This is a genomic window from Desulfomarina sp., assembly GCF_054039375.1.
In genome coordinates this window covers 1-42,711 of the sequence record NZ_JBPLBA010000205.1, presented here as the reverse complement: position 1 = coordinate 42,711, position 42,711 = coordinate 1, and the positions used below count along the sequence as shown (strand labels likewise).

36 protein-coding genes are annotated in these 42,711 nt (G+C 46.5%); 14 read left to right on the top strand and 22 right to left on the bottom strand.

Features of this window, described 5'->3' with window-relative positions; genetic code table 11:
* Positions 1 to 342: 342 nt before the first annotated feature.
* From ACXLDX_RS11920 to acs, 10 genes are all read right to left on the bottom strand, one after another.
* Positions 343 to 756, bottom strand: a complete 414-nt coding sequence (locus tag ACXLDX_RS11920; RefSeq protein ID WP_457577408.1) for a F0F1 ATP synthase subunit epsilon — start codon at positions 754 to 756, stop codon at positions 343 to 345.
* A gap of 29 nt (positions 757 to 785) precedes the next feature.
* Complete coding sequence (gene atpD / locus ACXLDX_RS11915; protein WP_457577407.1) at positions 786 to 2,201, bottom strand: F0F1 ATP synthase subunit beta; 1,416 nt, start codon at positions 2,199 to 2,201, stop codon at positions 786 to 788.
* 49 nt (positions 2,202 to 2,250) lie between these two features.
* Entirely contained in the window at positions 2,251 to 3,120 is an 870-nt protein-coding gene (gene atpG, locus ACXLDX_RS11910; protein WP_457577406.1) for an ATP synthase F1 subunit gamma, read from the bottom strand.
* A 106-nt stretch (positions 3,121 to 3,226) separates the two neighbouring features.
* Positions 3,227 to 4,750 carry a F0F1 ATP synthase subunit alpha gene (gene atpA, locus ACXLDX_RS11905; RefSeq protein ID WP_457577405.1) on the bottom strand — a complete coding sequence of 508 codons (1,524 nt, stop codon included), beginning with the start codon at positions 4,748 to 4,750 and terminating at the stop codon, positions 3,227 to 3,229.
* Positions 4,751 to 5,296 (bottom strand): F0F1 ATP synthase subunit delta, encoded by a 546-nt coding sequence (locus ACXLDX_RS11900; protein ID WP_457577404.1) that lies wholly within the window; start codon positions 5,294 to 5,296, stop codon positions 4,751 to 4,753.
* On the bottom strand, positions 5,293 to 5,994 hold the full coding sequence (locus tag ACXLDX_RS11895; protein ID WP_457577403.1) for a F0F1 ATP synthase subunit B: 702 nt from the start codon (positions 5,992 to 5,994) through the stop codon (positions 5,293 to 5,295). Before ACXLDX_RS11895 ends, ACXLDX_RS11900 begins: the two co-directional genes overlap by 4 nt.
* A gap of 1 nt (position 5,995) precedes the next feature.
* On the bottom strand, positions 5,996 to 6,421 hold the full coding sequence (locus tag ACXLDX_RS11890; RefSeq protein ID WP_457577402.1) for a F0F1 ATP synthase subunit B: 426 nt from the start codon (positions 6,419 to 6,421) through the stop codon (positions 5,996 to 5,998).
* 490 nt (positions 6,422 to 6,911) lie between these two features.
* On the bottom strand, positions 6,912 to 9,563 hold the full coding sequence (gene alaS, locus ACXLDX_RS11885; RefSeq protein ID WP_457577401.1) for an alanine--tRNA ligase: 2,652 nt from the start codon (positions 9,561 to 9,563) through the stop codon (positions 6,912 to 6,914).
* Positions 9,564 to 9,724: 161 nt separating this feature from the next.
* A complete protein-coding gene (locus ACXLDX_RS11880) occupies positions 9,725 to 10,294 on the bottom strand; it encodes an isochorismatase family protein (RefSeq protein WP_457577400.1) in 570 nt (189 codons plus the stop codon).
* 344 nt (positions 10,295 to 10,638) lie between these two features.
* A complete protein-coding gene (acs, locus tag ACXLDX_RS11875; protein ID WP_457577399.1) occupies positions 10,639 to 12,621 on the bottom strand; it encodes an acetate--CoA ligase in 1,983 nt (660 codons plus the stop codon).
* A gap of 587 nt (positions 12,622 to 13,208) precedes the next feature.
* Here acs and ACXLDX_RS11870 point away from each other — a divergent pair.
* Both ACXLDX_RS11870 and ACXLDX_RS11865 read left to right on the top strand, forming a co-directional pair.
* Positions 13,209 to 13,496, top strand: coding sequence for an ArsR/SmtB family transcription factor (locus ACXLDX_RS11870; protein ID WP_457577398.1), 288 nt, complete (start codon positions 13,209 to 13,211; stop codon positions 13,494 to 13,496).
* A gap of 192 nt (positions 13,497 to 13,688) precedes the next feature.
* Positions 13,689 to 13,898, top strand: coding sequence for a YgaP family membrane protein (locus ACXLDX_RS11865; RefSeq protein ID WP_457577397.1), 210 nt, complete (start codon positions 13,689 to 13,691; stop codon positions 13,896 to 13,898).
* Positions 13,899 to 14,001: 103 nt separating this feature from the next.
* On the opposite strand, the gene ACXLDX_RS11860 is transcribed toward ACXLDX_RS11865, so the two are convergent.
* The 3 genes from ACXLDX_RS11860 to ACXLDX_RS11850 all read right to left on the bottom strand — a co-directional run bounded on the left by ACXLDX_RS11860 (position 14,002) and on the right by ACXLDX_RS11850 (position 21,381).
* A complete protein-coding gene (locus tag ACXLDX_RS11860; protein WP_457577396.1) occupies positions 14,002 to 18,297 on the bottom strand; it encodes a PEP/pyruvate-binding domain-containing protein in 4,296 nt (1,431 codons plus the stop codon).
* Between the two features lie 240 nt (positions 18,298 to 18,537).
* A complete protein-coding gene (gene gap, locus ACXLDX_RS11855; protein ID WP_457577395.1) occupies positions 18,538 to 19,542 on the bottom strand; it encodes a type I glyceraldehyde-3-phosphate dehydrogenase in 1,005 nt (334 codons plus the stop codon).
* A gap of 234 nt (positions 19,543 to 19,776) precedes the next feature.
* Positions 19,777 to 21,381, bottom strand: a complete 1,605-nt coding sequence (locus ACXLDX_RS11850; RefSeq protein ID WP_457577394.1) for a glycogen synthase — start codon at positions 21,379 to 21,381, stop codon at positions 19,777 to 19,779.
* Positions 21,382 to 22,052: 671 nt separating this feature from the next.
* Between ACXLDX_RS11850 and ACXLDX_RS11845 the strand changes: the two genes are divergently transcribed.
* The 5 genes from ACXLDX_RS11845 (at position 22,053) to ACXLDX_RS11825 (ending at position 25,828) form a co-directional block, all read left to right on the top strand.
* Positions 22,053 to 22,460: a secondary thiamine-phosphate synthase enzyme YjbQ gene (locus tag ACXLDX_RS11845; RefSeq protein ID WP_457577393.1), complete on the top strand. Its 408-nt coding sequence runs from the start codon at positions 22,053 to 22,055 to the stop codon at positions 22,458 to 22,460.
* Positions 22,461 to 22,565: 105 nt separating this feature from the next.
* Complete coding sequence (locus ACXLDX_RS11840; protein ID WP_457577392.1) at positions 22,566 to 22,802, top strand: hypothetical protein; 237 nt, start codon at positions 22,566 to 22,568, stop codon at positions 22,800 to 22,802.
* 12 nt (positions 22,803 to 22,814) lie between these two features.
* Positions 22,815 to 24,593 carry a UbiD family decarboxylase gene (locus ACXLDX_RS11835; RefSeq protein WP_457577391.1) on the top strand — a complete coding sequence of 593 codons (1,779 nt, stop codon included), beginning with the start codon at positions 22,815 to 22,817 and terminating at the stop codon, positions 24,591 to 24,593.
* An 8-nt stretch (positions 24,594 to 24,601) separates the two neighbouring features.
* The gene (locus ACXLDX_RS11830; RefSeq protein ID WP_457577390.1) at positions 24,602 to 25,306 is read left to right on the top strand and encodes a pseudouridine synthase; all 705 of its coding nucleotides are present in this window, start codon (positions 24,602 to 24,604) and stop codon (positions 25,304 to 25,306) included.
* Between the two features lie 234 nt (positions 25,307 to 25,540).
* Positions 25,541 to 25,828: an HU family DNA-binding protein gene (locus ACXLDX_RS11825; RefSeq protein ID WP_228855606.1), complete on the top strand. Its 288-nt coding sequence runs from the start codon at positions 25,541 to 25,543 to the stop codon at positions 25,826 to 25,828.
* A 72-nt stretch (positions 25,829 to 25,900) separates the two neighbouring features.
* Here ACXLDX_RS11825 and rimO read toward each other — a convergent pair whose 3' ends face one another.
* From rimO to hemL, 7 genes are all read right to left on the bottom strand, one after another.
* Entirely contained in the window at positions 25,901 to 27,256 is a 1,356-nt protein-coding gene (gene rimO, locus ACXLDX_RS11820; RefSeq protein ID WP_457577389.1) for a 30S ribosomal protein S12 methylthiotransferase RimO, read from the bottom strand.
* Positions 27,257 to 27,259: 3 nt separating this feature from the next.
* Positions 27,260 to 27,997 carry a nucleoside phosphorylase gene (locus ACXLDX_RS11815; protein ID WP_457577388.1) on the bottom strand — a complete coding sequence of 246 codons (738 nt, stop codon included), beginning with the start codon at positions 27,995 to 27,997 and terminating at the stop codon, positions 27,260 to 27,262.
* Between the two features lie 103 nt (positions 27,998 to 28,100).
* On the bottom strand, positions 28,101 to 28,352 hold the full coding sequence (gene atpE, locus ACXLDX_RS11810) for an ATP synthase F0 subunit C (protein WP_228855603.1): 252 nt from the start codon (positions 28,350 to 28,352) through the stop codon (positions 28,101 to 28,103).
* A 113-nt stretch (positions 28,353 to 28,465) separates the two neighbouring features.
* A complete protein-coding gene (atpB, locus tag ACXLDX_RS11805; protein ID WP_457577387.1) occupies positions 28,466 to 29,188 on the bottom strand; it encodes a F0F1 ATP synthase subunit A in 723 nt (240 codons plus the stop codon).
* An 8-nt stretch (positions 29,189 to 29,196) separates the two neighbouring features.
* The gene (locus ACXLDX_RS11800; protein ID WP_457577386.1) at positions 29,197 to 29,622 is read right to left on the bottom strand and encodes an ATP synthase subunit I; all 426 of its coding nucleotides are present in this window, start codon (positions 29,620 to 29,622) and stop codon (positions 29,197 to 29,199) included.
* Positions 29,619 to 29,879: an AtpZ/AtpI family protein gene (locus ACXLDX_RS11795; protein WP_457577385.1), complete on the bottom strand. Its 261-nt coding sequence runs from the start codon at positions 29,877 to 29,879 to the stop codon at positions 29,619 to 29,621. The genes ACXLDX_RS11800 and ACXLDX_RS11795 overlap by 4 nt, the downstream gene beginning before the upstream one ends.
* Before the next feature lie 89 nt (positions 29,880 to 29,968).
* On the bottom strand, positions 29,969 to 31,261 hold the full coding sequence (gene hemL / locus ACXLDX_RS11790) for a glutamate-1-semialdehyde 2,1-aminomutase (RefSeq protein WP_457577384.1): 1,293 nt from the start codon (positions 31,259 to 31,261) through the stop codon (positions 29,969 to 29,971).
* A gap of 727 nt (positions 31,262 to 31,988) precedes the next feature.
* Between hemL and trxA the strand changes: the two genes are divergently transcribed.
* The 3 genes from trxA to ACXLDX_RS11775 all read left to right on the top strand — a co-directional run bounded on the left by trxA (position 31,989) and on the right by ACXLDX_RS11775 (position 34,299).
* Positions 31,989 to 32,354, top strand: coding sequence for a thioredoxin (trxA, locus tag ACXLDX_RS11785; RefSeq protein ID WP_457577409.1), 366 nt, complete (start codon positions 31,989 to 31,991; stop codon positions 32,352 to 32,354).
* 94 nt (positions 32,355 to 32,448) lie between these two features.
* Complete coding sequence (gene trxB, locus ACXLDX_RS11780; protein ID WP_457577383.1) at positions 32,449 to 33,396, top strand: thioredoxin-disulfide reductase; 948 nt, start codon at positions 32,449 to 32,451, stop codon at positions 33,394 to 33,396.
* 90 nt (positions 33,397 to 33,486) lie between these two features.
* The gene (locus ACXLDX_RS11775; RefSeq protein WP_457577382.1) at positions 33,487 to 34,299 is read left to right on the top strand and encodes an outer membrane protein assembly factor BamD; all 813 of its coding nucleotides are present in this window, start codon (positions 33,487 to 33,489) and stop codon (positions 34,297 to 34,299) included.
* Positions 34,300 to 34,411: 112 nt separating this feature from the next.
* Here the strand turns inward: ACXLDX_RS11775 and ACXLDX_RS11770 are convergent, their stop codons facing one another.
* The gene (locus tag ACXLDX_RS11770; protein WP_457577381.1) at positions 34,412 to 34,858 is read right to left on the bottom strand and encodes an NIL domain-containing protein; all 447 of its coding nucleotides are present in this window, start codon (positions 34,856 to 34,858) and stop codon (positions 34,412 to 34,414) included.
* A 359-nt stretch (positions 34,859 to 35,217) separates the two neighbouring features.
* On the opposite strand from ACXLDX_RS11770, the gene larB reads away from it, so the two are divergent.
* From larB to ACXLDX_RS11750, 4 genes are all read left to right on the top strand, one after another.
* Positions 35,218 to 35,982 carry a nickel pincer cofactor biosynthesis protein LarB gene (gene larB / locus ACXLDX_RS11765; protein ID WP_457577380.1) on the top strand — a complete coding sequence of 255 codons (765 nt, stop codon included), beginning with the start codon at positions 35,218 to 35,220 and terminating at the stop codon, positions 35,980 to 35,982.
* Between the two features lie 665 nt (positions 35,983 to 36,647).
* Positions 36,648 to 39,221 (top strand): protein translocase subunit SecD, encoded by a 2,574-nt coding sequence (gene secD, locus ACXLDX_RS11760; protein WP_457577379.1) that lies wholly within the window; start codon positions 36,648 to 36,650, stop codon positions 39,219 to 39,221.
* 10 nt (positions 39,222 to 39,231) lie between these two features.
* Positions 39,232 to 39,963, top strand: a complete 732-nt coding sequence (locus ACXLDX_RS11755; protein WP_457577378.1) for a YkgJ family cysteine cluster protein — start codon at positions 39,232 to 39,234, stop codon at positions 39,961 to 39,963.
* Positions 39,964 to 39,979: 16 nt separating this feature from the next.
* Positions 39,980 to 40,612, top strand: a complete 633-nt coding sequence (locus ACXLDX_RS11750) for an HAD family hydrolase (RefSeq protein WP_457577377.1) — start codon at positions 39,980 to 39,982, stop codon at positions 40,610 to 40,612.
* Here ACXLDX_RS11750 and ACXLDX_RS11745 read toward each other — a convergent pair.
* Entirely contained in the window at positions 40,607 to 41,674 is a 1,068-nt protein-coding gene (locus ACXLDX_RS11745) for a DUF4388 domain-containing protein (protein ID WP_457577376.1), read from the bottom strand. The genes ACXLDX_RS11750 and ACXLDX_RS11745 overlap by 6 nt on opposite strands.
* Positions 41,675 to 42,711 lie beyond the last annotated feature (1,037 nt).

The following is a 42,711-nucleotide window of genomic DNA, read 5'->3' as shown; positions in this document are numbered from 1 at the left end:
GCAATAAAAAGGATGCAGAAAACCTGCAGAATCCAAAATTCATTGATATGATCACCAGGGAAATTTCAACAGGTATCAAGTCGTATGTCAATGCCACTTCGGCCCAGCTTCGCCTTGGTTCACTGACTGACTGAACAAAAAAACGGTAACTGCTCACAGGTGCCACAGATTTTTTCAGGCTCTTTTTTTCTATACCTGCTATGCTGACAAAATAGACCGTGAAAAGCTTGGGTGCTGTAGTAAGTAGTTACAAAAAAAAGGGTCACTCCACGAACTGGAGTAACCCTGTTGTAATACTTTATTGTCACAAAAAACGAATAAACCGTTTTTTGGGTTTTATTCTTACAAACCCTTTGCAACCTTCAAACGATTTACAGCCCGCTGCAAAGCTCCTTCCGCCCGTCTTCTGTTGAAATCTTCAATATCCCGACCATCATCAGCAAGCCGCTTCTCTGCTCTTTCTTTTGCGCGCATTGCTCTTTCAACGTCGATCTCTTCGCCAAATTCGGCACTCTCTACAAGGAAGGTGGCCTTATTCTTGGACACTTCACAAAATCCCCCACTGACCATGAGGGATTTTCTTTCCTTGCCATTCTCATAGGTAAGAGTACCAACTTTGATAGTCGACAGAAAAGGCGCATGATTCGCCAGTATTCCGAAGTCACCTCCAAATCCGGGAGCATTGACAATATCAACATCCTCGTTGACCTTTGCTCCATCCGGGGTTACGACTTCCAATCTTATCTGTTGTGCCATCGAATTGTCCTCTCTAGCTGAAAATATGCTTATTCGTTGGACTGAGCGTCTTTGGCAACAGCCTCATCAATAGTACCTACCATATAGAATGAGTTTTCATTAAGATCATCGTGCTTCCCTTCAAGAATTTCCTTGAATCCCTGGACAGTATCGGCAACCTTAACAAATTTCCCGGGAATACCCGTGAAAACCTCTGCCACGGTAAACGGCTGGGACAGGAATCTCTGGATTTTACGGGCTCTGGCAACAACCACCTGATCCTCTTCCGAGAGCTCATCCATACCCAGAATTGCGATAATATCCTGAAGATCTTTGTATTTCTGCAGAGTAACCTGAACACCACGTGCTGTCTGGTAATGCTCTTCCCCGATAACGTTTGGATCAAGAATTCTCGATGTGGAGTCAAGGGGATCAACCGCCGGATAAATACCAAGCTCCGAGATCTGACGGGAAAGAACAACCGTACCGTCAAGATGGGCAAATGTTGTTGCAGGGGCCGGATCCGTCAAGTCATCAGCAGGAACATACACACATTGTACGGCAGTAATGGATCCCTTGGTTGTTGAGGTAATACGTTCCTGCAGTGCGCCAAGATCCGTAGCCAGAGTCGGTTGATAACCAACTGCTGACGGGATACGACCAAGCAGGGCGGAAACCTCTGAACCGGCCTGGGTAAACCTGAAGATATTGTCTACGAAAAAGAGCACGTCCTGACCTTCTTCATCACGGAAATACTCAGCAGCAGTCAGTCCTGTCAGGGCCACACGTGCACGGGCCCCCGGAGGTTCAGTCATCTGACCGTATACCAGTGCGGCCTTCGGCAGAACACCGGATTCCTTCATCTCATTATACAGATCATTTCCTTCACGGGTTCTCTCGCCAACGCCGCAGAACACAGAAATACCACCATGATGCATGGCAATATTATTAACCATTTCCATCATGATAACGGTTTTTCCACAACCGGCACCACCGAAGAGTCCCATCTTCCCTCCAAGCGGAAAGGGAACCAGCAGATCAATAACTTTAATACCGGTTTCAAGAACCCGCACCTCAGTATCCTGCTCAGTAAAAGCCGGAGCATCCCTGTGGATTGGCATAGTTTTGTCAGATGAGATATCACCCAGACCATCAACGGGACGGCCAACAACATTCATAATTCTGCCAAGAGACGCCTCACCTACCGGTATTGTGATCGGCAGACCACTATCCCGAACTTCCATCCCACGGGTCAGACCATCAGTCTGATCCATTGCAATGCATCGACAGACATTGTCTCCCAGGTGCTGGGCAATCTCAATAACCAGATTGTCGGGAGTATCATCAATACCGGGATTGCTGACCATACAGGCGTTCATGATTTCCGGCAGATTACCGGGCTCAAATTCCACGTCGACTACAGGTCCGATAACCTGTATAATTTTTCCAGTTCTTTGTTCACTCATTGGGCCTTACCCCTCCTCAAAGTCTTAAAATCATCTCAATGATAGTTTATTATTTCAGGGCTTCCGCGCCACCAACAATGTCCATAAGCTCATTTGTTACTGCAGCCTGACGGGCCTTATTGTAAATTATAGTCAGATTACTGACTATATCCTTACACGCGTTGGTGGCATTATCCATTGCCGTCATCCGTGCGGCGTGCTCACTGGCACCTACCTCCAGCATGGCATGATAAACGATGACGTTAAGATAAAGAGGTTGCAGTGTATCCATGATTTCCTCCGACGAAGGTTCATAGATATAGTCACCTGAAAGTTTCTTCCCATCTTCTCCATCACCCTCTACGGGCTGGACGGGAAGAAACGGCACAGCCACCGGACTCTGGACGGCAACGGATTTGAATTCGCCGAAAACTATTTCGACCTTGTCCGATTCACCTGCCAGAAATTTTTCGGCCAGATCAGTGGCAATTTCCCGCGCATTAAACATCTGGAAATTAGCCATAATATCACTGTAATTTTTCCTGACCTTTCCGGTTTTCCTGAGTAATTGAAATCCTTTTTTTCCTACACATACAAGGCTCACTTCCTTCCCTTCAGCCTCGTATCCTGCAATCATTTTTTCTACACATTTGACGATATTTGCATTGTAGGACCCACATAATCCTCGATCAGAGGTGATAACAACCAGCTCGACCTTTTTAACATCTCGATTCTCCATCAGAGGAAACGCATCACTGTTTGCTCCTCCAGACAGATTCGACATGGCGTCATTGAACTTTGAAGTGTAGGGCCGGAACGCCTCCATCTTCTCCTGGGCACCGCGCAGTTTAGCCGCGGCAACCATGTTCATGGCTTTGGTGATCTGGGATGTCTTTTTTACACCGGTGATCTTCGTTTTAACTTCTTTTAAACTCGGCATATTTAGACCTATCTATTTATTCTGAAAACCATCCACCTGAAAAATAATTGTTTTTCAGTCGAGACTTTCATTTTCCGTTTTGGCAAGCCTGTCCGACCTGAGTGGCTCAGTTAAGACCTTTGCTCGCTTTGAACGTTTCACCAAAGCTTGTCAACACCTTATCAAGTTTTTCCTTGATGCCGTCGGTAAACTGTTCTTCTGCAACGAGATCAGTGAAAATACTTGGTTCATTAGACTCGATATAGCTGTACAGTTCCTTTTCGTAATCAGCAAGAGTATCCACAGGAAGCGGATCAAGAAAACCGTTGGCTCCCGCATAAATAATAGTAACCTGTTTTTCCATGGGCAGTGGCTGATACTGAGGCTGCTTAAGAATCTCAACAAGCCGTTCACCCCTGGTCAGTTTTGCCTGGGTTGCCGCATCCAGGTCAGAACCAAATGCAGCAAATGCAGCCAGTTCACGATACTGGGCAAGATCAAGACGAAGTGTACCTGCAACCTGCTTCATCGCCTTCACCTGAGCTGCACCACCAACACGGGAAACTGAAAGGCCGACATTGATTGCAGGACGCACACCGGAAAAGAACAGGTTCGGTTCGAGATAAACCTGACCGTCAGTAATGGAAATAACGTTTGTCGGAATAAAAGCGGAAACATCCCCTGCCTGGGTTTCAATAATCGGCAAAGCGGTGAGTGAACCGGCACCGAGTTCATCGTTTACTTTTGCGGCTCTTTCGAGCAGCCTGGAATGGTTAAAGAAAATATCACCAGGATAAGCCTCACGTCCCGGCGGGCGCCTGAGAAGCAGGGAGAGCTCGCGATAGGCAACAGCCTGTTTTGACAGATCGTCATAGATAATCAGGGCATGCTTGCCATTGTCCCGGAAATACTCACCCATGGAACAACCGGCAAAAGGCGCGATATACTGCATCGGCGCAGGATCCGAGGCACAGGCAGAAACGACTGTGGTGTACTCCATGGCTCCGTGCTTTCTCAAGGCTTCCACAACCAGGGCAACCGTTGATTTTTTCTGCCCGACAGCCACGTAAATACAATGGACATCAGTGTTTTTCTGGGCAATGATGGCATCAACACAGAGCGCTGTCTTGCCGATCTGGCGATCTCCAATAATCAGTTCACGCTGTCCTCTTCCCACCGGAGTCATGGCATCAACGGCCTTGGCACCAGTATAGCAGGGTTCATGAACACCCTTCCTGGCAATAACACCTGGGGCAAGTACCTCTATCTTCGAAGAAAGTTCAGAGTTAATCGGTCCCTGTCCGTCAATCGGCTGGCCGATTCCATCCACGACACGACCTTCCATGGCCGGCCCGACAGGAACCTCTGCAATCCTGCCGGTTCGTTTGACAATATCACCTTCCTTGATTCCGGAAACATTTCCTAAAACCGCGCAACCGACATTGTCAGCTTCCAGGTTGAGGGCAAGGCCCATAATACCACCCGGAAACTCAAGAAGCTCCATGGCCATACAATTTTTCACACCGTAGACACGGGCAATACCGTCACCTACCGAGATAACGGTACCAGTCTCGTTAAGGTCAATACTGGTTTCGTACTCCCCTATCTGGTCTTTAATGATTTGACTGATTTCTTCGGCTTTGATCTGCATCTATTCTCTCCCCTTAATGGAATCTTTTAAACCTGCAAGCTGGGTTTTGATGGAACCATCCAAAACCAGATCTCCAACCTTGGCAATTATGCCACCGATGATTGAAGGATCGACAGTGACGGACAGTTCAACCTTCTTGCCTGTTAACTTTTCTAATGTAGCCTGAACACTTTCACGTAATTCATCACTCAATTCTACCGCCGAGATAACACTGCCGTGGCTGATGTTTTTTTCCTCATCGACCATGGTACTGTACTCTTCCGCTATCTCCGGCAGAATCCCGGCCCGTTTCTTCTGAACCAGAAGGCTCAGAAAATTTCCCATTACGGAATCGACTTCCATTGAGCCGATCATACCGGTCATCACCTTTTCCCTGACATCCAGAGGATAAAGCGGGTTTGTCAACGCATCCACAACTTCAGGATTCGTGATAAACAGCCCGGCAAGTCCATTGAGCACTTCATTGTACTCCTCGTACTTCCCCTGTTCCTGTCCTACCGTGAAAATTGCCTTGGCGTATCGCCGTGCGAGGATTGTCTGTTTCACTGTACGGCCCCCACTTTAGCTAAATAGTCTTCAATAATCTTGACCTGATCATCATCGGTAAGATTCTTCACAATAAGCTCTTCAGCCATTACAGCAGCCTGCTCGGCGACTTCATCTTTTAACTGTCGCCTTGCCTCTGTAATCTCATTCTGAATTGCCATTTCAGCGGCACGTTTAATATCCTCGGCAGCCTGTTCAGCCTTTTCAATAATTTTCTTCTTTTCAATTTCGGCCTGGGCAACCGCCCGTTCTACAACAGTATCAATTTCCGATTCAACATTGGCAAGTTTCGCCTGAAAATCATTATAAGACTGTTCGGCGTCAACCCTCTTCTTCTGCAGATCCTCAATCTCATCCTTAATCTGCTTCTGCCTTGCAGCCAGACCGGAACCGATAGGTTTCGCACCGAACTTGACCAGAATAATCAAAAGGGCAATAAAATTGACGACTCTCCAGCCAAGATCCTTGAGCTTGGTAGCAGAAAGGCTCGAACTGTGGGCTTCGCCACCAGCAGTTTCATGACCTTCCGCAGCGACCCCCGCCTCACCATGACCACCTCCGTCCGTCACTACCGCATGACTGTCGGCTGCAGGCGCATGCGCCTCTACCGAAGCAAAAGCGGTGCCCAGGGACAAGGCAAACCAAAGTGCCAACGTAGCCAGGCTTAATACCCCGACAAAGTTTTTCACTCCTCTCATGTTAGAGACTCCTCCCCAGAATTTTACCTGCCATTTCCGTTGCAAACCCTTCAAGCCCTGCCTGCAACTCTTTTCTGGCGCTTTCAACCTGTGATCTGATCTCAGCAAGTTTTTCCTCCTTGCCTTTATCAGCCTCGGCCTTGATAGCCGCCAACTTTTCATCCCCTGCAGCCTGTGCCTCAGCCCTGGCTGTATCCAGAGCAGCTTTCGCCTTTCCAGATGCCTTCGCCATTTTCGCATCGACCTCTTCCTGCCTGAGTTTCGCATTTTTTTCAAAATCCGAAATCTCACTCTGCATTCCCTGCAGTTTTTCAGATCGCTCTCTGAGGATTTTCTTTACAGGTTTGTAAAGAACCCCGTTGAGCAGAAACATGAGAACAACCATGTTAACAATCTGAATTACCAAGGTAATATCCATCGTAATCATGTTGATCGCTCCTGATTAACTTAGATAATAAAAAAAACTTAACATTCATCCAGTGATGAATGATGACCGCGACACGCCTACAGCTATATAAGGGATTGAAAACAGGCAGGAACTCTCTCCCGCACACGCTTTCAAATATCAGTCAACTGTAAAAAAACACCAAAAAACAGGAATACACCATTCAAAAACACTCTGCAGCAAGCTGCACTTCACCTGTTTTCAGGCCCGGAGAAAGAATGAACACTCATTCATAATAGCAAAAAATTCTTACTGTAAATATGCGACTCTGTCAACTTATTTATGTATCTCGTACTCCTCTGCTGAGACGCATATTTACAGCGCGACCAAACCTCCCGTGCAATTACTCACAGGCAGTAAAACCATAGAGTTGTTACCCCTGTGAGTAGTTACACTCCCATATGCGCCAGATAAGCGCAGATTGCGAACCTGCCTGTCTGGGAGGATTAAGGTGAAAATTTTCCGGTAAGACTTATTTCCCCGCCACCATTTCTTCCACCACTGCAGGAGCGGACTCAATAGCCTCGTTCAATCTGTCAACCATCGGACCACCCGCCTGGGCCATGTCAGGCCGACCACCACCTTTTCCACCCACGATTTTCGCGACCCGGTTAACAAGCTCTCCGGCCTTCACCTTTCCGGTAAGATCCTTGCTGACAATGGCCAGAAGTGCAGCTTTACCACCATTATCACCCCCCAGCAGAGCAATTCCTGAACCCATGTTATCCCTGATCTTGTCTCCCACCTCTCTCAGTGTTCTCGGATTATCCAAGGCTATCTTTGCGGCCACCACCTGAATTCCAGCAACAGTCTTTGCGTCTGCAAGGATAGACTGCAGGTCTGAACTTGCAAGGCGTGTGGACAGGTCTGCAATTTTCTTTTCCAGCCCCTTGTTGGTTTTCATCAGCGTCTGCACCTTCGTCACAACCTCATCAGCCGTAGCGTTAAGCAGCCCGCAGATTTCCCTTTCTCTTCTGTAAACACTCTGGGTATGTTCAAAGGCTCTGCTGCCGGCCAGGGCTTCAATCCTCCGTACTCCTGCAGCAATACCTCCTTCCGAAAGAATTTTAAACAATCCGATTTCTCCGGAATAAGCAACATGTGTGCCACCGCAAAGCTCCTTACTGAAATCAGCCATGGAAACCACTCGCACAGCATCCTCGTATTTCTCCCCGAAAAGAGCCGTGGCCCCGTCTCTGATGGCCTCATCCCTGTCAAGGATCTGCGTCGTTACCTGGCAGTTTTCACGTATTTTTTCGTTGACAAGCTGTTCGACAGCTTCAATTTCCTTTTCTTCAAGTGGTGAAAAATGGGTGAAATCAAAACGCAGTCTGTCCGGCCCCACCAGGGATCCCGCCTGTTTAACATGATCGCCCAGCACCTCCCTGAGAGCTGCCTGCAGCAGGTGAGTCGCTGAATGGTGGGCAGCAGTGGCCTGCCGCTTATCCTGATCCACCAGAATTTCAACCATATCCCCTTCCCTGAGAACACCTTCTGTAATTGAAATTTTATGAAGAATTATGTTATCCCCTTCCACAGAAGTGGATTCCACTACACCCCGACCATTATTCCAGACAATTCTGCCACTGTCGCCCACCTGACCTCCAGCCTCTGCATAGCAGGGAGTTTCTTCCACAAACAGTCGTCCGGAGGCTCCTTCATCCAGCTCCGAAACCCTGGCTCCACTGCTGTCAAGCAGGCCACCGACACTTGACTCCAGAGAGAGTGCAGCATACCCCCTGAATTGCGCTTTCAAATTATCACCAGCCAGGGCCTTGACACCTTCATCAAACAGTCTGACTCCTTCATCTTTTCTTGACTGTCTCGATTTTTCTCTCTGATTCTCCATTGCTTGCAGAAATCCGGGCTCATCAAACTCAAACCCTCTTTCCAGAGCAATATCACGCACGATATCAAAGGGAAAACCAAAGGTATCATAAAGCTTGAAAATAAAATCACCCTGGATGCATTTCTGACCTTTGCTGCCAAAACGATTGATTTCTTCATCAAGGAGCGCAAGACCGTGCTCCAGCGTTTCCCTGAACCGATCTTCCTCATTATTAACAACTTTGGAAAGAAGCGAACCCGCATCCCCGAGATGTGGATAGGCTTCAATCATCTGACTGACAACCACCCGGCATACCGCATCCATAAACGGTTTTTCGAGGCCGAGATGTTTCCCGTACCGTACGGCCCTGCGCATAATTCTTCGGAGGACATAACCTCGACCTTCATTTGACGGCAGCACCCCATCGGCGACCAGAAACGTTGTCGCCCTCGCATGGTCGGCAATGACCCGCATGGCGGTGTCGTCCTGTCTGTTCATGCCGTATCCTTTTCCGGACAGGGTTTCGAGCTCTGAAATTATCGGAGTAAAAAGATCGGAATCGTAGTTATTGAATTTTCCCTGGAGAACCGCGGCGACCCTCTCCAGTCCCATGCCAGTATCAATACTTGGTTTCGGCAGCGGTGTCATTGTCCCGTCTTCAGAACGGTTGAACTGCATGAATACCAGGTTCCAAAGCTCCAGAAAACGGTCACAGTCACAGCCAAGCGCACAATCTTCACGCCCACAGCCTGCTTCCACCCCCTGATCAATATGAATTTCGGAACAGGGACCACAGGGGCCGGTATCCCCCATGGCCCAGAAATTTTCTTCTTCACCCATTCTGACGATCCGGCCCTCGGGAAGATCCTCTATCTTTTCCCAGAGCTTATAAGCCTCATCATCATCCTCATAAATGGAAACCCAGAGTTTTTCCGGGGGCAAACCCAGATCCACCGTCAAAAATTTCCAGGCAAAATGGATGGCTTCTTCTTTGAAATAATCACCAAAAGAAAAATTTCCGAGCATTTCAAAAAAGGTGTGATGCCTGGCCGTATAACCAACATTCTCAAGGTCGTTATGCTTGCCACCGGCGCGGACACAGCGCTGACTGGTAGCCGCCCTGACATAATTACGTTTGTCTTCACCCATGAAAACCATTTTAAACTGTACCATACCCGCATTGGTAAACAGCAGGGTTGGGTCATCTTTCGGAACCAGAGAAGAACTTTCCACTACCTCATGATTACTCTTTTTGAAATACTCCAGGAATTTTTTTCTTATTTCATTTCCATTCATGATAATTTCGCTCAAAAATTGTTATATCGTATATGCAACTGCCCATCGGCTCAATAACTCTGCATAACTACCGGCAAAGTTAACAGCTTTGTGTTGTTGTTATCCCTGAACTGTGTTTGCTCACTTGCCAGCCAAAAATGAAGCCAAGTGACCGTCAGAGCTTAACCCCTTTTAATAATATGGGGAAGCACTTCCTTAAATTTTGGAGTTCCCGCTTTACCAAGCAATTCATAGACCAGCATTTCAGCAGGCCCTACAACCCCTCCAAGGCTCTTAATACGCTCAAGCCCCTGAAGATGCATCACCTCTGATCTGGAAGAGACTCCGTCGGAAACAACCCACACGGAAAATCCCCGGTCAAGCAGTCCCATTGCCGTCTGATATATGCAGATGTGGGTTTCCACTCCAACCAGAATCATTGTATCCACCTTTTCCGGCAAATCCCCAATGAATTTTGCCGTCTCCTTATTCTCAAAACTGTTAAACTCAACCTTGTCAAATATCGGCAGATCGCCGACCAGGGATTCAATCGAAGCCACATAGGGGCCAAGGCCTTTTTTATACTGGGTGTTACCAAAAATCGGTATTTCGAGGATCCTGGCACATTCGATCATAAAACCGGTTGTTGCAGCCACATGGTCCGCACCATCTATTTTCGCCATGAGACTTTCCTGGACGTCAATTATCTGCAGGCAGCAATTTTCCGGTGCAAGAAATGTCCTTTCCGTCATTCCCGAATCCTCCAATCATTGTTGAATTTTGACGATAAACCCCGCAAAATAAAGGCCAGGCGCAACTACTCACAAGGGTAACAACTATATGATTTTATTACCTCTGAAGTGTAATTGCTCACAGATGCCACAGAATTTAACAGGCCGTTTTATTCGCTACATCCTTCCTGCACGGGCAAAAGAAACCGCGAGAAGCCTGAATGGCAGTGAATAATTTCGACCAGGCTCCAATAAACTCCTTTCTTTATTGAGATTCAAGGGGCTTCCATGAAAAATAGAGAAAATGAAGGAAAAAGTCGCACAAGGTTAAAGGCCAATGCCATTATCTAAAGGTACTCTGAAAATTAAATTTCATTTTCTGGAACACAGGGATCTGACGAAAAGGCATTTTTTCCTTCAACCAGATCGGTGATCACGGAGGGATCCGCAAGAGTTGAAATATCTCCTAATTGAAGAAAATCATTTGAGGCGATTTTTCGGAGCAGTCTTCTCATAATTTTACCGCTCCTGGTTTTCGGCAATGCGGAAACATACTGTATAGTGGGGTGAGTCACAACCGGACCGATATTTTCCTGAACATATTGACGAATCTCAGAAAGCAATCCCGGGGTCTGTTCAACATTTTTTCCGACCATGACAAAGGCATAAATTTTCTGCCCTTCCAGGGAATCAGCAACCCCGACAACAGCAGCTTCAACAACACTCCGATGAGCTGTCAGCACTGATTCTATCTCAGCAGTTCCCAGCCGATGACCTGATATCATAATCACATCATCAAAACGACCGGTGACCTGAAAATCATGTTCCCCGGTCCTGCGTGCACTGTCTCCGGTATCATACACCCCCGAATACGAAGAGAAATACAGTTCCTGCACACTCGCCCCATCCCCCAGAACAGCCTTCAACATACCGGGCCACGGCTTTCTTATTACAAGACGCCCCCCTTCACCCGGAACTGCTTCCCTGCCACTTTCTGTCAAGACCGCTGCATCTATACCGGGAAGAGGTCTTAAATTTCCCCCGGGACCACACAAGTCCGGATGAACCTGAGGAGCGAGCATAATGCCGCCGGTCTCCGTCTGCCACCACGTGTCAATCACTGGAAGTTTTGCTTGACCGATCTCCTTAAAATACCAGTTCCACTCCTCCGGATTTATCGGTTCTCCCACGGAACCGATAAATCGCAATGATGACAGATCATAATCCGCCGCCAGACCTGATCCGAAATGCATCAGAGCCCGTATTGCCGCAGGAGCGGTATAAAACACTGTTACTCCGAACTTCTCCACAATCTGCCAATACCTGCCGGCTTCCGGATAAAGAGGAAGTCCCTCATAAATCAAAATGGTTGCACCGGCGCCCAGTGGTCCATATACAGAATAGGAATGCCCGGTTATCCAGCCAATATCTGCGGTACACCAGTGAATATCATTTTCACAGAATCGAAAAACCGCCTGGCATGTATGAAGAACATATGTCAGATATCCACCACTGGAATGCAGCACTCCTTTGGGTTTTCCCGTGGACCCGGAAGTGTACAGCATGAAGAGGGTATCCCCCGCATCCATTTCCACAGGTTCACAATACTGCCCTATTTCTTCCCCGGACACCTCCTCATGCCACCAGCTGTCCCTGCCGGGAACCATTGAAATCTCTTTTCCGCTTCGTCGTACCACAATGCAGTTGCTGATGGTTTGGCATTCGTCAAGGGGACCATCGGCATTCGGTTTCAAGGGAATTATCCGCCCGCCCCGGGAGACTGTGTCTGCAGTCACAAAAACTTTTGAGCCGCAATTTTTTATCCTGTTCTTCAGCGCGGCTGAGGAAAATCCACAGAATATCACCGAATGAACAGCACCTATTCTCGCGCAGGCAAGCATAGCTATAACAAGTTCAGGAATCATGGGAAGATAAATGGATACACAATCCCCTTTTTTTACTCCTTTACTCTTGAGTACATTGGCAAATCTGCATGTTTCCGTCAACAGCATCTGATAGGTGTACACTTTTACTTCATCATCATTTTCACCCTGCCAGATAAGAGCCGCCTGATTACGACGACCTTTTTCAAGGTGCCGATCCAGACAATTAAAAGAAACATTAAGCCTGCCTCCTGAAAACCAGGAGACCTCTTTCCTGTAAAAGTCACCTTGAAACACTTCATCCCATTTTCTGGTCCAGCTGACCAGAGTTTCCGCCCTTTCAGCCCAGAATGCCTCAGGATTTTCAAAAGATATATCGTGCGCTTTTTTATATTCCGAAAGACAACCGCCGGCAGAAGGAGAGGATGATTCCTGATTATTCTTTTTTTTCATCAGGTTATTCATGACCCAGGTTGAAAAAACAACTCAGCATAGTCTGAGTATTGCGCCCCGTGATTCAGGTATCCGCTGGATTACGCAACACTTTCTCCGCAACAGAAAATCTACACCAGCGAAGCCCGATTTTGCAAGAATTATTTATTATTTATATCAACATTACTTATTCCGGCTTTTCCTGAAAAAAACTATTTCATTAATCACTATATTGTATATAATTCTCAGCTTGAAACGGTATGTTGCCAGAGCGAAATAAAAACCCTCTTGCAATACTGCCCGTTTCAGCAGTATTTATGTAATTGCTGTTCAAAAACTAACCCTGAATCCATGACGACCTCAGGATTATATATTTCCCGATTACCATGAAACTCAACCGGACTCGAAAATGTGATTTTTAAAATACGCCTCTTCAAACAGACACATCTCCGGGCTTACAGGTTACAGGCCGAGTTTTGTACGTAGGTAAACATATATTGACAAGATATTAACATTCGTCCGATTCTTTTCTTTTTTCAAGAATTACCTCGAATTTAGACTTTACAAATATCAAACAACTATTAAATTAAAAAGTGTAATACCTTTGCCAAGGAGGAAAAATGCAAGACGAACAAATTGATGCAATGTCTAAACTCCTCAAGTCCATGTCACACCCTATCCGGTTGAAAATTCTCTGTCTGCTCCAGGATAAGGAGTTATCGGTGGGAGAAATAAGGGATCAGGTGAAAACCACAAACGCCAATGTTTCGCAGCATTTAAACATACTTCGAAGCCAGGGTATTATCGATTTTCGTAAAGACGCGAATTTCATTTATAACAAAATTACGGACAAGAGGATTCTGGAACTTATCCAGAAAATGCGGACACTCTTCTGCCCAAACTTTTAATGCATGACCAGCGGAAACTGATTGCTGAATCCGTGACGACTTTGTGATTATTTTTCAGGTAAAAACTTGAAAAATTAATGTAAATCCATTGATGGGGGGCATTTGAGAAATTCACTCGCCCCCCGCGGGTCGCACAATGGTGATGCACTGCACAAGTGATCATGCAGATATAATATGCTAATGAGGTAAGAAATGATTATTACGGATTGGGTTCACACCATTGCAGGTTTTTTTATTCTTCTCAGCCTCTCCCTTGGAGTTGATGCCAGCCCTATTTTCGTGAGCAGGTACTGGCTGTTTTTCACAGCGTTCGTAGGGCTGAATCTTTTCCAGTTCGGTTTCACTAAATTTTGCCCGCTGGCATTGATTTTAAAGGCTCTGGGCGTACCCGAGAACAGGTAATAACAACGTTTTAGGCTTCTTTTGTTCGCTTTTCCAATCTGAGCGGGCAAAAGTGACAGTGAAAAGCTGAAGTGCCTGAGAGTGATTACCTGTTCTCCCGGATTTAAATCGGCAGAATATGATATTCCTCAACAGCACGGTGCATCCCTTCCAGGACCTGCCCTGTCCTGCCGTCAATTGATATCGGATCTCCGAATCCGATTTTCAGACCGGCAATCTCGCAGTACTGCTCGACTTCATAGACCTGCAGACTACGACAGCCGACCACACATGTTTTTCCCAGGCGTACTGCAACTACAGACGCATGGGATGTCTGCCCACCCCTGGAAGTCAGCAGACCATCCGCCAGACTGACAACTTTTATGTCCTCCGGAACAGTATCCTGCCTGATAAGAATGAGTGGTATCTCTGGATTATTCTCACGCAGTTCCCTGATGTTTTCCTCCGTAAAAACAGCGCGACCGGAAAGTGCTGAACCGGAAACCCCAACACCCTGCCCAAGGTGCGCTTTTTTCAGCTCAGGAGTTTCCTCAAAGACATTGAGATGTTCCTTTTTCTTGATAGTAATCATGTCCCTGGTCTGAAGAAGATAAAGATCCTTCGGCTCCGGCCCTTCGAAGGTGAATTCAATCTCCTGGGGATTCCATCTCTTGTTATAGACAAGATCCCTGGATATTTCGAGAAGCTCCTTGTAAATTTCCGGAAAACGGTTCTCCAGAGTTTCTTCCAGCGATCGCCCGTCAAGTTCGGCCTGTTCAATGGAAATGGCACAGCTTGTCACCAGGCCTGAAACAATATCCTCACCCTGATCACCATAGGCATAATCCCCCCAGAGGGCTACCCGCTGCACTTTTCGATAGGGATGAGCAGTAAAAACAACTCCGGAACCGGCATTTTCACTCCTGTTGCCAAAAACCATGGCCTGGACAATTACTGCTGTTCCCCAGGAATCAGAAACATCCATGATTCTCCGGTATTCCATTGCCTTATGAGTCTCCCATGAATCCAGCACAAGTTCAATGGCATTCACAAGCTGCAGCCAGGGATCGTCGGGGATTCCAATACCGCGTTGACGAATCAGTCTCTGATAGGAAAGAGCCAGTTCCTTCATCTGTTCCTTTGAAAAATGACGTTTCAGGGTAACATTATGCCGGGCCTTGGCCTCATCCATCAGGACCTGAAAGTCCTCCCTTTTCATACCGGAAATCATTGCCCAGGACTGGAGAAAGCGCCTGTAATTATCCCAGGCCAGGTAGGCATTACCATTCTGGGCTATACACTCCTCAATAAGTTCCTCATTGTAGCCTATGTTGTGCACTGTAGCCATCATGCCAGGCATTGAAATCGCACCGCCTGAACGAACGGAGAGCAGGAGCGGTGCCTTTGGTGAACCGAATTTTTTACCTGCCCGCTCTTCTATTTCATTGAGCGAATTACGAATACGTTTCATAAATTCGCCACGGGTCTGGGAATAACCAAAGACAATTTCCCGGCACCTGAAAATTTCCGTTGTGATGACAAAGGCGGGAGGAACCGGCTTCTTCTCTGCCGTCAACGTCGCCAGATTAAACCCCTTGTTTCCCAGGTGAATCAGGTTATTGGTGAATGGATTGAGATCATGAAGTGGCGATAATCCCCTGTCCGGGTTATAGGTCATCAGCAGATCGAGCTTTTTCTCGTCCAGCAGATCCTTCTGGCTCTCAAGAGTCTGAAGAATGCGGAGAATAAAATTATCGAGATGCTGCAGACCAAAAGTAGAGGAAATCAACTCCCGGAAAAAGAGCTCTGATACCCGCTGCACCGTCCCCGTCATGTCCTCTTCATCATAGAGGTTCCGATACTTGTTCAACAAATTTTCAGGATCAATCTGGGGAATGATAATTGAGAGATTGTTCTGATGGATATTGGTGTAAAAGGCATACATAATATCCTTTACGCCTTCCGACATGCCCCGGAAAATATCAAGATACTGGGTGTAAGAGAAGCGCGGGACCTTCAGGGAATTCTTCAGCAATGCAAGAGATGTGGACAGACGCCGGGAAGTGATACCGTCAATTTCCAGGGCCTGCAGGTACAACTTGATACATCGAACAATATTATAGAATGTCGCCTGGGTAATGATGGAAAGATTCACCGTTTCCGGCAATTTTTCCAGGTAAAGATTGGCCAGGTTCTCAAGCCGGAAAGTAAGGCTTAAGGCGTCAAATTTCTTTTCCCTGTACCGCCCGTAAACAGAAGGGATGTCCACGGCAATATGCCTTTTATAATAAATATCTTCCCTGGCCTCGAATTTTTCCTCAGAGAGGATTATCTCCTTCAAACTCTCCAGAGTGGAAAGCAGTGCTTCAAGACACTGTTCCGTATCGGCATGTTCAAGCTCATCCAGGAGTTGTTCTATCTCGGGAAATCCCTCACCAGCAGCCCGGTTCAGCTCGGTTCGAAGCTGTTGAAAACCGAGATTATACTTCCTGTGCAGCAATTTATACATCCGCACAAGAAGAGCAAACCTGCGCACCTCTTTTTTATCCAGATCCTCCTGACACGCAAGGAATTCTTCTATGGCCTCCTCATCCTCCAGCAGGATATCTTCAACTTCCCTGATTTTCTTTTCACGCCAGAACCGCTCACTGAGAATATACTGGTTATCAATGAATTTCCCGGAGTCTTTTACCTGGGAGTAAACCTCCTCGGGCAGGTAAGGTGACAGAACGACCTTATTTTTTGATTTCCAGAACAGAAAAATTGCCTGAATGAAATCAACTATCAGGTTTGAACTCTCAACGTGCCCCTGCTTGCGCAGAAAATGGATGAGAATATCCTTACGTCTATGCAGTTCATCAAGTTCGGTGGAGACGTCACGCAGTTCCCCTTCCGAACCTATCTCGTTGAAAAACACCGGCATCAGCTTGGTGAACTGCTTGGCCAGGTTATATATCGGCTCAATGGGATGATTGAGCAGTTCCGTTATATCCCGCTGAAAAAGATCAGTATCCTTGATGCAGGTCCCGGTCAGTTTCAGGTGCATGATCAGGGCGGAAAACAGGGTGGAACACCACTTGGGCTCCCGCATGATCAGGTGGAGCCAGACCCGGATATTGGCAAGATGGGCGGGGTTAGACAAAGGCTGCCAGTTTTCATCAACCCCAACCACATTGGCATGCTGAAAACCAAAACGCACTACTCCCCAGAGAAAGGCCTCAACCATACGGCTGTTGCCACGGTCGAATACCTCCCCCCCCAGCACCTGAATGCACTGCAGAGAGGTATGCGGATATTTTTTGACATTGGCCTTGAGCAACTTGAATGTCGTGAGAAGAAACTCCTCGATTTCCTCAAAACTCTGTTGCCTGATCAGCTGAACAAGACTGCGATTAATCTCCCGGAGTGTCTCCTCATGGATAAGATAAAGCCCCCGGGTATCCATAATTTTAAAGAGAAAAAGCAGCTTCCTGTTCTCATTAAAAAACGGAAGGTGATTCCCACCCGACCCGTCAAGGCGTCTCAGTTCATCTTCAGCCGCAGCAAGTTTTCCCGGCATTGATCTGTAGTATTTCACAATATCAACATGAGCCGGTAACTCCAGAAGCAGTTTCAATTCAGCCAGACCATCTCCCTCCACCTCAAGGAACTCGAGAATCGCCAGATGTTCCTTCATGGTTTCATGGGAGATGGGAATAAAAAGGCGGGTAAGACGGGAATCTTTTTCTGCAATGGCACAACGGTTCAGGAACCAGTCCAGGGGATCGTCCTCATTGAGCCAGTAAGCATAACAGCGACGGAAAACCCGGCGGATCAACTCCACCAGGGGCAGACAATCGTAACGGTCATGGCGGGTTTCCACCATCTGCAGCAATCGTTTTGCAATCCTGGCCACCGGATGCTGACCATGAACAATATGCATCATAACCGGGCCGTCTTCCGTATCAAAAGCTGCCAGACGACGAAATATTCTGTTAATAACCGGTCCCAGTGCCTCAAGGCCTGCCAGGTCCGTAGCCTCAATCATTTTGTCGACCCAGACAAGCAGACCGCCGATGGCCTGGGTTAATAAAGAGGAATCACGACGACTATCTGAAATCGCATCAAAAAAAAGATCCGCAAAGAGATTCAGACAGTCCTGCCCTTTTTCGCTGACAAGGTAATGTTTGAAATTTTTCAGGACAAAGCTTCGCAACTGGGGCAGGATAATTCTCCAGTTGCGAAAGGGGTGACATATTTCATAGAGCAGTTTTTCCAGGGTAGAATGAAGTCCCTTGAAATCTTCAACAACATCCAGCAGGACAAGGAGCTCAGCGTCTATCTCTACCCGTCCAGCCGTCTCAAGCAGATTGGCTTTGAGCGCATCCGATTCTATGACACCATCCATATTTTTTAAGTTTACGCTTGATTTGGCAGCCATTGTACTCCCTGTGACCAATTACCCTGGGTGAATTACACCTGAATTCTGCATTTCAGGAAATGTAAAAATGGGGCATTTTTTACATTTTTCCCGGACTGAGCGATTGATGATTATACCGGATCCGGAGTCGCACAGGCTTGCTTACCTGCTTCGTTATCAATGGCCCGGCCAATAGGCCGGCGCCATTGACCCTCGATTATCCGGCAGGTTGACGCAGCCCCGAACTTACCAGTTGCCAGATTACAGAACCTTGTTTTTATCCATATGCAGGATCAGATCGAGCATCCTGTTGGAATAGCCCCATTCATTGTCGTACCAGCTCATAACCTTCACCGTGCTGCCAATAACCTTGGTCGACTGGGCGTCTATTATTGATGAGTGACTGTTACCCTGGAAATCGATGGAAACCAGCGGAAGCTCAGTATAACCAAGATACCTGTCCGCACTCTCTTTCAGGGCCTGGTTAACCTCATCCACCGTTGTCTCCCTTTCCACCTCCATCACTGCGTCCACAAGGGAGACGGTGGGAGTAGGCACCCGAACAGCCAGGCCGTCGAATTTTCCTTTGAGCTCAGGAATAACAAGGGAAACTGCCGCTGCTGCTCCTGTTTTAGTCGGAATCATGGACATGGCCGCAGCCCTGGCACGCCGGGGATCGGAATGGGGATAATCCAGAAGACGCTGATCCCCGGTGTAGGCATGGACCGTTGTCATCAGCCCCCTCTTGATACCGAATTTATCCAGGATCACCTTTGCGAACGGTGCCAGGCAATTGGTGGTACATGAAGCGTTGGAGACGACATGGTGTACCGCACCATCATACTCATCCTCATTTACACCCATGACAAAGGTCTTGACATTGCCTTTGGCAGGTGCTGAAATAATTACTTTTCCAGCTCCACCATCAATATGCGCCTGGGCTGATTCCCCGTCCCGAAAGATCCCGGTACACTCGGCTACATACTCAACTCCCAGCGCTCCCCATGGAATATCGGCCGGATTTCGATGACTGGATACCGCAATCTCACGGCCGTCAACAATGATCCCTTCATCCGTTCCCTCGACCTCTCTGTCATAAACCCCCATGACTGAGTCATATTTAAGAAGATGGGCCAGCGTTCTGTTATCCGTCAGATCATTGATGGCAACTACTTCGATTTCCGAAAAAGCAGGATCCTTATCTATTGCTCTGAATATATTCCTGCCGATACGTCCAAAACCATTAATTCCAATCTTAACTGTCATTTCTCTTCTCCCCGTTTTTTTTTGTTTTCTTTTTCGTAATTACCCACAGGCAATAAAATCACAGTGTTGTCCCGATGAGTAATCAGTATCTGTCCATAATTGAGCAATTTCCTTCAAAATCAAGGCCTGAGAAAAATAAACACAGACATATAATTGATATTCATAGCATTATTTTCTGAGCATGATACAGAGTTTGGGCGAAAGATCCATTTATGGAAAGGTACCGGTTGCCTTTTAGAGCAGTCCCGCCTGCTCATATAGAGCAACGTATCTTTTCATTACCCGGGACCAGGTATATTTTTTTTCAATTTCCCGTACACCCTGTAACTGCATCAGGCGGAGGTTCTCCTTATCGGCATACAATGCAAGAGCCCGTTGCAGAGCATCAAGCAGTGAATCTGGAGAGTTATTCTCATAGCCAATGCCCGTCAGGCCATCCTTCACTTTAACAAGCCCACCCACCAGGTGAACAACAGGAACATTACCAAAAAGCTGGGCAATAAAATCCGTCAGCCCACATGGCTCAAATCTCGAAGGAATAAGGAAAAAATCTCCGGCACTATAAATCCGCCGGGCAAGGTCTGGACTGTACCCCCGGATAAAACAAATCTTCTTCTGCCAGGCTGGATTGTCTGAAAAATTTTTCAACCGGTCTTCAAGATCGACATCACCACTGCCGAGAAACATCACCTGAACATTATCCCGGCTCTCAAACAGTACGGGAAGCACCTCCAGGAGAAGATCAACACCTTTCTGTTCACTCAGCCTGCCGATGAAGGTGAAAAGCGGGCCATTTCCCGGACTGTCTAATGTTCCGTACTGTTTCTCTTGCCACTTCCAGTCCTGCAGATCTTTCAGGAAGGCAATCCTGCACTCTTTTTTCCCCTGGAGATCATCATCAATATTGCCGGGATCAAAAGAAAATTTTTCTTCCTCGCCCGTATCAGCAGGATTGAAAAGTAACGGGTCAATACCATTTGTGACCCCTTCAATCCTCACCTTTCTGGCCAGAAGAGCATGCCCCAGCCAACCGGTGAGCCGATCACTTTCCGTTTCCTGCAACTCTCTTGCATAGTTTTCACTGACGGTGTTGAGCAGTCCATAGGAACCGGCTGCAAGAAAAGGATCAAACTTCCCGTCCAGCAGGTGATCATCTATTATCTCCCTTGCAAGACCTGTTACCGCACAGGCGTACGGCAGGTCTGCCACCTCCTGGTGATAACCAAGACCCGCATTGTGAATTGTCACAAGACAACCGCTTGAACGAAAATAACTTCGATAACCCGGCAACTCCCTTATCATGGCAGGCAGCACCGCGGTATGACCATCATGGCAATGGATTACATCAGGCCGGGCATCCAGAAGCACCATAAGTTCCATGGCAGCTTTCTGGAGAAGAATATTCATGGCAAAATAATCATAATGGGCCGAGGATTCCTTTTGCCATGCTTCAAGCTGCTCCTCCTCTGCAGTGTAAGTGTAAACCGCTTGTTTTTCCCGAAAACGACCACTGTCTACAAGATAGAGGGAAACCTTGTTGATTTTTCTGAAAAAATACCTGACCTTCTCCCTGCGCCTCTCATCCGGATGATCCATGTCGATTTCACACTGCAGGACCTTTTCGGGATCCTCCGGATCCATAAGAGGAGAAAAACCAAGGGAAATGGAATCCATGAACCCATAGCAGGGTAAGACAACATGGACAGAGCGCCCGGACCAGCGGGCCAGAGCTTCCGCAAGTTGGGAGACAACATCTTTTACCCCGCCGGCACCCGCCAGATCACCATATTCCCTGCTGACCATCCAGATATATTTTATCTGTTTTCTGTTGTTTCCCATTGTAACCTTCACTCCTCCTTCGCACAGATCAAAAAAGTCATCCACCCCTCATGGTACCTTTTCAGTATGCCCAAATCAACGTCTTTCACTTAAGCATTGATCTTCAATTGAAAATCTGATTACCTAGTGTCTGTCCGGAAATGGGGCTTTTTGTTCGAGATCAAGGCGCACGGAAAATTTTACCGCAGGCATATAACTGATATTTCAAGGATAAATTTTTTCGGGCAACGCAGATATCGGGCAAAAAGACCAACCTGATTTTTTGAGTGCACTGATTATAGTTTACTCTTTTAATGGATTTAAATAAACCAGGATACGCCGCAACAGGTCCCCCGAAAGGTGGCAAGTCATTTTTTTATCTGATTACATATAAAACTCAGCCCGATAGAGCAGGCACATCCACAATTCGGTCGAGTTTCATGGGTAATCAAGTTTTTTTTTAACAGACTTGCTTGTTAATTTTATGACTGTCCCGAATCCGTGAACATCCACCGGCCGGAAGTGATTATTGCAAATGTCCGTAGTTATAAATATTATATCTATTTTCCAATGACTTATCTCAAAAACAGCCACGCAATTGACACGGATACAGAATGTTTTTAAACTTTGCAAGCATTGTATTGCCTATAACTCCCATGTCAAGGAATGCCAAAGATATCACAGGAGAAATCATGCTGAACGGAACTTTTACTCTCTCCACACCGGAAACAATGAAACTGATAGATATTTCCTCTACCGTTGAAAACATCATTACTGATGTTTCCGTTTCTTCCGGCCTCTGTTATCTTTTTAATCCACATACAACTGCAGGGCTGACCATAAACGAGGGGGCTGATCCTGCTGTGCGTTCCGATATTATAAAGGGTTTTCTGAATATTGTTCCTGCAGGACTGGATTACAGTCATCTGGAGGGAAACTCGGTTGCTCATATCATGGCCTCTCTCATGGGTAATTCACTGGTTATCAATATCATTAACGGCAGGCCCATGCTTGGAACCTGGCAAAAGATTTTTTTCTGTGAGTTTGACGGACCCAGAACACGAAAAATACACTGGAAAATCATTCCCGACCGAGACTGAATTAAAAAGCAACTACTCACAGGGACAACAGCCCTGTGAGTTTATTCTCCCTGAACCGTAATTGCTCACAAGGTCAATAACCCTGTGAGTAGTCATATTGTTTCCATGAAATCAGACATCGCTTCAATCTGCTTTGGCTTGTCAGAAGAGCTGGACCGCAGCTCGTTCGCAGCTTTTTTACGTCTCAGCGGTCAGCCTGCATTTGCTGATCTTCTTGCATCCAGACTGTCCCGCGTGGAAATTGACACCCACGTTGATACCTTTATGGCACTGCTCAGAAAGCACCTGACAGAGGATGAATATCATCGTTTTTTCCTCAATGAGCAAAAAAACATCAAATAACAGGAAAAACACGTGTCCATATCCAGACTCCATGATCTGCGCAGTTACCTGGATCTACTGCAGCGGGAAGATGAACTTCTAGTCATTGATGAAGAGGTTGACCCCTTCCTGGAAATCGCTGAAATTCACCGGAGGATCATCCTCCGGCAGGGCCCGGCCCTGCTTTTCACCAATGTGAAAAATTCCTCCTTTCCGGTAACCACCAACCTTTTTGGTACCGCCAGACGGCTCGACCTTGCCTTTGGCGGGAAGCCGCAGCAATTCGTACGCGACCTTGTGCGGCTTGCTGAATCAATCATGCCGCTTTCGCTGGCAAAACTCTGGGATAACCGCGGGTTTTTCCTCGACGGAATGAAAATCGGCCTCAAAACGGTAAAGAACGGACCCATCCTCGAGAAGTTCCAATCTCCTGCAAAACTGAGTTCCCTGCCCATGCTCACATCATGGCACAGCGATGGTGGTCCCTTTGTCACGTTGCCTCTGGTTTATACAGAGCATCCCCGGAGCGGAGCCCATAATCTAGGGATGTACCGCATACAGCGACATAGCGACACGACCACCGGAATACACTGGCAGATTCACAAGGGTGGAGGCAACCACTATTTTGAAGCGGAAAAGAGAAACCAGCCCCTGCCGTTGACACTTTTTATCGGAGGCCCTCCGGCACTCATGCTCTCCGCCATTGCACCGCTTCCCGAAGATCTTCCCGAACTTATTCTCACCTCTCTGCTTCTTGGTGAAAAACTTAAAATGGTTGATGACCCCCGGGGTGGTCACAGGCTTGTGGCAAACGCCGAATTTGCCATTAAAGGCCAGGTACCACCCCACCTCCGTCACCCGGAAGGTCCTTTCGGAGATCATTATGGCTACGACTCACTGAAACACGACTATCCTGTTTTCCAGGTAAGCCATCTTTACCACAGAAAAGATGCTGTCTATCCCGCAACAGTTGTCGGCAGACCCAGACAGGAAGATTTTTTTATCGGCGACTACCTGCAGGAGCTGCTCTCTCCTCTTTTCCCCCTGGTCATGAAAGGAGTCAGAGAACTGAAGACTTATGGAGAAACAGGATTTCATTGCCTTGCCGCAGCCCGTGTATGTGACAGATATCCACGGGAGGCCTTTGGCTGCGGTCTGCGAATACTCGGTGAAGGACAGCTTTCCCTCACCAAGTTCCTTCTTCTCACCGATGGTGACGTGGATATCTCAGATTTCGGCAGATTGTGGACTCATATTCTGGAACGGGTCGAATGGCAACGCGATCTCTTCGTTTTTGCCAATGTCTCCCAGGATACTCTTGACTATACCGGCCCTTCAGTCAACAAAGGATCCAAGGCCATGCTCATGGGACTTGGCAGAGAGAAAAAACGTGAGCTTCCCGGTGAATTCACGGGAGAACTGCCCGGAGATTGCAGCAGACCTATCGTTTTTTTACCTGGGACTCTTGTCATTCAGGGGAAACCATACGATGAAAATGCAACCCTTGCCCGGGAACTTGCAGAAAACAAAACATTAGCAAACTGGCCCGTTATCATCCTGGTGGACAACTGTAATGAAACTACACGCAGCATGCAGGATTTTCTCTGGACTTTTTTCACCCGTTTTGAGCCTGCTGCCGACATTCACTGCAAAGCCACCACTGTACAGAGGTTCCACGTGGGACTGACCCCTCCGATCGTATTCGACTGTCGAATGAAACCCTGGTACACCGATATACTTGAAGTGGATCAAAAAACTAAACAACTGGTGGATAAAAAATTCACAAATCTTATTCCGGCCCGATGGCGATGAAGAATCCGGTGAGATTACAGAAATACCTGGCCAGCTGCGGAGTGGCATCCCGACGGAAATGTGAAGAATTCATCCTGGCTGGAAGAATCAGGATTGACGGTAAAATTGTTGATCAGCCCGGAGTAAAAATCACTCCGGGCAGCCACACTGTAACCTTTGACGGGCACCCCGTCACGTTGAACGAACAATATGAGTACTATCTGCTCAATAAACCTGCAGGGTACGTGACAACACTCTCGGACCCCCAGGGAAGACCGGTTGTCAGAAACCTGCTTAAAAATATCAACACCCGCCTCTTTCCCGTCGGTCGACTGGACCTCGATACGGAAGGAGCCCTTATTCTTACAAATGACGGCCGGTTTGCCCAGAAGGTACAGCATCCAAGTTTTGAAACAAACAAAACCTATGAGGCAGTTGTCCGTGGACATATCAAACGAACCACGATTGGCCTGCTTGAAAAAGGAATTATGCTCGAAAAAAAAATGACCGCGCCTGCCAGAATTCGATTCCTTTTTCAAAAGGGAAAAAACAGTACAATCCGTATCACCATCCACGAAGGCAGAAAACGCCAGGTGCGAAAAATGTTCGGGGCAGTCGGACATCCCGTGATCCATCTCAAACGCATTGCCTATGGTCGACTTCAACTCGGCAAGCTCCCCTCCGGGCACTACCGGAAGCTCGACGGAGAAGACCTAAAAAAAGTCTTTTTATAGAATTTACTTTACAAACCTATAATTAGCTGATTAAATCTAAACAGTTAGGAGTTTGATCGCTGACAAGGGAGAGAGACTTCATTCTTCTAACATACTGTTATAATAGATTTTTGTTTGACCCTGAGGCTTTTTGTGTAAGGTTTGAACTTCATTCACTTTTTGCGTTCGGCGGTTTTTTTTGCCGTCATAACGTGTAAAGGACCACTATTTGATTTCCGAAGACAGGAGTTGAGTATGAACAAATCAGAACTCATTGAGGCATTGGCACAGGAAATAAACATACCTCACCGCGAAGCAGCAGCAATCACTACAACTGTTATCGAAACGATGACAGAAGCACTGGCAAGAGGTGAAAGTATTGAAATCCGTGGCTTTGGCAGTTTTGTTATCAAAAAATATGATTCATACGAAGGTCGGAACCCAAAAACCGGAAAAAAAATAATGGTAAAACCCAAGAAACTTCCTTTTTTCAAAGTGGGCAAGGATCTGCGGGAAAAGGTTAACGCGAACAAAAAGCAGTAATCCTGCCTCAGTGCCTCTTCCGATAAAACAACGCACATGGACAAGTGGTGTGCGTTGTTTCCTGAAAACTGCTCAAGAGCCGGAGGCCATGTCATTTCCTGTGACGATCCCTCCCACAAGATCATATACCTGCGCACTGCTGATCCTGACATGCACAATATCGCCTGCGGCTGCGTTTCCTTCGTTAATATAGACACAGCCATCTACTTCCGGAGCCTGATATCTGGTCCTGCCCTCCAGGAGTAATTCGGTTTCCCGACTCAACCCTTCAACCAGAACCGGCTCGACCCTGCCCACATATTTCTGCTGTATATCCTTTGAAAGATCTGCCTGCAGTGCGAGAAGATGATCACATCTCCTCTTCTTTTCATCCTGGGAAAGCTGTCCATCATATTTTTCCGAAGGACACCCCTCTTCATTGGCATAGCTGAATACACCCACATGGTCGATCATTTCTTCCCTGAGAAAAGATTCTATCTCCATAAATTCCTTTTCGGTCTCCCCGGGGAAACCCACAAGAAAAGTGGTTCTGATGGCAATATCTGAAATCTCCTTTCTGATTTTTTCAAGAAGAAGATGCAGCTCATCCCCACCATATCTCCTGTTCATGTTCTTCAATATTCTATCATTCACATGCTGAAATGGAATATCGAGATAGGGAACCAGTCTGGGATTGGTGGAGATCAACTCAAGGAGTTCTTCAGTGATCCCGGAAGGATAAAGATAAAGAAGGCGCAACCAGGGAACAGATGTATGTTGAAGCAGTTCCCGAACAAGCTGCACCAGATCTGTCCCCTGTCCAAGATCATTGCCATACGCAGTGGAATCCTGTGCAATCAGGGAAAGTTCTTTTATTCCCTGCCCCTCAAGATTCTGTGCCTCCGCCACAAGATCCTCTACCGCCCTGCTCCTGAGATTACCGCGAATCGATGGAATCATGCAATAGGCACATCTGTTGTCACATCCCTCGGTTATTTTTAACCAGGCCCTTGCCCCGGGGGTAGAAATAAGACGGGGAAGAGTACTGTTCATAATCATCCGTTCCGGCAATACAACTGGAGAAAATTCCCTCCCCGCAAAAAGTGGTGAAACAAGACCTGCTATCTCGGCCGCGCCTTCCGTACCAATAAAAAGATCAACTTCCGGAAGACTTTTTACCAGTTTTTCCTTATAGCGCTGAACGAGACAACCCACCACTACCAGCTTCTTTTCTGGAAACAGTTCCTTGATTCTGACCAGTTCCAGAATTTCGTCAATTGCCTCCTCAACGGCGGGTTCAATAAACCCGCAGGTATTCAGCAACAGCAGATCACTCTCTTCCGGTGATTCAACCAAATCCCAGCCTTCTGCTGCAAGACAGCCGAGCATAATTTCAGAATCCACCAGATTTTTTGCACATCCAAGACTGATCAGATTAAAACTGGGCATCCCTTACATCCCCTCCGGGAGAAATTGATTTAAAAGCAGACCAATTGCATCTCTGCAGGTTCTTTTAAAAACAGTTGCCGCAAACCCAGGCTTCCAGCCTGCATGATAAAGTTCATCGGAAACCACCAGAACTGCAGCGAATTCAGCCCGCCTGAACTGTGCCACCGAGCAGAGTGCGGAGAATTCCATATCCACACCCACAACATTCTTTTTATCTCTCAAGGAAAACAGTTGCCGCCTGCTTTCCCGATAAATCGCATCTGTCGACCATATTTTCCCGGTTTCAGTTGAATAATCATGTTGGTTAAAAAAGCGTTCCAGCCGAGACAAGAGATTTTGTGATGGAGAAATTTCGTCTGATTCCAGATAATAACGTGATGTCCCTTCTCCAGCAACTGCTCCATTGGGAAGTATTATATCACCAACGGCCATCTTTTCGGCAATCGCCCCGCACCAGCCAAAAAGAATAATCTTTTTTGCGCCCAGAGCTATCAGTTTTTCCAGAGTCATTGTCGCCATTGGAGCGCCAATAGAAGGTCCAGCAACAAAAAAACCTTTTTCAGAATTAACTGAAAGATTCGAATTGAAGAGAAACCTGGACTCTCCCCCGCTGTTTCTTACGCAGAAATGGGCTTTTTCAGCTTCCCCGGGATTAACAAGCAACAATCCGACTTCCGGGATGGCCGGTTCCCGTTTTCCCCGCCTGGGATGAATCAGAATATCAACTTCTTCATTTCTCATTTTTTACGCCTGTGCGCCCAGGGATTCAGTAAAAAAAAGGGGCCTGCAGATTCTTCTCTGCAGGCCCCTTGAAAACATCCAATAAAGCTTAAACCAGTCTCTTCTATCCAAGCAGCGGATTGGCATAGAGGAGGATAAGAGAAACAACCAGTCCGTAAATAGCGACTGATTCCGCAAGAGCCATACCGAGAATCATAAATACCATCAATTTGGGCTGAACTTCCGGATTCCTGGCAAGCCCCTGACAGGCACCGTTACCAACAGAACCAATACCAATCCCTGCTCCAAGACCTGCGAGACCGATTGACAGAGCTGCGCCTACACATATAAGAGCTAACTGAATATTTCCTTCCATTTTCTTCTCCTTAAAATAATAAATTGTTATTTGGCCTTCTTCTTTATTTCCAAAAAAGCACTCTGCTTTTACACTGTTATTTTATTGCATATATAACCGAATCCTGCGACTCCTTAATGAGCATGAGCATCCGCCTGGGATATATAAACCACTGTCAGCAAGACAAAAACCATTGCCTGGACAAGTGATACAAGGACACCAAGTATCATGATGGGCAGGGGCGCGAAAAACGCTCCAGCCAGCATGAAAAGAATAGTCAGCAGCGTCTCCTTGGCCATGATATTGCCAAAAAGTCGAATTGAGAGAGAAATAAGTCTGGCAAAGTTACTGATAATTTCAATGGGCAGCAGAAGCCAGGACAGCCACCATACAGGACCGACAAAATGTTTATAATAACTCAATCCATGGGCTCTGAATCCTATAATATGATGAACTATCCAGACAATAATAGTCAAACCCAGGGTTGTGTTTATACTGGCAGTTGGTGACATGAATCCCGGAATGAGTCCAATCAGGTTCGCCACAGCGATATAAAGACCGAATGTTGCTATCATGGGAAAAAGCTTATCGGTCATTTCCCTGCCCATATTTTCAGTAAAGAAATCATCCATTCCACCGACTACAATCTCCCAGAAATTCTGGCCTTTACCCGGAACCATTTCAAGATTTCCAAGTGTGAGTTTACTCACAAAAAAGAGAAACGCCATGACAAGCCAGGTGTATGTCATATACGGCTCGCACAGTTTCTCAAGAAAAGTGTGTCCAACCGGTCCGTGTGGTATCGGCAGCCCCAGCTTTTCAAGAATAATCGAAATAAATAGTATCGGATGTTCCATAACCCTTTTTACCTCCTCCCACTGAAGTAGTAGCGTCCGATCAGTTCCATGGAAACAAAACCCACCGCAATCACTACCGTTGACAACCCTAAAATTAGTCCAAAGATATTGACCATTCTGCTTTGAATCAAAAAGAACAATACAATACCTATAATTACAATACGCAGCCAGAATTTGAGAATGTATCCCTTCCGGCCCTGATCCGCCTCAGCCTGCCTTCTCTCGGGGTCTGCATGAGATGTAATGGACCCGATAAATCCCATAATGTCTCTATGGGAAACGAGAAAACTGATATTTGCGATAAGTCCTCCCGCAAAAACAGCCGTTGCAAAAGAAACAGAACTGAAAATGAATGCTCCCAGCATCAATATTGCCAGAACAAACCAGCAGGTTATCTGCATCCGGTGCAGGGACGAAAACTCTTCTTTACTCAATCCCCCTGATCCTCTTTGTCTGACTTTTTTTCCAGATTCCTGTCACGCCAGAGAATTTCAAAAAGCGATTTATACCCGGCGGCAATGCCAAGCGCCAGCCCGACAAAAGTGAACCATGGTGATGTCCGGCCATCAAACACTTTCTGGTCGAGGTAAATTCCTCCACCGAGACCTATGAGAATTGAAGCTACAAATGTAAAACCGATATGACCATAATTGGCCAGGAGTTGAACAAATTCTTTTTTCACACCAGACATTCTGTTCACCCCCTCAATTCACACAACTTCAATTCTATACAATATAAAGGAGTTTGGTATCATGACTCCGTCGCAAAGTCAATGAATTTTCACTTTTCCAGCATTTTTTTGAATGACCATTCAGTCATTTTCACCGCCTTGTCGAGATCATTTTCACTCTGGGCGGCAGAAATAAAAGCCACTTCAAACTGGGAAGGTGCCAGGTAAATTCCCCGGGAAAGCATCTGTCTGTAATGGCATGCATAGCGCTCCGTATCCGCCTTCATTGCTGATGCAAAATCAACAACATCATTTCCGGTAAAAAATGATGTCATCAGGGAACCGACCCGATTCAACACAACATCCATTCCTGTTTTCCCGGCAACATCCGATAGTTTTTCTGCAAAACCGGCAGCTTTTTTCTCAAGATCTCCGTAAAATCCGGGTCGCTGCAGCAACTCGAGTGTTGCCTTGCCGGCCGCCATGGCAAGAGGATTCCCGGACAGTGTCCCCGCCTGGTAGACCGGGCCATCAGGGGCAATATGGTTCATTATTTCAGCCCTGCCACCATAGGCGCCCACAGGCAGACCGCCACCGATTATTTTACCCAGACATGTGAGGTCGGGAATGACATCAAAATATTCCTGGGCACCACCATAGCTCAGTCGAAACCCGGTGATAACTTCATCAAAGATAAGAACAATACCCAGCTCCCGGGTCAACTCTCTTAACTTTTTCAGGAAGCCGTCACGGGGAGCAACACACCCCATGTTCCCCGCCACTGGTTCTATAATAACACAAGCGATATCAAGCTGTTCATCACGCAGTGTCTTTTCTAGAATTTCCTTGTTGTTATAGGGGATTGAGATGGTATTCTTAACAATATCTTCGGGCACGCCGGGACTCCCGGGAATTCCAAGGGTAAGTACTCCCGACCCTGCTTTCACCAGAAAAGAATCAGCGTGTCCATGATAACAGCCATCAAATTTAACCACTACATTTTTACCTGTGTATCCCCGCGCAAGTCTTACCGCACTCATGGTGGCTTCGGTTCCCGAGTTCACAAACCGGACTTTCTCAATTGAAGGCACTGCTTCCACAACCATGGCGGCTAGATCAATTTCCGATGGCGTGGGTGCTCCGAAGCTGGTACCCGCTTTTACCGCCTCACCCAGTGCGGCAACGGTTGATGGATGAGCGTGTCCCAGTATCATGGGTCCCCAGGAACAGACAAAATCAAGATACTCATTGCCATCCGCATCAAAAACAGATGCCCCCTCACCTTTGACGATAAATACAGGATCACAGCCCACCGACCGACAGGCCCTAACCGGGCTGTTTACCCCGCCGGGAATTACCTTACACGCCTTTTCAAAAAGATCCTGAGAAACTGAATTTTCCATTACTGCTCCTTTTTCCGGGTATAACAACCCCCCTGTGATGTATAAAAAAACCTAACGTCATCTTTTTTTATCTGATTACGTATAAAACTCAGCCTGATACTTGTGAACCTGTGGATTTGCCTGTTTTATCAGGCGTATTTCAAAAATCACATTGTACTGGTTTGAAAATAATCTGGACTGACACTTTTTCATTTAAATTTCTTGTCAATTGAGATTTCCAGTGATTTTTGACCATAAACCAACCTGATAAAGCAGGCACATCCACAATTCGGCTGAGTTTCATGGGTAATCAATTTTTTTTTAAACCGAATGACAATATAGCATGGAGCTCCTTTTTATGTCACCCAATTCCTGATTAACAGCTCTTATGAATTCATTTTTTCCATTACCAGCTCTTCACATCTCCCCTTGATTTTTTCGAATTTATGCACAATATACAAAAGCACAGAAAGAATTGTTATGAACACGGCCGGAAACAGAAACCGGAACAATTCACCCGGCAAAACTGTTTTTCCTTGTCAGCAAAATGGGCACCATGTAAACTGGCGAAAAAGTATAACCTGAATCCTGTTTTTTCTTTGCCCCCTGGGAACAATAAATTCACTGGATCCGCTTCATTATCAATGGTTTGAAGTATAAAAACTGAACAGCACCATTGGCCTGGGCTTTTCCAGTAAATTTGCCAATTGCGGGATTTGGGCATAAGCAGATTGGTGTTTTCCGGTTCATAACACTATATACGATATCCAACTCAAAGGAGATGCTCATGGCCAGCGATAAGGTTCTGCAGTTAAACGATGCGGAGTTTGATGCTACAGTAAAATCAGAACAGCCTACTCTTGTGGATTTCTGGGCTCCCTGGTGCGGTCCCTGCAAGGCAATTGGACCAGTGATTGAGGACCTGGCAGAAGAATATGATGGAAAAGTCACTATCGCAAAAATGAATGTGGACGATAACCCGGTGACACCCGGGAAATTCGGTATTCGAGCCATTCCCACCCTTATCCTTTTCAAGGATGGGGAAGTCGTTGACCAGATCACTGGATCAGTAGGAAAATCCCAGCTGGTTGATCTGATCAACAAAGCAGGTTGATCCTTCCGATTCTGGCTGCCTGTTTCTTACACTGCTGCTGTAACGAAACAGACAGCCATTGTTCTGTTTATATCCCACACATATGGACGTACAGATGAAAGAAAAAGACCATTACGAGCTTGTTATACTGGGGGGGGGGCCGGCAGGACTCTCTGCCGGACTCTATGCTGCACGGGCACGCCTTGATCACGTACTGATTGAAAAAGGATCCCCGGGTGGACAGGTTCTTCTTACCGACTGGGTTGATAACTACCCGGGTTTTCCTGAGGGAATATCCGGATTTGACCTGGTAGAAAAAATGACCCAGCACGCCAAACGTTTCGACCTCAATATCATGACTGAGGAAGTCACCAGGGTTGATTTAAGCGATGAAAAGAAAAAAATTCTTCATCTCTCCGGAGACAGGACCGTCAGTTGTGACACTCTTATTCTGTGCACCGGAGCCAGTGCCAATACGCTGGGTGTCCCTGGTGAACACGAGTTGCGCGGCAAAGGAGTCTCCTATTGCGGCACATGTGATGCACCTTTTTACAGGAACATGCATGTGGCTGTAATCGGTGGCGGAAATACCGCTGTCCAGGAAGCCGATTATCTCACCAAATTTGCCAGTCGTGTTACCGTAATCCACCGTAGAGATGAACTGCGGGCAACAAAAATTGTCCAGGAAACTGCTTTTGCCAATGAAAAAATCGATTTTATCTGGAACTCACAGGTTACGGCAATCGAAGGGGAAAACGGTGTGGAAAAACTTCAACTTCTCAACAAAGACGGTTCCACATCCACCCTGGAAGTAGAGGGAGTTTTTATCCTGATTGGAGTCACCCCCAATAATGAAGTTCTTCCCCTTGACCTCCTCGAAGCTGACAAATGGGGATTTATTCCAACAGATATAGAATCCTGCACCGCTGTACCGGGAGTAATGGCTGCGGGAGATATCTGCAGCAAAGACGTTCGCCAGATTGTCAATGCGGCTGGTGAAGGAGCAGTTGCGGTACTGGCAGCGGAAAAATACCTCAACAACCTGAGGATGCCCTGTAAGTAATACGAAATAAACTGCTGCTGATTGTCAGCGCAAACCAGATCGGAACTGCGTAAAATCCAGGTTCTGACTTTCACATAACAACAATATACCATGGAAATAATTAAAAAAACACGGCACATTCAGCTGTTCCGTCTTATAATTTCCACCTGCCTGGCAACCATTCTGCTCACCGGGTGTGCCGAGTTGAAATCCACCTTTGATTTTCTCTCCGATACACCTAAGGAAGAGCCACAGGAACTTCCATCCAAAAGCCTTGCCATAAAAGGTATGGACGATTACAACGTCGGGAAATACTTCACAGCAATAGAATTTTTTGAAGAAATACTCAACAGGTATCCTTTCAGCCCGGAAGCCACCCTTGCAGAACTGAAGGCTGCAGACTGCAGCTATCATCTGGGACGTTACCAGGAGGCTCTGCTGCTGTATGAAGAATTTGAGAATAACCATCCGACCAACGAGTCCATTCCCTATGTCATGTTTCAGAAAGCCATGTGCAATTACAAGCGCATTGACAGAATTGACAGGGATACTTCTGGCGCTGTTGAGGCGATTGAATTATTTAAACAGCTGCTTAAAGCCTATCCGGAGTCACCCTACACTGAAGAGGCAAAATCACTGATTGCTTCAGCAACAGAGTTTCTGGCCAACCATGAATTTTTTGTGGCGGAATATTATGTCAGGACGGAAAAATACGATCAGGCTGAAACTCGTCTTAAATATATTCTGACCATGTACCCGAATACTTCAATAACAGAAAAAGCAAAAAAACTTCTGGCAAGGATTGAAGCCGGCGATCCACCCAGGTCACAGCTGACAAAATGGTTCCCGAAAATAGATCTGCCCGACTGGTCTTTTTTTGCCAATGATGAAGCAGACAGTGCAGCGGAGGAATTCAAACACTGATTTTACAGGTAGCCTTAATCCGGTAAGCGGTTACACAGGCCTGTTTTTCACGGTCCAGATTTTTATGCGTACAGATCACAATACAGTTGTTACTGCATGATTAGGAACAGAATCACACCTTGAAGGCCTCAAACAATACCCAGTCTTCCCCCAGGGACACCTCCATGGCCCTGACGGGACATAAAGAAACGCACAAACTGCAACCTGTGCATTTTTCAGCATCAAAAATCACCTCCATTTCAGGGCGTTTTATATAGAGCGCCCCGGGAGTGCATACCGCAGTGCAGGCACCGCACTGGAAGCACTTTCTATCGTCACGGCGGATACGCGCTGCCAGTCGTTCTATCTTGATTCCCATTTCCCTGAGGTAATCAAGCCCGGCCTTGACATTACTTTTGCTGCTGCCTTTCAGCTCAATGATCATAACCCCTTCTCTCTGCAGAAGGATATCAGCCTTGAGAATATTAAATTCAATATCATATTCCTTGACCAACCTGTAGACAAAAGGTTGGTCTGAAGTATCTTTCGGGAAACGGAGTAGATATATTTGCGTAAACACAATGACCTCTTTAAATAAAATATAAAACAGGGAACAGAAGGGACCTTAAAAGTCCTCCCGGGAACAACCATTTTCCTGAATCCGTGACGGATTCGGTGTTCTTTTTCGGGTAAAAACCTGAAAAGTTCAAATAAATTCACTAATAGAATGTGTTTGAAAAATAAGCACAATCATCTACGTGAGATTAAACATTATTTTTAAAAACAACACAAAGTCGCTGAAAAGGATATTTTTTCGGACAGCCTCCTGAAGTCTACTTTCAGGCTGCCGTTTTCGCAAGCACCTTTATCTCTTTTGAGTAAAATCTGTGGAATCTGTGAGCAGTTACGTTTCATTACTACCTGAATAAAAAGCCAATCATGAACAGACAAACTTTAACAACCCTGCTGACCGATCTGAAAAACGGTACACTTTCACTGGAAGAAACAGTCAACAGGCTCAGCACGTTTCCGGCAGAGACTCTTGAGGATGCCTGTCTTGACCACCAACGCACCCTTCGAACAGGTATTCCTGAAGTAATTTTCGGTGCCGGAAAAACACCGGAGCAGATAATCTCCATCGCTTCCGCCTTCCTCAGGCAGAATACGATTCTGCTGGCAACAAGGGTAAATGAAGACAAGGCGGCCAAAGTCACAAAAGCCCTCCCTTCTCTCACTTACCACCGGGATGCACATATCCTGACCTGTAATGAACAGAATGAATCTCCGGCCAGCTACAGAGGATATACGGCTGTCGTCAGCGCTGGAACCTCGGACATTCCTGTTGCCGAGGAGGCGAGAATAACCCTCTCCACCCTGGGGCATCCCGTAGAAACCCTTTATGATGCCGGTGTGGCCGGGCTGCACCGGCTTTTTAACCGCAGAACCCTACTCAACGATGCTGCTGTTATCATTGTTGCCGCCGGTATGGAAGGTGCCCTTCCAAGCGTTATCGGTGGACTGGTCAGCTGCCCTGTCATTGCTGTCCCCACTTCCGTTGGTTATGGTGCCAGCTTTGGCGGGATTGCAGCCCTGCTTGGCATGCTCAACAGCTGTGCACCCGGCGTTGCTGTTGTCAATATTGACAATGGTTTCGGGGCTGCATGCATGGCCGAAGCAATTAACAGAATTAAAAAACCAGCGTAACTCCTGTAAAACTGCAGCAACAGCTCTACTATTTTATACCAACTGAACCAATGCCTCTTAACTTAAGCGATGGATTTCATTCCAACCTCGCCCGAGGGACGCCGTAAACCCGTCCATGGGAACTTGACTTCAGCTGTCCTGACTGCAGACACCCTCCGCCAAAGTCAGAACAGTACTTTTTTTGTGTCTGTCCCGAAATGAACAATTACTGCAAGACCATTGCCCCGGAGCTCCCTTTAACCTGGAGCTGTGATGGCTTCGTGATTATCTTCGGCTAACAAACTGAAAAAGTAACTGATCACAGGGGCAGCAACTTTATGATTTTATTGCCCCTGAACTGTAATTACTCACAGGTGCCACAGCTTTTCACAGGCTCTTTTGCTCGCTACAGCCTACCTATGCGGACAAAAGAGACCGTGAAAAGCTGCGGTACATGTGAGTAATTACTTGAAAAGTTCATATAAATTCATAAATCAAATGCATCACCATTGAACGCTCACGGGTTCAGGATTAACTAAATTTTCAGGAAGGATAAGAAAATTTGCAGGACAGAGTATTGCAAGATTCAGCTATTGCGTTATAATCGCTGAGTTTGACATAGCTGCAACGTTTTAATTATTTTTTCTACTTTTCTTTTTTCTACTTATACCTACCTTCGGGGTATCATGAACACTCTACTCAAAGTAAAACTTGCTTTTCTGGCTTCTGTTCTCCTCCTTGCAATCATTACAATTGTCCCGTCATTTTATTCTCAGACACCGACATGGTGGAAAACTTATATGGCGCCGGAAGGACTTCGACTCGGTCTTGATCTTCAGGGAGGCATGCACCTTATCCTCAAAGTCAACCTGAAAAAAGCTGAGGAAAATGCCCTTGAATTTGCAGCCGGCGATCTCAAGGACACTCTGGCGGAACAGTCAATCAGTGCAGTCAGGACATCATCCCCATCTTCCGACACTATCATCTTCACTCTCCCAAACAGCGGAGCATTAGATCAAGTCAAGGCAATCATCGCCGAAGATTTTCCTGATATTTCTCCCCGCATAGAGGCAAAGGAAGGCAGTTTCCCCCGGATTTTTCTCACCTTGAAACAGGAGAAAAAGGACTATATAAAAACCCACGCAGTAGAACAGTCTCTTGAAATCCTCCGAAACAGAATTGACCAGTTTGGTGTGGCCGAGCCCGTTATTATCCGGCAGGGTGATGATGAAATTGTCATCCAGCTTCCTGGTGTAAAAGATCCAAAGCGTGCCCTGAAACTCCTTGGTGACACAGCCCAGCTGGAGTTCAAACTTGTTGCGGAAAGTGCAGGACTGAACCTGAAACAACTGGTAGACCAGGTTCGTGCTTCCGGTAAATGGAAAGATGGCGAATCAATCCTCAAACTGAATCGTGCTCTCCAGGGAAGGCTGCCTGAAAATACATCCATTCATTTTGAGAAAAACATCGATAAAAAAACCGGTCGGGAGACAATGACCCCACTGCTTCTTGAAAATAAAACACTCATGACCGGGGAAATGATCAAGGACGCTCAGGTCAGAATTGGTGGTACTTTCAATGAGCCATACGTCAGCCTGGATATGACAGGCCGGGGCGGTAAAGTCTTTGCCTCGCTCACGGAAAAGAATGTGGGCAGAAGGATGGCGATAGTTCTCGACGAGATAGTCCGTTCAGCTCCCGTCATCAGAGAGCGTATTCTTGGGGGATCGGCCCAGATTTCTGGAAGTTTTACCCATGAAGAGGCAGCAGATCTTGCTATTGTCCTGAGAGTGGGTGCCCTGCCGGCACCCGTTGACATCATACAGAACATGACGGTTGGAGCCAGCCTCGGCCAGGACTCCATCACCAAGGGCATTTATTCAGGCCTGTTCGGTTCAATTCTTGTTCTCGGCTTCATGATGATCTACTACAGAACATCGGGCCTGATTGCCAACAGTGCTCTGATCCTCAACATTCTCCTTCTGTTCACCGGCCTGGCAATCCTCAATGCCACACTTACCCTTCCGGGTATTGCAGGTATTGTACTTTCGATAGGCATGGCGGTTGATGCCAATGTTCTCATCTTTGAACGAATGCGAGAGGAGTATGCTCTTGGAAAGTCGGTTCGCTCAAGTATTGATGCCGGCTTTGGCAAGGCATTTCTCACCATTGTCGACTCCCAGGTGACCACCCTTATCACAGCCATGGCCCTGTTCATGTTCGGAACCGGGCCAATTAAAGGTTTTGCTATTACTCTTTCCCTGGGAATTATCTTCAACCTCTTTGCCTCATTGTTCTATTCACGACTCATGTTTGATACCCTCAACACCATACGGCCCATGAAAAAGCTGAACTTTCTCCAGTTTTCCAAACGGCCGAATCTGGATTACCTGAAAATCAAAAACATCACCTACGCCCTCTCTGCGGTTCTTGTAACCATTGGCCTGATCGCCTTTATTCAGATAGCCAGAGGCAAGGCCAATATGGGGGTTGATTTTTCAGGTGGATCTCTTCTCCAGTACAAGGCGAGCCGGGACTTCAAAATGGGTGAGGTTCGAAAGGCCTTTGCCGAAAACGGCATGAAAAATGTCAATCTCCAGGAAGTTGAGAATGAACATCGCCTGATCGTCAAGATCAAAAAATCTGAAAAAGTAGTTGGTAATCTCAGTGAAACCGTTGGCAATATTCTCTCGAAAACAGACCATCTTGCCGATAAGAATTTTGTTTTGGAAAGCCAGTCTGAAATCGGTTCATCGGTCAGTGCCGTCCTACGAAATAAAGCCATCCAGGCCATCATTATTTCCCTTGCCGGGGTTATCATTTACCTGGCCATGCGTTTTGACATCCGTTTTGGTCTTGCAGCGGCAATAGCCACCTTCCATGACGTTCTGGTGGTTCTTGGTATCTGCTGGATTATGAATGTTGAAATCACCCTGCTTATTGTAACCGCTCTTCTGACTCTTGCCGGTTATTCCCTCAATGACTCGGTGGTCGTTTTTGACAGGATAAGGGAAAATATGCGTAAAACAGGTGCCAGGGATCTGGCATCAACCATTAATGACAGTATCAACCAGGTACTCAGCCGTACGGTTGTAACCTCGCTGACATCCGCCCTTACACTGCTGGCACTCTTTCTCATGGGCGGATCTGTAATCCATGATTTTTCTTTTGCGCTGCTGACAGGTATAGTTGTCGGAACTTATTCCTCCATATTCATAGCAAGCCCGCTTCTCACTCTCTGGAAGCCGAAAAAAGTATAAAACCTGAATCATGGTAACCGACAGACAGCTCCCGGAATTTGTAACACGAATTGCCGGAGAAACTGGTTTTTCTTTTTCCTGCCACAGGGGCGTTTCCTGTTTTACCGACTGCTGCAGAATGCTGGAGCTGGCACTCACACCATACGATGTCCTGCGTCTGCGCAAAGGAACCGGCCTGTCCTCCAGGGAATTGCTCGATCAATACATTCTCATGGAACACGCTCCTGAAGACCCCTTCCCGAAATTCTACCTGACCATGGTTGATGACGGACGGGCCAGCTGCGCCTTTATCACAAAAAACGGCTGCTCCGTTTATGAAAACCGCCCATCCGCCTGCCGGGCATATCCCCTTGGCAGAGCAGTCATACGTAACAGTGAAGGAATCGAGGAATTCCATGTCCTCATGAAAGAAAAACACTGCCGGGGTTTTGAAGAAAACCATAAACAGACCCCCGTCAGTTACAGTCGGGAACAGGGGCTTCTGCAATACAACAGGTACAATGATGCTGTTGCCTGTATTCTGCAGCACGATGCTGTTCGTAATGGCTATCGGCCATCACCACAACAGGTAGAACTCTTTATTCTGGCCCTGTATGATCTCGACACCTTCAGAAAACAGCTTTTTTCAGGTAAAATTCACAAAAACACACTCACTGCAGCCGAAAAGAAGAATCTAAAGAATGACGAAAAACTGCTGCTCTTTTCCATAGACTTCCTCCAGAAGGAACTCTATTCCTTTTAAAACACATTAACAGGCCATGCTGAAACTTATAGTATTTGATTGTGATGGAGTAATGTTTGATTCGAAAGAGGCGAACCGAAAATATTATAATTATCTTCTAAAAGAGTTCAAATGCTGTGAGATGAGTGATGAAGAAGCTGATTTTGTACACATGCACAGTGTTGATGAATCCCTTAGCCATATTTTCAGAAAATATAAAGACATCTCAATTCAGGATATACATGAATTCAGACAAAAAATCAGCTATGATCCATTTCTCAGGTACATGACCATGGAGCCAGACCTGTTACCTTTTCTCGAACAGGTCAACCCACTCTACGCCCTGGCCATTTCCACCAACCGTACCAATACAATGCAACCTCTTCTTGAATCCTTTGGCCTCTCCCGTTATTTCGGCAAAGTCATGACCGCCGCCAACGCCTCCAGACCAAAACCTGCGCCAGATGCACTGCTTGAAATACTTGACTTTTACAGCTGTTTCCCTGGCAACGCAATATTCATCGGTGATTCCATCATAGATGAACAGCATGCAGCTTCATGCAATGTGGATCTCATTGCCTTCAAGAATCCTGACTTAAACGGGAAATATCATGTGTCGTCTTTTATGGAAATTCTTGATTTGCCTCCTTTTCAGAAAGATTTTTCATGAATCCCCGTTTTCCAGATCTTCATCAACCCTTTTTACGCCTTCCATCAGAAGCATCATGAAATCACCAATTTCTGCTGCCTTCATATCCCGTGGAGACAGTCCTGTGGTAAACCTGTACAGCCCCTTGTTTTCACCAAGTATTTTAAAAATTGCTTCCTGGTTTTTTTCCCCGGCGTAACTTGCATTGATGAGACAGCCTTCACGAAAAGCAACTTTACCCTCACCTTCTGGCAGTTCCATCGTCAAGACTCCGGTCTTCTGATGCATATGAAAAATCTGAAAAAGCTCCGCCGGCACAATTTGATCCAGTCTCCCGCTCATACATGCTTCAAAGTCCCTGGAACGAGCGGCATTCGATTTTCTGAGCCGTCCGGCAAGCAGTTTTGCCACAAAAGCCTGTACGGACCCATTGTTCCCGAGAAGACGACCAAAAACATCTCCCTCAATGGCAAGAACTTTTGACTTCTTCACGGCTCTCACGGTAGACACAGCGACATCCGCTCCGAGATAGCTCATCTCACCGCATAACTCTCCTGTCTTGAGTACACCAAGGACAACAGCTTCATCTTCAACCTGAAATTCACCTTCCACTATAAGATATAAATTGAAATTCTGTTCTCCCTTCCGAATCAGGACTGCACCTTCCATCAAAGTTATTTCCCTGAAATGAGCCAATATTTCTTCGATTTGATCGGTTGGAAGTGCTTTGAGAAACGGACTGGCACCGATTTTAGAAAAAATCGCCTTAAGAACAGAACCGACAACCGCCTCCGTACCCGTGAGAGAAGACTTTGAATCCTTTTCTGCGGAAGGGGAAAATTTTATAAGACCGGTACATCCGCTGCAGTTAAAAACCTTATCCTCAGGCAGTGTTCCCCCGGCCGACGTATCATCAAGTAACTGAAACAGCAATTGTGTCATGTCTCGAACCAGAATTAGGCAAACCTCTTTTCCGTCAGGACAGGAAAGTGTTTTTTCAGACAGAATCAGTTTTTCACCGACCTCGTACAGAGGGCAGTTTTTCTGATCAACTATGGAAAAAAACCAGTTAATTGCTTTCATACTTCCTTACTGAGATTGAACGCTTGTTTCGGTAATAGCAACTGTTCACACAATTTATGACTCTATGCGTTATCACCTCTGAACTGAAATTTTCATGGTCTCTTTTGTTCGACCCGGCCGGCCAGTACAATCACCAAAAAGACCGTGGAAATGTAGCGCCTGGGAGTATATTTACCCCTTGTTCCTGCACTTCGGAAAATAAAAAATGTAAGCTTCGTTTTCAATGGCTTGTCAGCCCTATTGAACCTTACATCTCCAGCAGATAAGGCGCAGCCTCCGAACATGTCAATTGCAGGATTTACCTGTAATTGTGATTATTCGACTTCAGTCTTCCTTAATGATAGAGTATATACAGGAATTCCTTCAATTATTCATTACGGGTAATACTCAATCATGCTGATGTGCACAAGTCTTTTCCGGCATGTCCTGATTCCCTGATCTCTGGATCAGCCCTGATACCATAACTGATTCACTCTTTTTCAATATAAGCATTATGGAATATACCTGAATAATTCTGATCCCGACAGGCAGGCTAGAATCACCTGTTATCCCATAAATCATCTCCACCCTTTCAGCACTTCCTGCTTTAGAACCAGTCGAACAATTCACATGGTTTCTAATTCCATGTCTATGTCGTTAATTTCAGCAATGAGTCCCGTTCTGACCTTGTCCGAGAGACGTTGAAAATCCGTCCATGGGGGCTTGACTGCAGCCGTCGTGGTTCAACCCGGCCAAAAGAAACTGAAGTGCCTGGGAGTCATTTCCGGGTTATTCAGGTCATTATAATCAAAGTATTCCAGAAAAACAGGATGCTTCACGTCAATCACCCCCAAATCTACAAGTATCAAGCTGAGTTTTGTACGTAATCAGCGTTCCACCTGGGCGTTGCCGGGTCAAATTTAAAAATAACTCTGATTACGTATGAAACTCAGCCTGTTATTTGTGAGTCTGGGGATTGGGCCTGTTTTATCAGGCGTATTTCAAAAATCACTTTAGACTGATTATAAAATGATCTGGACTGACACTTTTTCATTTGA

Bases quoted from the DNA above. Each gene is read 5' to 3' on its own strand.
- ACXLDX_RS11920 (WP_457577408.1), bottom strand. From the start codon at position 756: ATGGCACAACAGATAAGATTGGAAGTCGTAACCCCGGATGGAGCAAAG.
- atpD (WP_457577407.1), bottom strand. From the start codon at position 2,201: ATGAGTGAACAAAGAACTGGAAAAATTATACAGGTTATCGGACCTGTA.
- atpG (WP_457577406.1), bottom strand. From the start codon at position 3,120: ATGCCGAGTTTAAAAGAAGTTAAAACGAAGATCACCGGTGTAAAAAAG.
- atpA (WP_457577405.1), bottom strand. From the start codon at position 4,750: ATGCAGATCAAAGCCGAAGAAATCAGTCAAATCATTAAAGACCAGATA.
- ACXLDX_RS11895 (WP_457577403.1), bottom strand. From the start codon at position 5,994: ATGAGAGGAGTGAAAAACTTTGTCGGGGTATTAAGCCTGGCTACGTTG.
- ACXLDX_RS11890 (WP_457577402.1), bottom strand. From the start codon at position 6,421: ATGATTACGATGGATATTACCTTGGTAATTCAGATTGTTAACATGGTT.
- alaS (WP_457577401.1), bottom strand. From the start codon at position 9,563: ATGAATGGAAATGAAATAAGAAAAAAATTCCTGGAGTATTTCAAAAAG.
- ACXLDX_RS11880 (WP_457577400.1), bottom strand. From the start codon at position 10,294: ATGACGGAAAGGACATTTCTTGCACCGGAAAATTGCTGCCTGCAGATA.
- acs (WP_457577399.1), bottom strand. From the start codon at position 12,621: ATGAATAACCTGATGAAAAAAAAGAATAATCAGGAATCATCCTCTCCT.
- ACXLDX_RS11870 (WP_457577398.1), top strand. From the start codon at position 13,209: ATGCAAGACGAACAAATTGATGCAATGTCTAAACTCCTCAAGTCCATG.
- ACXLDX_RS11865 (WP_457577397.1), top strand. From the start codon at position 13,689: ATGATTATTACGGATTGGGTTCACACCATTGCAGGTTTTTTTATTCTT.
- ACXLDX_RS11860 (WP_457577396.1), bottom strand. From the start codon at position 18,297: ATGGCTGCCAAATCAAGCGTAAACTTAAAAAATATGGATGGTGTCATA.
- gap (WP_457577395.1), bottom strand. From the start codon at position 19,542: ATGACAGTTAAGATTGGAATTAATGGTTTTGGACGTATCGGCAGGAAT.
- ACXLDX_RS11850 (WP_457577394.1), bottom strand. From the start codon at position 21,381: ATGGGAAACAACAGAAAACAGATAAAATATATCTGGATGGTCAGCAGG.
- ACXLDX_RS11845 (WP_457577393.1), top strand. From the start codon at position 22,053: ATGCTGAACGGAACTTTTACTCTCTCCACACCGGAAACAATGAAACTG.
- ACXLDX_RS11840 (WP_457577392.1), top strand. From the start codon at position 22,566: ATGAAATCAGACATCGCTTCAATCTGCTTTGGCTTGTCAGAAGAGCTG.
- ACXLDX_RS11825 (WP_228855606.1), top strand. From the start codon at position 25,541: ATGAACAAATCAGAACTCATTGAGGCATTGGCACAGGAAATAAACATA.
- rimO (WP_457577389.1), bottom strand. From the start codon at position 27,256: ATGCCCAGTTTTAATCTGATCAGTCTTGGATGTGCAAAAAATCTGGTG.
- ACXLDX_RS11815 (WP_457577388.1), bottom strand. From the start codon at position 27,997: ATGAGAAATGAAGAAGTTGATATTCTGATTCATCCCAGGCGGGGAAAA.
- atpE (WP_228855603.1), bottom strand. From the start codon at position 28,352: ATGGAAGGAAATATTCAGTTAGCTCTTATATGTGTAGGCGCAGCTCTG.
- atpB (WP_457577387.1), bottom strand. From the start codon at position 29,188: ATGGAACATCCGATACTATTTATTTCGATTATTCTTGAAAAGCTGGGG.
- ACXLDX_RS11795 (WP_457577385.1), bottom strand. From the start codon at position 29,879: ATGTCTGGTGTGAAAAAAGAATTTGTTCAACTCCTGGCCAATTATGGT.
- hemL (WP_457577384.1), bottom strand. From the start codon at position 31,261: ATGGAAAATTCAGTTTCTCAGGATCTTTTTGAAAAGGCGTGTAAGGTA.
- trxB (WP_457577383.1), top strand. From the start codon at position 32,449: ATGAAAGAAAAAGACCATTACGAGCTTGTTATACTGGGGGGGGGGCCG.
- ACXLDX_RS11775 (WP_457577382.1), top strand. From the start codon at position 33,487: ATGGAAATAATTAAAAAAACACGGCACATTCAGCTGTTCCGTCTTATA.
- larB (WP_457577380.1), top strand. From the start codon at position 35,218: ATGAACAGACAAACTTTAACAACCCTGCTGACCGATCTGAAAAACGGT.
- secD (WP_457577379.1), top strand. From the start codon at position 36,648: ATGAACACTCTACTCAAAGTAAAACTTGCTTTTCTGGCTTCTGTTCTC.
- ACXLDX_RS11755 (WP_457577378.1), top strand. From the start codon at position 39,232: ATGGTAACCGACAGACAGCTCCCGGAATTTGTAACACGAATTGCCGGA.
- ACXLDX_RS11750 (WP_457577377.1), top strand. From the start codon at position 39,980: ATGCTGAAACTTATAGTATTTGATTGTGATGGAGTAATGTTTGATTCG.
- ACXLDX_RS11745 (WP_457577376.1), bottom strand. From the start codon at position 41,674: ATGAAAGCAATTAACTGGTTTTTTTCCATAGTTGATCAGAAAAACTGC.